Source organism: Spirosoma aerophilum, assembly GCF_054782495.1.
The window spans coordinates 288357-346027 of record NZ_BAAGSJ010000001.1; the positions used below are offsets into that span (position 1 = coordinate 288357).

A 57671-nucleotide genomic window follows, 5' to 3' on the forward strand; every position below is an offset into this window, starting at 1 on the left:
TGAACGTTGACCCGAATAACCCGACTAACTCAACCGCCAGCCTGTTACTGACGGGTACCGAACTGGCCAACATGGCTACACAGGAAGGTATGGCCAGCCGCCTGACCACGATCTGGGATGGGTACGCGTCCGGCTCTGACCGGCAATGGCTGGATTACTACAATTATAACGTCACGTCCGGCGTTTACGATGCCGACTGGAACCTGGTGTTTCAGGCCACCAACGCCAACGCGCTGCTCACCATTGAGAAGGCGTCTGCCCTCGGGAACCGTAAAATGGTTGCCATCGCCAAAATTCTACGGGCCAATTCACTGGCTACGGGTACGCAGCTGTGGGGCGACATTCCCTTCGATCAGGCCGGTGATATCGTTAAATACCCCAACCCGGCCTTCGAAGCCCAGGCTACGGTATATACCAAACTGCTGGCCTCACTGGACGACGCCATTACGGATCTGAAATCCGGGGTAGGCACCGTTACGACGGAGGATATTCACTTTGGTGGCGATGCCACGAAATGGACGCAGGTAGCCTATACGCTGAAAGCCCGTTTGTTAACCGATCTGAAGCAATACGATGCCGCGTATACAGCGGCCCAGACGGGTGTCAGTGTGTTTGCCAACTCACTTTATGCTCCCCACGGCAACACGGCCAGTGTCAACCAGAATTCGTATTTCTCCTTTCTGGCCGCAACCCGTACCGGCGACATCAATGCCGTTGGCGCGTATAACGTCGGCCTGCTGAACCCGGCCAGTACCCGAAACCGGAACAACGCCAAAACCATCGAGACGGCCCGTTTCAGGTTCTATTACCTCGAGAATGGGGTGAATACGCCCGGCAAGATCGAGCCCAATACGACGGCTTCGGCTGGTTTCTTCGCGCAAAGTGCCAGCTTCCCGCTCGTTACTTACCAGGAAAACATCCTGACACTGGCTGAATCGGCCATCCGTTCGGGGAAGGGCTTCACAACGGCGCTGGGCCACCTGAATGCGTACCGGGCCTGGCTGAATACAGGCGGCAACATCAGTTCGACCTACCTGACGGCAGGTTCGTATAAATATGAGCCGTATGCAGCGGCTGATTTTGCGGCTGGCGGCATCGAAAACGCAGATGGTATTAGTGCCGACAACGCCCTGCTGCGGGAAATCCTGCAGGAGCGCTATGTTTCGTTCTACGGGCAGCACATTGGCTGGGACGACGAGCGCCGGACCCGGAGCGAAGCAGTCGGCATCAAGCTAACGCCCAACAGCGGCAACCAACTCCCCTGGCGCTTCATTTACCCACAAAATGAACTCAATTCAAATCCCAATGCCCCCAAACCCGTACCGGCCACGTTTGACGCCCTGGCTATCTACAAGTAGTTTGGTGTCGTACCGTCCGGGCGGGTAACGTTTTACCATTATACCCTATGGGGACGGTTCGACGCCTTGATGATCGGCCTGATAAAAAAAGCTCTTCCGTGTCTGGAAGAGCTTTTTTTATATAAGCTATACCTGATATAATTTATCAGTAAGTATATATATATGTCTTTTTGATATTATAAAGAATTTTATCAATTTCACCCCTGGTTGTAAAAACCCTTTTTGTTGTTGTCAACGCCACCTTTTACCAAGCACCGCACAGTGATGAGATTGTCCTTTCTCTATCTTTTTTTCCTAACCCTAGGCAATACATTTGGACAGACAATAGACCTGAAACTCGATTTTTCCTGTAAAGAAACAACGGCAGGCTTCCAATCGGTCAAAGTCATTGATAACCGCAGCCAGAACCAGCTTATTGGTCTTGTTCAGAGTGGGTCCTTTAACAAGTCAAGGGAAATTGTCTGCGGAAACCTTGCCGACAGCCTAGCAACCTATTTTACGGATTCAACGAATGGGGCACAGAAGACCACCTTGATACTGATGCTCAACGAACTGTTTCTCAATGAGATACACGGCACAAGCACTGAAACAGGCCGATTCCGGTTGGCTTTGCGATTCTTTACAATGAAAGCCCCCGATCAATTCACGGAGTTGATAACAATAGACACCACCTATACGACTACCGGAGTAGATGTAACAAAAAAATTACTGCGCTCCGTTAGCAGCCAATTCTGTCTTCTTTCGCAACAGGTCGCCCAATTAGCCAGGAAGCAGGAGCCATCCGACCTCATACGTTATAGCTTTCAGGATCTGCTGGTTCTCGACAGCCTGGAGAAACTGAAACTACCGATGTATAGCGCCAGCCAGGCGCGGGCAGGTATCTATCGGAATTATACACAGTTTAAAATGAATGAACCTGAGACAGGTAGCGAACTGGAGTTCGAAGAGCGGAAAAACGAAATACGAGTGTATGCCTTCGACGAAAAACGTAAAAAGAAAACCAGATTATTACCAGACGGTCTATTCGCCGTTTCAGATGGGACGACGTTATTGAGGGCTACGGGGCTGGGGTTCTTTAAGATGAGCAAAGAAGGCTCGGACTTCTATTATTGGCGGCCACGTCCCAATTATGCGGGCACAGGGTCTACACCAATTTTAGCGGGTATCATGTTTGGTGCCGTAGGGGGTCTGGCAGCGGGAGCGTTACAATCAACATCGAAAGAAAACAACCAGTGGCTTTTGCAGAAAGTGAATTACCGGAAGGGTAACTCGGTCCCCGTTTCCTGGGTAAATGGCAAGCCAAAATAGCGTTTATACAGTCAGGGGTTTTCATATGCCATATGGTAACCACATGACGCCTGAAAACCCCTTCCCGCAAAAGCCTCGATACGTTGGAAACGTCTATACCCTGTTAGGGCGTAACGCCCATTGGGGCGTATTCTTTCATGGTTTCCAGCGGGGTTGCCTGTACTTTTTTGTAGTACTCGGACCACTGCCTGCTAAAGAACTGGTTCACCTTCGTGATGGTCTGCTTACTCAGCATTTCGGCCTGATCGACCAGCTGCGATTCGGTTTTGGTGGGCATTTCGGTTCGGCGGTTGATGTACGAACCGGCTTCCTGAATCTTGAACATGGGCGTCAGCATGTATACGCTGCCCAATCCCTGCCGCTCCGTTCGCTTGCCCACCACCTCTTCACGGGCTTTCTTCAGCGAATCCTGTATCGAGAGGGTTAGTTTACGCAGTTCATCATACTCAGTGCCTTTCTTCTCTTTCAGCCGCGATTTTACCCCTTCGGCCGCATCATTCGCTTCCTGAATTCGTTTGGTCACCTCGGTCAGCTGGCGAATGTTTTTGTTCAGTCGCTCCTGCAACGCTTTGCGGGCCAGGGCAGCCTCTTTGTCGAAAGGTACGCGTGGATCGGGGTCGACCGTCAGGAAGGTCGAATCGCTGGCACCGGCATAGGCCACAACAACTTTATAGCGGCCCGGCATGACGGGGTTGCCCGTTGGCTCGCCCGTACCCCGCCGCCCTCCGCCCGCGCTGGGCATCGGAATGGGCGTATCGGTCAAATTCCAGTTGATTCGTTGAACGCCCAAAGCCGTATCGGGAGCCTGCTTCAACGTCCGCACCAGCTTGTTGGCTTCGTCATAGATGCGCACAAACACCGAATCGGCTTTTGGTCGGCCAGCAGTGGCGCTGGTCGTTGCGGCCACAGGGGCCGAGGCAACCAGACTTGACTCATCCGGTTTGGTAACCGATGTGGGCTTCTTCGCCTTTTTATCAGCCGCAACCGACTCCGCTGGTTTTGGTGTTACCATTTTTCCTTTCGGTTTCAGGTAGATAGGCAACGTAGCCCCGGCCGGGCGGTTGGGGGTCTGAAACAGGTCTTCCGCATCTTTTCCGTAGCCTTGCGGGCCCCGATATACGGCCAGATAAGCTGTAGACGGTTCAAAAGCTGCCAGCGGCTGATCCAGGATTTTACCATTCGTAGCAGCCAGTTTACGCAGTGGCCGAATGTTATCGAGCACATAAATCGACCGCCCGAACGTTGCGATGACCAGGTCGGCTTCGCGCTCCTGAATGGCTAAGTCCATCGTTGGGGTAGCGGCAGGCATGCCGTTATCCCACTGCGCCCAGGTTTTCCCTTCGTCGATACTCGCCCAAAGTCCATGCTCGGTACCGGCAAACATCAGGCGCGGCTCCACGGGGTCCTGGATAAAACAAAGGGCGTAGCCTTTAGCCTCTTTTTCGCTCATGATGCGCGTCCAGGTCTGGCCAAAATCGGTGGTTCGGTAGATGTACGGGGCCATATCGGTCCCCATCCTATACGAGTTCGAAACGACGAAGGCTTCTCCGGCTTTGTAGCGAGAGGCCGTAATCTGGGCAATCCAGGCTTCTTTGGGCAGGCCGGGAATTTTGGGGCTCAGGTTCGTCCAGGTTTTCCCACCATCTTTGGTGAGCTGCACGTTTCCGTCGTCTGTGCCTACCCAGATAACCCCCTTCTGGAGCGAACTGGGGGCAATGGTCAGAATGGAGTTGTGGTTTTCGGCCTGGGTAGCGTCGATGGTGAGGCCACCGCTGTCGTCCTGTTTCTGGTGCGCCGGATCGTTGAGCGTGAGGTCAGGCGAAATGGTTTCCCAGCTCAGGCCTTTGTCGGGCGACTTGTGCAGAAACTGGCTACCGCCGTAAAAGGTCTTTTTGTCGAACGGATCCTGCGCAAAACCGGCGTTCCAGTTGAACCGAAGCCGGGTGTTGAGGTCGCCGACAATGGGCTTAACGAAAGATGAACCACCCGTAAGCTTGTCGTAATGAATCACATTCCCCCCCTGCGACATGCAGTAGCCGTAGCGTGAATCTTCGGGGTCGGGGATCACATCGAACCCATCGGCCAGGTTCAACGCCAGCCAGTGACTATTCCGAATGCCGCCCGTATGAAAGGTATAGGCAGGCCCCATCCAGGAGCCGTTGTCCTGTAAGCCACCATATACATTATACGGCACTTCATTGTCGACATTAACGTGGTAAAACTGTCCGACGGGAATGGCTTCGGGGTTTGTCCACGACTTGCCGTGGTCGCGGCTGATGGCCAGTCCGCCGTCGTTGCCTTCAATGATAAAGTTCGGGTTGGTGGGATGAATCCAGAAGGCATGGTGGTCGGAGTGCACCTGATCCGGGGTGGCTAGTGCTTTGAAGGTTTTCCCGCCATCTTCACTGACCGACAGCGGGGCACTCAGTTTGTAGATACGGGTTTCAACTTTGGGGTCTACGTAAATCTCGTTGTAGTAGAACGGACGATCGACCACCACCGCCGGGTCGTCGGTAATCAGGGTCCACTTCTCGCCCCCATCGTCGGAGCGGTAGAAGGCGTTTTTCGTGGCTTCGACCAGTGCGTAAATTTTGTTCGGTGAACTGCGGCTGATGGCGAGTCCCAACCGGCCAAAATCTCCTTTGGGCAGCCCGTCGGCTTCGCCTTTTTTCTTCCAGGTCTTGCCACCATCATACGTGATGAACAGCCCCGAACCCGGCCCGCCGGAGGTGAAATCCCAGGGCGTACGGCGGTGCTGCCACATGGCCACCACAAGCTTAGCCGGGTTGGTGGGGTCCATCACCATTTCGGCTACCCCCGATTTTTCGTTGGTGTACAGAATCCGCTCCCAGGTTTGGCCGCCGTTGGTGGTTTTGAACACGCCCCGCTCCGGGTGTTCGCCAAAGGGAAAGCCAATTACCCCGGCATAGACCACGTCCGGATTCAGCGGGTCGATGATGATCCGGTGGATGTTAAACGTTTTCTCCAGCCCCATCGACTTCCAGGTCAGCCCCCCGTCGATGGTCTTGAAGATACCGCCACCCATGTTGACGGAGTTTCGGGGATTGCCTTCGCCGGTACCAACCCAAACAACATTGGGGTTACTTTGCTGAATGGCAATGGAGCCGATATTGATGGTCGGCTGGTCGTCGAATACCGGCTTCCAGGTGCCCCCGGCATTTTCACTTTTCCAGACCCCGCCCGATGCCGATCCAACATAGATCATCTCTGGATTGCTCACGACGGCGTCGATGGCCGTAATGCGTCCGCCCATAACGGCGGGGCCCAGACTGCGAACGCTCATCTGTTTAAATACAGCCGGTTGCAGGGTCTGAGCACCAGCACCGAGTTTAGTTAACCATAGACATACCAGTAACAAGGGTAGCTTTCGATTCATCAGCATACAGATTTTATCAGGATTAGAAGAGAGAATGAACAGGCGCAATAGATACCAGACGCTGTATCGACAGAAAGTCAATATATTATTTCACTAGGTTATAAATATAAAATTTAATAATTTGACTTTGATGAAATATTCAAAATAAAATATATATTTATTAAATTTATCTAAAATATTATAAGGCTATTAATAGTAAGGGAAGATAATATTTTGATAATTGTTGTATCAAGCACTTTACCTGAGCTGTTTTGTAGGACTTTATTTAGTGAATTGGGTAATTATAGTTTGAGAACATGACCCCGTAATAAGCCGTAACCCCCCGATGGCTCCATCGGGGGGTTACAATAAACAACGTACCTGATCACCAATACAACAGCCCTTACCTCAATTGACCGACCGAGCCCGGTCTTCGGGTCGGATGCCCCAGGTGGTGCTGGGTTTACTGTCCATTTCGATAGTCAACGTGCCACCGTTCAGGATGGTCTGGTGCAGCAGATAAGCTTTCGTATATGGATTGCCGTTCAGAAGAATGCGCTTGATATATCGGTTCGTCGCGCTGTTATTGACCGTTTTGATTTGAAACGATTTGCCGTTTTCCAGATTAAGCGTCAGCTCGTCGAATACCGGACTGCCAAACACGTAAGCTCCATTGGCCGGGTTGACCGGGTAGAAGCCCATAGCTGACAGCACATACCAGGCCGACATCTGCCCCACATCTTCATTGCCAATCAGGCCGTCGGGTCGGGTGGTGTACAGGCTATCGAGAATATACCGCACCTTATCCGCCGTTTTCCAGGGCTGGCCCACGTAGCCATAAAGGTAGGTGATGTGGTGGCTTGGCTCGTTGCCGTGTGCGTACTGCCCGATCAGACCGGTGATGTCGTTGGAGGCTTCGCTGCCCATATCGCCGTGAACCACGAACAGGGAATCCAGCTTCTGCGTGAACGCTTTCTCGCCCGCGAACAGCGAGATCAGCCCTTCTACATCGTGCGGCACCAGCCAGGTGTATTGCCAGCTGTTGCCTTCGGCAAAATCGTCTTTCATATGTCGCGAGACCAGCGGGCTGAAGGGCGTCCGGCGTTCGTTGTCCGACACACGGCCGCGCATGAACCGGATTTGCGGATCGAAATACTGCTGGTAGGCTTTGGCCCGCTGGCTGAAATAGGCATAATCGGCCTCTTTCCCCAGTTTCTTGGCTACCTGCGCAATGGCCCAGTCGTCGATGGCGTATTCGAGCCCGCGGGCCACGCTCTCCACCAGCGTATCGGCGGGGATATAGCCTTTCGACTTCAAAAATTTCAGCCCCCGCTCGTCCAGCATGGCGCTTGCCTTCATGGCGTTAAAAGCGCGGTTGACATCAATACCGGCAATGCCTTTCAGGCAGGCATCGGCCACAACGGGCATGGCGCTGTTGCCGGGCATGGTGTTCGTTTCGTTGCCCACCAGATGCCAGACGGGCAGCTTCCCCTGCTGATCGAAGATGGCGAGCATGGAGTTGATCATGTCTGCCACCCGCCGGGGCTGCGTCAGCGTAAACAGCGGATGCGCACTCCGGTAGGTATCCCAGAGCGAAAACGTGGTCATGTTGTTAAACGCAGCTTTCGGATACACCTGCTTGTCGGCACCCCGATAATCGCCATTGTGGTCGTTGAACAGTGAAGGAGCCACCTGCGTATGAAACAGGGCGGTATAAAAAATCTTCAGCCGGTTCTGGTCCTTCGTTTTAACCGAAATTTTGCTCAGCTCCCTATCCCAGGCAGCATCGGCAGCCTGCGCCACTTTGGCAAAATTCCAATGGGGCAGTTCGGCCCGAATGTTAGCCAGCGCATTCACGGAGCTAACCGGCGAAATACCGACTTTCACCAGCACCTTTTCGTTGGCCTGGGTCGCAAAACTCACTACGCCCTTCACCCGATTGCTCTTTACGGATGTACCCGTTGCCGGTGTCTGGTCGGTATAAAGTGCCAGCTGCTGAATCGGTTTGGCGAAGATAATGGCGAAATAGAGCCGCTGATCGGAAGCCCACCCTTTCGAAAAACGGTAGCCGACGAGGGTCGAGTCGTTCAGTTTTTCCAGATACGTTTCGGTAGGTCTATCGCCTACACCTTCGCCCAGATCGATCACAACATGGGCGTCGCTGGATTTAGGGAACGTGTACTGATGCAGCCCCACCCGCTCGGTCGCTGTCAAGGCCACGTCGATGTTGTAGCGCTGTAGCTTCACGGCGTAGTAGCCCGGACGAGCCGTTTCCTGCGCATGCGAAAAACGCGATGCGTAACCGCTCCGGCTGTCTTTACTGGTGCCCCGGATGAGCTTTACCGCTCCGGTTGTCGGCATGATCTGCACATCGCCCAGATCGCCGATGCCCGTGCCGTTGAGGTGCGTGTGGGCAAACCCGACAATCAGCGAATCGGAATAATGGTAGCCCGAACACCAGTCCCACCCCTGCGACATTTGGGTAGGCCCCAGCTGAACGGCCCCAAACGGCACATTGGCGCCCATGAACACGTGGCCGTGAAAGCCGGTCCCAATAAATGGGTCGACATAACGGGTCAGGCCGGTTGGCGCTTTAGGAACGGCAGTCGACTGACTTTTACCGTCTGGTGGCAGCAATAACCCAACGGCGAGGCTTAACGCAGAAAGGTAGTTGACGGTTGACTGCAAAGAAGATAAACGCATAAAGTAGCAAAAATTGGCGTTGTCGCCGGTCGATATCGTAACGTAAATGATACTTATGATGGTACTAGTTTCTCGATGGTGTCGGGTTTGTGCCGTAATGTCGGACTCGTGCCGTGGTGGCGGGTTCTTAAACCCGCCACCATGAGGTTTTGAGAAACCTCGCTTGTCAGGTTTAAGAACCTGACATCACGCATCACGGCACTATAACCAAGCTCCAGCTTGGCCCAGACATACAGTGGTGTCAATGCCCCAGCCAGTCGGCGGGTATGGGTTGGGGTTCACCACCCTCGCGGCTGTAGAACAGCTTCAGGGTGTAGCCGCCACCCGCTTCGATAAAATCAAGGGCGAAGGGGTGGGTGCCCTGCTTCAGCGCCACCTGCCCGCTTTTTTCGATCGGGCCGTGGTTGCCGTCGTTGTCGATCACCGTCCGGTTGGCAATGGTCAATACCCCTCCATCGTCGGCAACCAGAAAAAAGCTGTAAACACCCGTCGTTGGAACGGTCAGATAACCCCGAAATCGAACCCCGAAACTACCCGCTGTAGCCGTTTCCGGCACGTTCACCTGATTTACCACAACCGAATCGGACGCCGTTGCCCGGTTCATGGCCGCTACGTTTTTGAATTGCCCTTTCACATACGTACTCATCAAGCCGGATTTGACAGACGATGTCGGCACCGGCTCGGCCAGGGATTGTTGACGATACCGAAGCGTGTAGACGTCGCCCTGCAAGCCGCTGTTCGTGAAAGCCGCCAGCTTCACGGTCGTTGGCTGGCTGATTGGTAACGACTCGGGCAACACGACCGACGAAGCACCCGGCAAACTACCATCGGTGGTGTAGCGGACAACCAGATTATCCGTCGGCTTGCGAATGTGCAGCGTCGTTTGGTCCGTAAATACATTCTCTTCGGCAAAGCCACTTAAGTCGGGCACGCGGTAGTGAACCCCCAGCGCATCCAGACGCGGGTAATGCCGGGGCAGCCGTTGCCGGTAGGCGTCGTATTGATTCTGATTGGTCCAGAGTCGTTCGGCCAGCGCCGTCATACGCGGCATCACCATATAGTCGACCCGGTTTTCGGACGGGATATACTCCGTCCAGGTGTTGGCCTGCGCCCCCAGCATGGACGTTGCTTCGGCGGGGGTCAACCCGGCCGGCACGGGGTTGAACCGGTAGACGTTCGCGAGCGAGTTCTTATCGGGCAGCACATCGAAATAGAGGGTATTCACAGGCGTCATCACCACCGGATTACCATTCCGAACCGCTTTCACGGGTGCGTCGGTCACCCAGCTGCGCCAGTACATAACCGTAGCCGATGGGGACAGCCCACCTTCCAGCGCGTCGTCCCAAACCATCAGCTTCTTCCCTTTCGACAGCAGAAATTTCTCGGTTCGGTGTACGAAATAGCTTTGTAGTTCTTCTACGCTCTTGATGCCCTCCCGCTTCATCAACGCCTGACAGGCCGTCGATTGCGCCCAGGTCGACTTTTCCACTTCATCGGCCCCAATGTGTATGTATTGACTTGGAAACAGCGCGGCCACCTCGCTCAGTACGGTTTCGGTAAACGTGTAGGTGGGTTCGTTGCAGGGGCAGATAGGCACCGAAAACGTTTTACCCCAGCCCTCCTGTCCCGTACAGCTCAGAAACGGATACGCCTTGATGGCCGCTGTCAGGTGGCCGGGCATGTCGATTTCCGGAATGATCTCGATATGGCGGGCGGCTGCGTAGGCAATGAGTTCGCGCATCTGATTCTGGGTGTAGAACCCGCCATACTCCGTTTTCCCGTCTTTCTGCCGCAGGTATTGCTTCGGCAGGGCGAAGTCGGGGTTTGTAGCGGCCCGTTTCAGCACCACCGAATCCTGGTTGTTGAAGGTCCGCCAGGCTCCTTCGCTGGTTAGTTTGGGATACGCCTTTATTTCCAGCCGCCAGCCCTGGTCGTCGGTCAGGTGCAGGTGAAATTTATTGAATTTGTAGAGGGCCAGCAGATCGACAAACTTGTGCAGGTAATCCATTGAGAAGAAATGCCGGGACACGTCGAGGTGCATCCCCCGCCACGCATAGGCGGGCTGGTCGCTGATCTGTACTGCCGGGAGGGTAAGCGTACCGGTCAACGTCTTCTGCTCGATGCCCACCGGCAACAACTGCCGCACGGTCTGAATAGCCCGAAACATGCCCACCGGCTCTTTGGCCGCCAGGGTTACCATCCTGGGCGTGATCGTGAGTTGATACCCTTCTGATGCCGTGATGGACGGATCGTATTTGAGCACGATCTGCGAAGAGCCTCCAGGTGTGGGCAAGGGCTTGCCTGCTCCCGACTTCAGCAACTGCTGCAGCTGTCCGGCTTCGTTCCGGAAGCGGCTGTCCTGTACAACCAGTGCCGTTTTTGGCGTAATGACAAACTGCCCCTGACCCGGCACCAAGGAGGTTGGATACGGGATAATCGGGTATTGATCGGGGGCCTGCGCCTGACCGGCACCGGCAAGCAACAGACTAAACCCAACCAGGAAAATGAGGTATTTGAGATGCATTCGATTAAATAAAATAGCCCTGATCATTTCTTTACGGCGCCCCGCTTAGTTCTTTATGTAAATCGTACGCGGCAGCAAAAAGTCTTTTGTGAGTTTTATGGCATCGGAGGATGAGCCAATCTGCACCGCGAACGTTCCCTGTTCCGCCACCCACTGCTTATCGACATTGAGGAATTTAAGGTCGTCTGCTTTCAGGTCGAAGACAATCGTTTTCTGTTCACCGGCGGTCAACGGCACCCGCTGAAATTTCTTCAATTGCCGGATCGGCCCGACAACGGAGCTCACTTTATCATTGACATACAGCTGAACGACCTCGTCGCCATCCCGCTGCCCCGTATTTTTGACGGTGAAGGAAACCCGGGCCGTAATATCCTGCCCGGCAGATGAGACGTTTATCGACAGATCGCGGTAGTCGAATGTGGTGTAGCTGAGGCCGTAACCAAAGGCAAATAAGGGTTTGGCATCGACCTCTACGTAGCCGTGATTTTCAGGTTTCAGTGCATTGTAATAAACGGGCAGCTGACCCACCGATTTAGGTATCGATAACGGCAGTCGGCCCGCAGGGTTGTAGTCGCCGGCAAGCACGTCCGCCAGCGCGTTGCCCCCTTCCTGACCCGGATACCAGGCCGTCAGGATGGCCGGTACATGCGCGGCTGCCCAGTTCATGTTCAGGGGACGACCCTGAATGTGAATCAGAACGACCGGTTTCCCGGTTTTTACTACGGCTTCCAGCAATTCCTGCTGTCGGCCCATCAAATCCAGCGTCGACCGGTCAAATCCCTCCCCACTCTCCATGTCACTCACCACGGCAGCGTTTACGGTAGCGGCCCCGGTTGTCTGGTACTCCGTTTTAAAATCACGTGCGCTGGACCCACCCAGCACCAGGACGACTACGTCAGCCTGTCGGGCTGTGGCAACCGCTTCGGCTATTCCGCTCGACGATGTATCCCGAATGCTGCACCCTTTGGCGTAAGTGACGGTCACGCCCGGACCGAATTTGGCGCGTATGCCCTGTAGTACTGTGGTAACGGCCCCGTCGGGCTGTGGAGCGGTGTAATCGCCCAGCTGGTTGTAAACGTTATCGGCATTGGGACCAATGACGGCAATGTGTTTCAGGGTTTTGGCCAGCGGCAGCAGGTTGTTCTCATTTTTGAGCAAAACAACTGACTCCTGCGCCACCCGGCGGGCCAGCTGCACGTGATCTGCGTTCTTCACCCCCGCCGACGTCTTCTCCGGCACTACGTAAGGATTGTCGAAGAGACCCATCGCAAATTTCTGCCGCAGCACCCGGCTCACCGCCGTATCGAGTACCGCAGCAGGCACCTTCTTCTGACGGATGGCCTCCAGCAGGGATTTTCCGAAGCCATACCCACTCAGGTCGGTATCCAAACCGGAGTTGATGGCCAGCGCAGCCGCATCAGCGGCCGTAGCGGCCACATGTTGCCGGTTATACAGACCCGTAATGCTGGTCAGGTCCGAGACGGTGAAGCCCTTAAATCCCCACTGGTCGCGCAGTACCGTCTTTAGTAACTCAGCATTGGCGGTGCAGGGAACACCATCGATGGAGTTATAGGCCGTCATGACCGACAACGCTCCGGCCCCCACGGCCGCCCTGAAGGCGGGCAGGTAAGCCTGGTGCAGGTCGCGAAAGCCCGGACTGACGCTCCCGCCATTGTGTCCCCCTTCCGGCACACCATAGGCAGCAAAGTGCTTCAGCGTCGACATAATATTGACTCCGCTGCTGATGCTCTTCCCCTGAAACCCGCGTACCACCGCCATGCCCATCTGGCTGGTCAATACGGGGTCTTCGCCATAGGTTTCTTCCACGCGCGACCAGCGTGGCTCGCGGGCCAGGTCGAGTACCGGGCCGTAGCCAACGTGGGCGCCCTGCAAACGAGCCTCCTGGGCAATGGCCGTGGCCATTTGTTGAATCAGGGCCGGGTCCCACGTACTACCCTGCCCTAAAGCCGTTGGAAATACCGTCGTCCCAATGGCCATATGCCCGTGCGGGCACTCCTCGGCCAGCAACAGCGGAATACCCAGCCGCGTATTTTCGATAGCGTATTTCTGGATGGCATTTGTCGCCTGGGCAGCCTGGGTCGGGTTGAGACCGGTAGTCAGGGTTTTCTGCGTCCATGGATCAGCGCGCAGAGTGGCCCACAGCATCCCGATCTTCTGGTCGCGGATGGCCTGTTTGAATTTCTCACTAACCTCGATGACGTCCCCTTTTTTGTCGTACATCTCCCAGCCAAGCAACGTAGCCAGTTGCCCCACTTTCTCTTCGGTCGTCATGCGCCGGAGTAAATCCTGCACTCGCTTCTCGATCGGCGCCTGGGGATTTTTATACAGCGGGATTGGCTCTTTTGGCTTACCGGCAACCGTAACGAGCAGCGTCAGGCAAGCCGCTATGGGCAAAAAACGGCGATGAATAGCCTTCATTTGATTTTGGAAATAGTCTTAACGGGTCAGTACACCCAGTTCGGCAATGGATACAGTCGCGTCGCCGGCCTCGGCGGTTTCGAGGGCGTCGAACTTAAGGAAGTGAGCCGTTTGAGCTTTCTCGAAACGGATGGTCTGCACAACGGGGTTGTTGTTAATGTTGTTGAATGCTCCCTGGCTCACCGGCGCCGACCATATTTTTCCATCCTGGCTCACTGAAACGGCATACCGATACACAATACCCGTCTTTTTCCCGTCCTGACGGGGTAGATACGTGAAGCCTGTCAGCGGCAGTGACTCGCCCAGATCCAGTACCACCGAGGTTGGATTTTCGGGCTGCTTGCGTTGCTGCCAGAACGTGTTGGCATTGCCGTCGATCAGCCGGACAACGTCTTTGCCGGACGATGGGTTACCGGTGGAGACAACCGTCCATTTCGCCGGACTAATGTCAAATTCGGTCGTTACGGGGCTACTTGCCTTTTTCATGTTGTCGACAAACGCACGGGCTTTCACCACGCCACCCTGCGGCAGAGCAACGGCCTGGGTAAAGCGCTGACTCTGGGCCGTGGGCTCCGAGCCGTCGAGGGTATAGGTAATGACCGGATCGGTTGTTTTAGGGCAGGCTATCGTCACCATCCCCTCTTTGTTACGGCTGATAACGGGCGTTACGATCAACTCGGGTGCATTGTACATTTCAATATGGCGAATCAGCGGACTGGCCTTCGACTCGTCGATACTCACCCGGATTTTATTGGTCGTTACGGTCGGGAATCGCAGAATACGCCGATTACCGATGGTTGTTCCGTTGGCAATGGTCTGGTACCCGTCTTTCTGCCAGGCCGCTACGGAAAACTTCTTCACCCGCTGGCCTAACGCAATGTATTCTTCGATCAATAGTCGGTTCAGGGTTGTGGGTTTGCCCAGATCAATATCGAGGGTTGCCTGTTTTGCCCCTTCGGCGGCAGCCCAGTAGGTATCCCGGCTGTTATCGAGCACATTGCTGGCGGCAAAAGTCGCAGCTTTAGTGAAGACGCTGTTGCTGGTGATCTTTTTGCCCCCGGCGAGGTTGTGCGTGGCCTTGTCGGTATAAGCTTTCAGCGCCATGAGCTGTTTTACATCATTTTCGTGCACCAGCCCCCGCCGGTCGACGGGCAGGTTGAGCAGCCAGTTACCGTTTCGCCCGATGGAGCTGTAATAAATATCGACGAGGTGTTCCAGCGATTTCACCTTGGTATCTTCGCCGGCGTGGTAGTACCAGCCCGGCCGGATGGAGCAGTTCACTTCGGTGGGTACCCAGTGCGTACCGTCTTCGTGACCCAGTGTCAGCTCCCAATAGTTTGGGTAAGCCGGGTACACTTTGTCGCGGTTCAGGGTGCTCCAGTTGGTTTCACCGGCATACCCGTCTTCGTTGCCTACCCACCGGATATCGGGACCGGCATCGCTGAAAATAACCGCGTTGGGCTGGTATTTGCGCACGGTTTCGATAAATCCAGGCCAGTCGTAGACTTGCTTTTTGCCGTTCGGCCCTTCGCCGTTGGCCCCGTCGAACCAGACCTCGAATACGTCGCCGTACTGGGTCAGCACTTCCTGAAGGGTTTTCTTGAACACCTCGTTGTATTCGGGCGTGCCGTAGGCGGGGTGGTTACGGTCCCAGGGCGAGAGGTACACACCGAACTTCAGGCCGTACTCCTTACAGGCTTCCGACAGATCCTTCAGCACATCGCCCTTACCGTTCCGCCACTTGCTGTTTTTGACCGAGTGCTCGGCGTATTTCGACGGCCACAGGCAAAAACCGTCGTGGTGCTTGGCCGTGATGACAATCCCTTCCATACCGGCCTCTTTCGCCACCCTGGCCCACTGTCGGCAATCGAGCTGCGTTGGATTGAACTGATCCGGGGTTTCGGTGCCATGCCCCCACTCTTCATTGGTGAAGGTATTCATGTTGAAGTGAACGAAGGCGTAGTACTTCAGCTTGTGCCACGCCAGTTGGCGGGCCGAGGGGACAGCTCCATACGGGGCAGGCGTTTGGGCCAATGAGAGGAGCGAAAAACTGACGAAAGCGACAAGGAGTGTTAATCGACGCATGATTTGGTGAATGGTGTCTGCCACTTTTGTATAGCGACTCACCCGCAAGCCAGCCAATAGCCGAAACCTTACGATTGTCAAGTATCGGATCAATACAGGCGTACAGGAAACAGACAATTTTGGATAAGTTAATTTACATTGACAAGATAAACAGGCTAGTTTTCAGCGGGATATGGGCAAAAATACCCGGTTTTATCATGTAACACCAACGTAATTTCCGGACACTGAAAAAATACGTGCGGCCCTCCGCCGAAACCAGACTGGCTTCGGCGGAGGGCCGCACGTACTGAAACGAATAAACTGAATCTATCGATGCCTACGCAACCTGACTATTCAGGAGGCCACCATTACGTGTCAGGGCACTACTTTCATAAAGGCCGGAGCTTTTAACAAGACTATTCCCAACGTAACCGCCCCACAGATTACCGGGGCGACTGCCGCCCGTAAATCCGTTACCCACGACGTTACCGGACTTTTTACGGAAGTATTTATAAATCGCATAACCAGCGGCAGCCACTAATGAAGCCCCCAGGGCAATGCCAGCCGCTGTCGTTACTTTCTTATCCATGACGTTTGAGGTTGTTTCCACAAATAACCGTCGGCGGGGCAAATGGTTTTTTTAAAGGGCAGCCATTATCCCGCCCAGTTTTCCCGGTCCAGACTTCGGTACTGAATCGCTTCGGCCAGGTGTTCGATACGAATGTCGTCGGTGGCGGCTAAGTCGGCAATGGTGCGCGACACTTTCAGAATACGGTCGTAGGCACGGGCCGACAAGCCCAGCCGTTCCATTGCTGTTTTGAGCAGAGCCCGGCCCGCATCGCTGATGACGCATACTTCTTTCACCAGCTGCGAGGGCATCATGGCGTTGGAGTACACGCCCGGCTGGCTGGTAAATCGGGCCGTTTGAATTTCACGCGCCCGGATAACCCGCTCCCGAATCACCTCGCTGGGTTCGGAAGGCCGATTTGCCGTCATCTGATCGAAGGAAACGGGTGTCACCTCCACGTGCAGGTCGATTCGGTCGAGCAGGGGGCCGCTGATTTTGGCCAGGTACCGCTGCACAACGCCCGGCCCGCAAACGCATTCTTTTTCGGGGTGGTTATAATAGCCGCAGGGACAGGGGTTCATGCTGGCAATGAGCATGAAGCTGGCCGGAAACTCAACGGCCCATTTAGCCCGCGAGATGCTGACTTTCCGGTCTTCGAGCGGCTGACGCATCACTTCCAGCGCCGACCGTTTAAACTCGGGCAACTCATCCAGAAACAGCACGCCGTTGTGCGCCAGGGAGATTTCGCCGGGCTGCGGAAAGCTCCCTCCGCCTACCAGAGCTGCGTCGGAGATAGTATGGTGGGGCGACCGGTAGGGCCGGGTAGCGATGAGCGTGGCTCTGGCCCCCAGCTTACCCGCCACAGAATGGATTTTCGTTGTTTCCAGGGCTTCCTGCAACGTCAGGGGTGGCAATATGCTGGGCAATCGTTTCGCCAGCATGGTTTTTCCGGCCCCCGGCGGACCAATCATGATCACGTTATGCCCACCGGCGGCCGCAATCTCCATAGCCCGTTTGATGTTTTCCTGCCCCTGCACGTGCGAAAAATCGGCATCGTAGGCGTTGATCTGGGTCATGAACAAATCGCGGGTGTCGGTCTCCAGCGGAGCAATTTCCCGTTTGCCTTCAAAAAACTCAATCGCTTCCTGAATCGTCGTGACGCCAATCACATCCAGTTGGTTGACAATAGACGCTTCCTGGGCATTCTCGACGGGAAGCACAAACCCTTTATACCCCCGTTTGCGGGCCTCGATGGCAATGGGCAATACACCCTTGATGGGCCGTAAAGTACCGTCGAGGGCTAATTCGCCCATAATCACATACTCGTCCAGATTACGGGTGGCGGTCATTTGCTCGGAAGCCTGCAACACGCACAACCCGATGGGCAGGTCATAGGCCGATCCCTCTTTGCGGATATCGGCCGGGGCCAGATTCACGACAACTTTCTGGCGGGGCATTCGATAGCCGAAAAATTTGAGCGACGCTTCTACGCGCTGCTCGCTTTCCTTGACGGCGCTGTCGGGCAAGCCAACCAGATGAAAATGCAAGCCTTGAGCAACGACGACTTCAATCGTAATCAAACTGGCATTGACGCCATACACTGCTGCGCCGAACGTTTTGGCTAACATAAACGGGTATAAGTAAACGGTTATAAGGGATGGGTGTCAAAACTACAGAGCGGGACACCAATAAAAAAACGGAGAGGTACTTTTTTGCAGGTACGTTTATTGTACCGGACAGCATCCCGCTGTTTGAGCCGTGACGCAACTGATTGAACTGCCTGCGCTTAGCCGCTTCGCGACTCAAACAGTCAAAGTCTGTTCGGGTTCAAACGCCCATCAGCTCACGGGTAAATACACCATAAATGTGGAGCCTTCGCCCAGGCGGCTATGGGCGGTGATGGCTCCCCCATGATTGGCTACTACTTTCTGCACGATGGCCAACCCGATACCCGTACCGGCATACTGGCTCTTGTTGTGAAGGCGTTGAAAGACCTGAAAAATTCGATCCAGATACATTTCATCAAAGCCAATGCCGTTGTCTTCAATATTGATCTGATGGTAACTGGCCACCTGCCGTGTCGGTTTGATCATATCGGGCAAATCGTTGCCGTTTACTTCCGTGGCGCTAATGCGAACCGTTAGGGGTCGGCCAGGTTGGCGGAATTTCAGAGCGTTCGACAATAAATTCTGGAAGAGTTGACGCAACTGCGACTCATCGCCCCTGACGATGGGCAGCGGCCCGATGTCGAGCTGGGCGCTGGCCTCTTTGATCACAAAATCCAGGTCATCGACCACCCGGTTGATCACCTGTGTTAAAGGAATCTCCCTGGCTTTCTGCTGGCTGGCTGTCATTCGCGAGAACGTGAGCAGATCTTTAATCAAAACCGACATCCGTTCGGCAGCGAGCTGCATCCGCTGAATCAGGTCGGCCCCGCTGCCCAGCTGATCCCCATACTGATCCTGCAGGATAGTGCCGAACGATTGAATTTTCCGCAAGGGTTCCTGTAAGTCATGCGAGGCCACAAACGCGAATTGCTGCAAATTATCATTAGCCTCCTGTAGATCTTTATTGAGCGCTTCGAGCTGAAGCTGGGTTTGCTTGAGTTCAGTAATATCCAGAAACGACAAGACCACAAAATCTCCCTGACGAACGCCCTGCACCTGATACCAGATATCGTAGCCATTGTCTGTGTAGCGATTGTAGTAACGAAGGGGAATACCGGTTTCGGCAAGCTCCAGGTAGCGAGCCCAAACAGGGTTGGTCGACATATTCGGAAAAACGGTCAGCATCGTTCGTCCGATCAACTCAGCACTCTGCTTCCCCGTCATATGCAGTGCCATCTGATTGATCAGTTCATAGCGCAGATCGACTACGTCGCCGGTGGTTGGGTGCCGGACAATGGAATAAAGAGCAATGGCTGTCAAGGCGCTGTTGGTCACAAACCGGAGCTGATCGGCCTGTTTGCTAACCAGCGCATTTGCCCGCTGGAGTGCCTGGGTACGCCCCTGAACCTGCTGCTCCAGTTCCTGCGCATACTGCCGGTGGGCGGTAATATCTTTGGTAATACCCCGTAGCAAAAGCGAGTTTTCGTCGGCAGGATCTTTAACGACTTTTCCCTGTGCATGATACAACCGCTCCTGCCCGGTCTGTTGATTTCGGGCCCAGTACTCAATGTCCATGCTTGTATTCAGTCCACTGGCTACCGTTTGGCCCATGGCCAACGCAATGGTGTCGCGGTCACGTACGGTTTCGAGAACCTGATCCAGCGATGGTAAGGCATCTTTCGTAAACCCAAGCCAGCCTTTGAGCCGGTCAGACAGCAGGATGGTTCCCTCGCGGAGATTTATCTCGAACGTGCCCAGTTCGGCCAGTTCAATGGCCTCCCGCAAGCCCTCTTCGCTGGTTTTCAGCAGCGACAGCAACTTTTTCTGTTCAGACTGCGCCTGAAGTTCGGCCGTAATATCCTGAACGATACTAATAAAACTGTCGGGCTCGCCTTCGTCGTCCAGAATGAGCGCTGAACTAACCTGCGCCCAGACAATGCTACCATTTTTATGCAGATAGCGTTTGTTGAAGACGTATGAACTCGACACACCCTGCACTAATTGCCTCACCAGCGCGACATTTTCCTCAATATCGTCGGGGTGGCTGATGGTTCTGAAATGCTGATCGAGTAATTCGGCCTGTGTGTAGCCCACCATGTCGGCAAAGGCTTTATTGATGAGCTGGATGTTACTCTGTTTGTCCAGAATAACGACACCAACCGATGCGTTCATGAAAGCCATCTGAAACCGCTGCTCAACCGTTTTCAGCGCGGCCTCTCTCCGTTTTTCGTCCGTAATATCCTGCGCCGTTCCCGAGAAGCTATCCTCACCCGACGGGTGTGTCGTGACACGGCCCGTAATGCGTATCCAACGCGTCAACTGGTCGAATGGACTCGTAATTCGGTAATCAATAGTGGTGGGCTTTCCGGTAACCCGGCTGGGCGGATTGGCGACCAGCCCCTGTAGATGTCGCAAATCCTGAGGATGAATACAGGAAAAAAGCTCATTAAGGGGAACCGTAGCCTGTGGCCAGTTATAAATTCGCTGGCACTGCTCGTCCCACTGAATGTACTTCTTATTGGGAAACATTGTCCATAAACCGATGCCAACAGCCTCCAGAACGGAACTCGTCTGGTGTTTAATCCGCTGAAGTTCTTCTCGTAGCGTGGCTAACTCCTCGTCGGCGCTTTTATCGTTACCCGTCATTCAGGTAGAATCAGTTTTAGCGACCCAAAATACTAGAAAAACTACGTAAATATGTATTCTTCTATAGATTAAAAGGACAAATAAGCCTACGGTCAACTATACCGGAAAGAAATGAGCGGCTAACCCACCAGGCTCAGTAAGGTCCGGGCATTGCGCACCGCATGCCCGCCCCCGTCGTTGTTAAAATAGGCAAAGACATCTTTGCCCGTAGCAGCCCATTCTAGGATTCGATCGGCCCACCAGTGCAGATCGGTATCGGAATACGAACCGCCGTACAGATGGTGGTGGTCGGGTCCGTGCAATCGAATGTAGACAAACGGGGCTGTTACGCGGAGGATGCACGGCAGCTGCGCCCCACTCATGATACAGTAAGCCGCCCGGTGCTGCTCCAGCAATGAAAAAATAGCATCGTTATGCCAGCTCGGATGCCGGAACTCAACGGCCACGCGCATCCAGGCAGGAACCTGCTCCAGAAAATAAGCCAGTCGGTTATAATCGCAGGCTTGCTGCGGAGCCAGTTGTACGAGCAAAACGGCCCGTTTCTGCTTCAGTTCGTGCCAGCAGGCCCTGATCCGCTCCATCCAAACCTCGGGCTCATGTAATTTTTTAGCGTGGGTCAAGCCTCTGGGCGCTTTAACGGTTAGCAAAAATCCATCGGGCAACCGCTGTTCCCAACCGGCGAAGGTTGTTTGCCTGGGCCAGCGATAGAAACTGCTGTTCAGTTCAACCGTCTGGAATTTCTGTATGTAATAGTCCAGCCGCCTGGCAACCGGCGTATGGGGCGGGTATAAGACGCCCTGCCAATGATCGTAACTCCAGCCCGATGTGCCAATGTAAATGCCCATACGCTTCCCTAGGAAAATTTTAGAGTATAACTGCTGACTGGGCAAAAGGTGAGAAAGAGAGAGAGTGTGAAAGAGTGAGAGAGTGAAAGAGCGGGCGAGGGACTAGCGTTGACTCTTTCACTCTTTCACTCTTTCACTCTTTCTCATCAGTGGGGGTCACTTCTTCAATAGTGTAGGCAATGGCGTGGCTGTTAGGTTCAGCCCCTGAATGGGCCCATTCGCTGTACTGGCGGGTAAAGGCGGCTCCGTAGTAGAACATCAGCGATGCATAAAAAACGAACAGAAGAAGTAAGATAATGGCTCCTGCCGTGCCATATAACGCGCCTACTTTACTGTTAATCAACAGGCTGTTCAACACGCCCTCCCCTACTTTAAAAAGCACACTTGTAAAAAAAGCGCCCAGCCAGACGGCCCGCCAGCTGATCTTAACATCGGGCAAAACCTTGAACAGAAGAGCGAACCAAATCATCCGCATCACTATCGACATCACCAGATGGCTGACCTGCGCCAGACCGGGATAATACGTCATCGAGGAAAGGGACATTACTTTACTTAACTGACTCATAAGCTGTTCCAGGGCCAGGGCAGCACTAAACAGCAAACCGGAACCCATAATAATGGCCAACGCCGTCAATTTGTCAACCACAAAATTACGAAGGCCGCCCCCCGACTTCCGCCTGATGTTCCAGAGTTGATTCAGGGAATTTTTAAGGATGGTAAAGAGTGTCGTCGACGAGACCAGCAGCAATACAAAACTGAGGGTGGTTAGGGTAATATCCGGCTTGGGAAGCTGCAGACGGTGCGAAATATCTTCCAGTTGGTCGGCGCTCTTCGGCCCGAACAGCTCGGCGAGTTCATCGAACAACTGACCGCTGATCCGCTGGTACCGGTCGTTGAAGAGTCGGCTTAGTACGTTGCTTAGAATAATAACGATGGGCGGCAAGCCAAAGAAAGAGAAGAAAGCCGTTGCCGCAGCCATACGGATGGGGTCGTTGGCCTGCAAGTTGACAAAAGCTTGCTTTAATAACCGCAAAACAGGCACCACTTTTTTCAACAGCGTAACGGTTTAGGTACACTGGTGTAACGGTTGGTGTAGGGATAGAGTTATCCGGGTGTTTTTTATGTGATGATCTGGCGCGGGACAACCCGCGCCAGCCACGCGTTTACTTTGCTCCTTTGACCTTCATTTGAAGGGTATAGATCGACTCCGAAGCGGTAATGAACAGCATATCGTGGTTTTTGCCGGCAAAGCAAACATTACCAACCCAACCGGCAGGAACTGGAATGTTCATGTTTTTTACCCGGTCGGGGCCGTAGATCGTTACTCCTCTACCCGTCAGGTACAGGTTCCCTTTGTTGTCGAGGGTCATACCGTCTGATCCCTGACTGACGTAAAGCTGGCGGTTTGTCAGCGTTCCGTCGTTCTGAATATCATACCGATAGGTCTTATTATCGCGAATATCGGCCACAAACAGGTGCTTGCCATCCGGCGTACCGATGATGCCGTTGGGCTGTTTCAGATCTCCGTCCATGAGTATCGCTTCTTTGGCACCTTTGGGCAGATAATACACTTTCTCCCCGTCGATATCGGGCTTTTTTCGATCCCAGTAATCGCGCTGGTAGTAGGGGTCGGTGAAGTAGATGCCGCCTTTGGGGTGTATCCACAAATCGTTGGGGCCGTTCAGGCGGTGCCCCTGAAAATTGGTAAGCAGAACGGTAACTTTCTTATCGGGACTGATGGACCATAGCTCATCTTTTTCGTCGGCGCAGGTGATCAGGTTGCCTTTGCTATCGAAGTACATACCGTTGGATCGCCCCGTCTTCTCCATAAAGAGCGATAGTTGCCCATCGACATCGTACTTCCATATCTTGTCATTGGGCTGATCGGTAAAATAAACCGCGCCTTTTTTATCGACCGCCGGGCCTTCCGTAAATTTAAACTGACTGGATACTTTTTGAAGGGTGGCGTTGGGCGCAACGGGTGTTTCAGAATCAGTCTGTGTCATGGTAGTAGATTGGCTAAACAGACTCCCTGACATCGTAAGGGAAATTGCCATCATAAATCCGGACCGGATGTAATTGTTCATGTGAGAGCGTAACTGCTAGGTAAATTCCTGTTTCTATACCCACTAAGTGGATACAGGCCAAAAACTAATCCTGAACTCTATTTATTTAACGTGAATTCAGGGTAAGACCCATTCATTACGGGCGCAGCCGCCGAAGTCGACAGGCAGAACACCCATCCGACGCTTCCTTCATCAGTATGTTACACAGACGGCGCCGTAGCCATGTCGGGCCATCCAAAGCGATGTGCCGGTAACCCATATCCTGCCCAATCAATCAAACGGTGCTGAAGCGTCCACACCTGTCTTCTGCGCTTCGGCCATATTCTCGTGCATAATCGTTTGGCGGTGCGTAACGCCCCACTCAAACAAGGCGACGATAACCGTTTCAAGGGTTCGGCCGTAGGCGGTGATGCCGTACTCGACCGTTATGGGCGAGGTGTCGTATGCCCGACGGGTAATCATCCTGTTTTCTTCCAGTTGCTTCAGTTCATGCGAGAGGATACGCGGAGTAATGTCGCCCACCGCCCGCTGTAATTCGCCAAAGCGCAGATCGCCCCGCTCGATCAGGGTGGCCAGAATGACCATTTTCCATTTCCCGCCAACCAGTTCGAGCGTGTCATAAATGGGTCGGGGATTCCGTAAACAAACGTTGCGTGTCATATCCGTCGAAATGCTTTCTATTCTTCAGGATACTACTATCCTACAGAATAGTGTTGAAAAGTGTGTGTCTGTTTGGGCCAGTTTTGGGCTTTCATTCAGCACAACACACAATGACAACGAAAAAATCACTTGATGTTCTGGTTTACGGGGCCACCGGCTCGCAGGCCAGCCCGGTCGTTTGGAAGCTTCTCAAAAAAGGGCATCGTCCCTATGTGTTCACCCGGCATCCCGAAAAAGCGTCGGCCCTGCAGGCGGCTGGTGCCGTCGTGGTTGAAGGCGACATGACCGATGCCGCCAGATTACGGGAAGTTAGTGACGGTATGGATGCCGTGGCCCTGCTGGTGCCGTTCTTTTCCAACGATCCGGGCACAATGGGACGTAATGCCATCGATGCCGCCAAAGACGCGGGCGTACCGTTGCTGGTCTACAATACCAGCGGCATAACTCCGCCCGCGAAAACGGGAAACCCAACCATCGACATTCGCATAGACCTCACGAATCATATCCAGGCGAGTGGCCTACCGGCAATTATTCTTCAACCAACGGTGTACATGGAAAACTGGTTTGGCCCTTATACGGCCCCTTACGTTGCCGGGCACAATCAAGTGGCCTATCCAAATCCGCCCGATATGCGGGTTGGCTGGATTGCCAGTGAGGATGTGGGCGCCTTTGTCGCAGAAGCCATCGAGCGGCCCGACTTAGCCGGTTCGTCGTTTGTACTCAGCGGGCCGGAGAATCTGACCGGTCCTGCCCTGGCCGATCAGTTTTCACTCGGTCTGGGCCGCCCCGTACACTACTACGCTATGCCTCCGCAGGAGTTTGGGTCAATTCTGAGTAACATTTTCGGGCCGGAGGGCGGAGCCGCAGTGGCGGGTGAATACCAGAAATTGTGGGATAACCCAACGCGGCCGGTTATGTATGCCGACATGGAGCCGGTTTTGGCCAGGTTACCTGTTCAGCTAACCACCGTTCGGGAATGGGTCGCTAACTACGCATCCGCGTTTTCGCAATAGCCCGACCGCCAATCAGGCTTGCTCCAGTGCCTGCAGCGTTGTTTCCAGCTTGCTGATGAGGGCGACACATTGCCGCTTGGCCATACATGTCCGCAGCCTGCCACTAAACAACGTGATCAGAATGGTCGAACCGATAATGATGGTGAGCGCGACGGGATTATGAGCCAGTTCCGAAACTCTACGCCCTTTATAGGTCAGCGCGCCCAGCAGGCTCCCCAGAAAAACGAAAGGCGTTGATCGACCGAACCAGCGTGAGCGAATATCCCCAGCGGCCTGATCAGTTCCCCTTTTCGGGCAACTCGCCCAGCATGCGCAGCAAATGCAGAATGGTCAGATCGCGTTGTTTGATGACCTCGGCGGCATCCCGAACCTGCCAGTCGTAAAAACCCTGCCCGGCCGCCATACCCGTCTGTCCCGCAGCCAGCCGATCCCGCAGTGAGTGGGCGGGTATGGCATTCACCGCCAGATCGGGCAGCAGGTAACTCTGCACCCGGTTGACCAGATCAAGTCCGACCAGGTCTATATTTTCCATAGGCCCGAGCGCGGGCAGCCGAAGGGCGAAGGTGTATTTGATAATGGTGTCGATGTCGGCGGGGGAACAGGCGCCCGCATCGACCAGAGCAAGGGCCTCCCGCCAAAGCGCGTGCATGAGCCGATTGCCGATAAAGCCGGGAATATCGGGGCAGCGAACGGGTCGTTTGCCCAGCGCGTCGAGCCAAGTACAGGCTTGTTCTACCCGTTGTAGGGGAGTTTTTTCTCCGGCAATCACTTCCACAATGGGAATCAGGTAAGGCGGGTTCCAGAAGTGGGCTCCCACGAGCACCTTCTCCAGGCCACTCCGGCGGGCCATTTCTGTGATGGACAGCCCGCTTGTGGCCGACAGTACCAGCTTATCCTGATCGGCACAGGCCGTCAGGCGGCTCAGCAAAGCCACCTTTTCGTCCATATCCTCAATGATACACTCCAGCAGAACATGGCTTTGGGCTTCCACCAGACTCAGGTCGGTAACGATCTGAATTGTGCCAACAGCTTGTGTCGGCTTGCTCATGTGTTCCGCGCAGAAGGCCGACAGTTTGCTTAGTTCGGTCGAAATAGCAGCTTGTTTATGGGCCGAACGCGTCCAGAGCAGTACGTTATGCCCCGCCCGGGCTGCTAACACAGCGGATGCGGTCCCGATCTGTCCACTGCCCAGAATACCCGTTGTGGGTGACGATAAGTTAGCCGAATCAATCATATATAAGGGAGCTTACCCGCTTATTTTCAGCGGCTGGTATGGCGAAAATGTCCGGAGTATGACATTCCGAAACCGGTATGTTTTTAGCGAATTGGCGTATCTCTGGAATCAGCGTAGGCTTTGCTGTAGTCGAGTTTCGTTACCTGCCCCGCCACATAGCGAATGCCCTGAAAGATGTGCTTAATGAATGTTTCGTCGCTTAGATAATCGGTTTTGGCGTGCCCCAAGGTCGTACACCACGTATAGCCCCCGTCGAAGTTATAGTACCAGGCAGAGGGGTACAACTGCGTGTAAGTGCCCCCAAACATTTTTACCTTCTCGGGCTCATCGTTGTTGAGCGTGGTCAGATCGTTCGTCATGATCACCGTGGGGCCGGGCGACATTTCTTTGGCAAAATAGAACTCATCTTCCCGCTGCCACTTTTTCGGCAGGCCCTGCATGGATGCGTTTTTGGTATCAATCACCTCAACGGTGAATTTCTGAAACTTAGGGTGCCAGGCAAAGCTCCCGCCAAGCATCCGCTTGAACCAGGTCCAGTTGCGCTCGGTACCCATGACGGAATGAATACCCACAAAACCGCCCCCCGCTTCGATATACCGCCGGAACGCCAGCCGCTGAGCATCGGTGTCGAATACGTCGTTGTTGGTGCTGGGGAACACAAGCAGGGTGTATTTCTTTAAATTATCTTCGGTGAAAACGACGGGATCTTCGGATACGTCGACTGAGAAGCCATTCTGCTGCCCCAGTTTCTGGATGCACAGAACAGCGTTTGGGATATTGTCGTGGACGTAGCCTTTGCCATTTTTGGTATAGACCAGCACCTTCACTTTTTTCCACTTTACATCCTGACCCAGGGTGGGGCTTGTGGTAAGGCTGGACAGGAGCAAAAAGACGAATAGAGTAAATTTTAATCGAATCATGTTGTGCTATAGCACCACCCCCAACCCCCTCCTAAAACAGGAGGGGGCTATACCCAAGGGTTGTCTTTTTTATGCCCCCTCCTGTTTTAGGAGGGGGTTGGGGGTGGTCGCTATCTATAAGCATTTTCCCCGCTTTATCTACGCGTACTCACCATATCCTGACTAACCGGAAGCCGAAAAAAGAACGCAGCGCCGTCCGTGACCGTCGTATCGAGGCCGATCTGCCCGTTCATACTCTGAATAAATTCACTCGAAATGGCCAGCCCAAGTCCGGTCCCTCCCGTTGTCTTACTCCCGGTAGGCTGTCCATGAAGGCCGGGCGCTTTGAAATAGCGGTCAAAAACACGACTCTGGTGCTCCGGCCGAATACCGGCCCCGTGGTCGCGCACCCGAAACTCGACAAATGCGTCCACTTGCCGGGCCACTATCTCAACGACGCTGTCATTGGGGCTATGCCGGATAGCGTTCGAGAGGAAGTTGACCAACACCCAGGATGCCTTATCGGGGTCGGCCAGTATGGCGGGCAGTTTTTGGGGAATCGTCAACGCCAGCGTGATGTGTTTACTCTCAGCCGCCACGCGCAGGGCATTGGTCGCGTAGGTAACGATATCGGCAGAGACAACGGGCTGGATATTCAACTGAATTTGCCCCGATTCGACCTGAGCCATGTTAAGGAGTTCACCGGTCAGGTTAAGGAGCCGGTTAATGTCGTCGCCAATACTGGACACCAGCGATTTCTGCTCATCGTTCAACGAACCGATCCGACTATCGTCCAGCAGCTTAAGACTCATTTTACTGCTCGACAGGGGCGTTTTCAGTTCGTGCGAAATGGTGGCGATGAAGTTCGTTTTTGCCAGATCCAGCTCTTTATACGAAGTGATATTTTCGAGAACCATCACGTAACCCGCCAGTTCAGGCTGACTCTCACCCGTGCGGGTTACCTCTACGGTATGCGTTCGTCGGTTAAAATAGCTTTCTTTCCCCTGACCTTCTGTGCCATCACCTTGTCTGGACGGGCCGGATTTATCCAGACCAGGTCCATCCAGACCGGGATCGTAGATTTTCAGAAAGCCGTTCCGTTCTGATTCCGATGTATTTCCGGTCATAATATCCTGAATCAGGGTCCGCATCAGGTCGTTCGACGCGGCTATGTCGGGCGCGTATTGGCCCAGCAGCTGCGATTCAGGGACGCCCAGCAACCGGCAGGCGACCGGGTTGGCAAACAGAATACGCTTGTTCTCGTCCATACCCACAATGCCTTCGCTCATGATGCGAATGAGGGTGTCGATACGTCGCTTTTCGAAGAGTACCCGCGCCAGGTTGGAGTGCTCATACTCGTCCAGTTTTTGCGCCATGGAGTTAAACGACTGCGCCAACTCGCCAAATTCATCATTCGTATCAATATGCAATCGCTCCTCGAAGTTTCGTTTGGCAATCTGTTTTATACCCCGTGTCAGTTCCCGAATGGGATTAGCCACATAACCGGGAAAATTGATGATGAACGAGAACAAAATCAGGAAGAACATCGTCCCAAACGTGGCTAACCACAACAGGGCATCTTTGGCCGTTTTTTGGGCGAACTCATTTTTGCGAACGATGGCCTGCCGGTTGAGATCGTCGAGGGAAAAAAGCTGCTCCCGGATGCGGGCAATCGCTATCAGGTCGAGCGCATCGCTCGATTTTAGCCGGTTAAACTCCCGACGCAGGTTGCTGGTCACATCCTGTTCACCAATCTCGGTTACGTTGGCTTCCTGCTTCTTCAGGTTCTGTTCAAAATCGGCCATCCCGTCGGGGTCTTTCCTGACCGGGTCACGTTCGACCGGGTCACTCCTGACCGGGTCACTCCTGACCGGGTCAGTAATCATCGCCATCGCTTTCTGCATGTTACTGCCGTATTCGAGCGAGACGTAATTATCCTTTAGAATTGCCTGCAAATCGCGGGAAAGTTCGTTGAGGTAATAGATCCCCAGGCCACCCAGCGCCACAATAACGACGAACATGAAGGCCAGAGCAGCGGCTATTTTACTTTTGATGGTCATGACTACGAGAGTATAATCAGGTCGGTATCCGACCCCGACAGTTTGGTGAGTAGCTGGTTGAACGCACTGGTTCTTAAAAGGATCTGAATAAGCGTAAGATGCGGTTTTCCAATGCAAACGGTGGTAACATGTCGCTTCTCGACTTCGGCCATAATGCTGTTCACAATATTACTGTCCTTCACCTGAATAACCTCCGCACCCAGTTCGGTGGCCAGTTTGAGGTTGTTGATCAGATGCCGTTGTACGTCCAGTTTAATACGGTCGGAGCTTTCGGCGGGGGTTTGCACATACAGCACGAACCAGCGCGAATTGTAATAGGCCGCCAGCCGCGCCGTTTTGCGAATGACCCGCCGGGCAATCTCATGATTGGAACTGATGGCCGCCAGAAATCGATCCGGCCGGGCTTTGATACTGGTTGGCAGCGACGTCTCAATTTTTCGTTCTACGGCCGTGGCCACTTCCCGCAACGCCAGTTCGCGCAGTTGCAGAATCCGCTCCGGCTGGAAAAAGTTGTTCAGTGCTGTATTGACCTTGGCCCTATCGTAGATCTTGCCGTCTTTAAGTCGGGTAATGAGTTCATCGGCGGTAAGGTCGATGTTCACCACTTCGTCGGCCATTTGCAGGATCCGGTCGGGTACGCGCTCGGTCACGTCGATGCCTGTAATGGCCCGAACCGCCTGATACAGACTTTCAATATGCTGAATATTAACGGCACTGATGACGTTGATCCCGGCGTCCAGAATGTCGACTACGTCCTGCCATCGTTTCTCATTTTTCGAACCGGGAATATTGGTATGCGCAAGCTCATCGACGATGACCAGTTCAGGATGCAGGTTGATGACTGCCTGTAAATCCAGTTCGTCCAGCTCGCGGCCTTTGTAAAATAACCGGCGTCGGGGAATGATGGGTAAGCCATCTACCAACGACTGGGTTTCGGCCCGTTTGTGCGTCTCGATGAATCCAATCTTGACGTCAATACCGGCCTGCAAAAGCGCATGAGCTTCCTGCAACATGCGGTACGATTTACCCACACCGGCACTCATACCAATGTACACCTTAAACTTTCCCCGACGAGACTGGCGGAGGAGGTTCAGGAAATGTTCGGCGTTCTGGTTCATGTTTCTCCGTGCATCTCCGTGGCATAACTTTTAAAAACTCACCGCCAGACTCGTTGTCAGCGACGTATTTGTCTTACTCAAACCTCCCTTCGATTCGAAGATGGCGTCTTTGCTATCATACACTTTTCCTTCTATCCGAAACAGCGCAGTCGGTAAAACGACGTAATCGACGTTGAGCGAATACCCCAGAGTCCGGAAGCCGTTGGGCGTTCCGGTGGCGATGATGACGCCGTTCTTATCGTCGTAATAGTCAACCCGGCCAGCCAGTTTGATGGCGTCACTAGCCGAGTACCGGACAATAGCCACCGGAGAATACCAGACATAACTGCCCGTTCCAGTCCGACGTCCATCAGCGCCGACCGGTTTCCGATCGGCCCCAATGTCGAAGCCAAGCATGGCGCTGACAGTACGGGTCGGGTTAATGATGGCGTAGAAATTATTGAAAAACCGCGTCTGTTTCAGCGAATCGGGCCGGTCGCTGCCGATGAACGTACTCCAGTTCAGCGTCAGGCTGGCATTGGGCCTGTACTGTACCTGTGTGCCAAGCGATGGGCCCGAATACCCCGGCAGTCTGGCGATGTGCTGCCAGCCATTCACCACCGAACCCAGCAACGTCCACTTGCCGTTGGCGGTGTTGTAGGTTAGCCTGGCCCCAGACAGATAGTAGGGCGAATTTTCGGCCAGGATGCTTCGCGTCAGGGTCCAGCAGTCCTTTGAGATCGCACTCTCGAAGCCGATGTGTGACGTAAAAATACCCGCATCGAGCCACAAATCTTTCGTTTTACTCAGCTTCACGCCCGCATTGGCTTCGAACACATTGCGCAGCAGGGGCTGCTCGGCCGCATAGTTGTATTGCGCGTAGGTGCCCACCTGGATAGCCAGATTCGCCCGGACGCGCTCGCTGACATAAGCCCCTTTCAGATAGGCCAGATTCACGTTTACCTCCCGGTTTCGCTTGTGGTTATACAGAAAGCCCGGCCGCTCCTGACTGGTTTTCGGAGCCGTAAAATCGTGGGTATAATACGCTTCGATATAGCCCGTGAGTGTTACGCCTGCTGGTGATGATGACCGTGTACCGACAGAATCTGTTTGCGCCAGTATAGGCAAGGCAACAGCCAGACAGGCAGCGGTAAGAGAAAAGATAACTCTATTTTTCATGGTTGTTTCGTTGTACTTACTATGTATCGAACCACTTCTAGCCGTTCGATACTATAATTCATCCAGTGCCACATTCAGCTTCAGCACATTTACCGTCGATGGACCAAACAAGCCCATCAACGGCCCTTTCGTCTGTTCGTCAACAAGTTGATTCAGCCGATCAGCACTGACATTTCTGATTTTGGCAATTCGGGCTATTTGAATCTTAGCCGCTTCGGGCGATAAATCCGGGTCCAGTCCCGAGCCGGAAGCCGTGACAAGTTCGGCGGGAATTTCAGCTTTGTTGATGCCTGGATTGTGCACCAAAAAGGTATCGATCCGTGCCTGAACCGTTTCCAGATAATCAGGATTCGAAGGCCCTTTGTTCGAACCACCCGAGCCATCAGCCTTGTAGCCAACCGCCGACGGACGGCTGTTAAAATACCGATCTGCCGTAAAGGTCTGCCCAACCAGCGCATACCCAACGACCCGGCCGTTGACGGTAACCGTTTCCCCTTTTCCCTGACCGGGTGCCAGTCTGGCTACACCGGCAATAACCAATGGATAAACGATAGAAAGAATGACCAGCAGAACGAGCGTTAGCCGAATGGCTGGTGAGATGTGATTTTTCATTGTTTTCTTTTGTACAACGGAACGGCATTCCGTTGAGCCGTAAGGCTAATTTAATTATATAAAGATTGGCCTTATGGCCCCAACGGAATGCCGTTCCGTTGTACATTACACGAACAGCCCTACTACCAGGTCAATTAACTTTATCCCGATAAACGGAGCCACAATGCCGCCCAGACCGTAGATAAACAGGTTTCGGCGAAGCAGGGCCGATGCCCCAATGGGTTTGTATTCGACCCCGCGCAGGGCCAGCGGAATCAACATCGGAATGATGATCGCGTTGAAGATCACTGCCGACAGAATCGCCGACTCAGCACTGTGCAGTTTCATGATGTTGATGGCTTGCAGGGCCGGAATGGAGACGACGAACAGCGCGGGCACGATGGCAAAGTACTTGGCAACGTCGTTGGCAATGGAGAACGTGGTTAGCGTACCCCGCGTAATGAGCAGCTGCTTCCCGATTTCAACGACTTCGATCAGCTTGGTCGGGTCGTTATCGAGGTCGACCATGTTACCCGCTTCTTTAGCGGCCTGGGTGCCGGAGTTCATGGCGACGCCTACATCGGCCTGGGCCAGCGCGGGGGCATCGTTGGTACCATCACCCATCATGGCGACGAGTTTGCCGCCCGTTTGCTCATGCCGGATGTAGTTCATCTTGTCTTCCGGTTTCGCTTCGGCAATGTAATCATCGACCCCTGCCTTTTCGGCGATAAACCGGGCTGTCAAGGGGTTGTCGCCCGTTACCATCACGGTTTTGACCCCCATTTTACGCAGCCGGTCGAAGCGTTCCGAAATGCCGGGTTTGATAATATCCTGCAATTCGACAACGCCCCGCACCTGTTCATTTTCGATCACCACCAGCGGTGTACCGCCATTACCGGCAATTTCCTTTGCCTGATTTTCCGTTTCGACGGGGAACAGGTTGCCAGCCTTTGTAACGATGTTCCGAATGGAGTCCGTCGCCCCTTTCCGAATGCGTATGGGTGAAGCATTTTTACCGGTGGGTAAGTCGATACCCGACGAACGGGTTTCTGCCGTAAACTTGATAAGCGTTGCCCCTTCGGTCGACAGCTTCGAGGTGACATTGGGCCCGGCTAGTTCAACGATCGACTTCCCTTCGGGGGTTTCGTCGGCCAGCGAACTCAGCGCCGATGCCCGAATCATGTCGGCCTCCGAGACACCCGGCGCGGGATAAAAGTTGGTAGCTTTCCGGTTGCCAATGGTGATCGTTCCCGTTTTGTCGAGCAGCAATGTGTCAATGTCGCCCGCCGTTTCAACCGCCCGGCCTGATTTGGCAATGACGTTGGCGCGTAGGGCGCGGTCCATACCGGCAATCCCGATGGCCGACAGCAGGCCACCGATGGTGGTGGGAATCAGGCAGACGAACAGGGCGATCAGAGCCGCAATGGTGATCGGCGTGTTGGCGTAATCGGCAAAGGGTTTCAGGGCCACGCAGACAATGATGAAGATCAGCGTGAAACCCGCCAGCAGAATCGTCAGGGCAATTTCGTTGGGGGTTTTCTGCCGGGTGGCCCCTTCCACCAGCGCAATCATTTTGTCAAGAAACGACTCCCCCGGCTGGGTGGTCACCTGCACCTTGATGCGGTCAGACAGCACTTTCGTCCCCCCCGTCACCGACGATTTATCGCCACCCGCTTCCCGAATCACCGGGGCCGATTCGCCCGTAATGGCCGACTCGTCGATGGTGGCCAGCCCTTCAATGATTTCGCCATCCGACGGAATAATATCGCCCGGTTCGCAGAGAAACACATCGCCTTTTACAAGTTGCGCCGACGAAATAATCTCCACTTCGTTTGTGTACATGTTACCCACAGGCCGAATCACTTTAGCGGGTGTTTCCTGCCGGGTTTTGCGGAGCGATTCAGCCTGTGCTTTCCCCCGCGCTTCGGCAATGGCCTCGGCAAAGTTGGCGAACAGAAGGGTAAGCAGCAGAATGAATGTTATCGAGATATTGTACCCAAGTGACCCCTGGGAAGTATCGCCCGAAACAGCGATGTAGGCCGTAACCAGCACCATGACAACGGTACCGATTTCGACGGTGAACATAACCGGGTTCTTGACCAGAACCGCCGGATTAAGTTTGACAAACGACTCCCAAATAGCCGTGCCCACAAGCTCACGCTGGAACAGGGCCGGGGATGAATTTTGCTTTACCATAATTATATTGTCAGAACCGGGATTTTAATATGATTTAATAGATTTCCAGGATTAGCGCAGACCGCCATGTTCGGTCCTGAAAATCGGCTTGTTCAACTCATTTAACCTTACTTTACTGATGAGCCTTTGGAAACTGAAGCTGTTCAGGGTATTACTTAATACTGAATAAGTGTCTGGCTTTTTCAGTAATAAATAATCTTGTTTAATCCTTACCATCTTGATCTAATCCCGGTCAAAAGTATTCGGCCAGCGGGCCGAGAGCCAGTGCCGGGAAGAACGACAGGGCCGTAATGATCAGAATCACCGCGAAGGTCATCAGCCCAAACGTACCCGTATCGATGGGTAATGTGCCCGCCGACTCAGGCACGTACTTCTTCTGCGCCAGCAAACCGGCAATCGCAACAGGGCCGATGATGGGGATGAACCGGCCCAGAATCAGAACGATACCCGTAGCGTAGTTCCAGAAAAAGTTGTTGTCGCCCAGCCCTTCGAAACCCGACCCGTTGTTGGCATTGGCCGAGGTGAACTCGTACAGTATCTCCGAAAAACCGTGATTACCGGGGTTGTTGAGCCAGGCCGAGGGTTTCACCGCCCAGGCTGCATCGGGGTATTTTACCAAGAACCAAACCGCCAGCGCCGTACCACCTTTGACCAGCAACGTACTCAACAGCGCCACAATCGAAGCGATCTTGATCTCCCGCGCTTCGACCTTCCGGCCGAACAACTCCGGCGTCCGACCGACCATCAGGCCCGAAATAAAGACCGCGATAATCAGGTAGTAATAGTAGTTCAGAAAGCCGACGCCACAGCCGCCATAGAAGGCGTTGGTCATCATGCCCAGCAGTTCCATTGTACCCGACAGCGCCATCGACGAATCGTGCATGGAGTTGACCGAACCCGTTGAGATGATGGTCGTGACAATGCTCCAGTAGGCCGAAGCCAGCGGACCAAACCGAACCTCTTTGCCCTCCATAGCACCCGTTGGCTGGCTCACGCCCAGATGCATAAGGGCCGGATTGCCGTGCACTTCGGTCACCAGCGTCGGGATGAGCAGGCAGAGCATCCCCAGTGTCATGACGCCGTAGACCACCCACGTAAACCGCCGACGGTTGATGAGGTAGCCCAGCGCAAACAGCATGGCAATGGGCAGCAGCACCTGCGCCACTATCTCAACCATGTTGGTCAAATAGCTGGGATTCTCCAGCGGGTGGGCCGAGTTGACACCAAACCACCCGCCCCCATTGGTTCCGATGTGTTTAATGGCGATCATGCCAGCCGCCGGGCCGCGCGAAACACCGACCGTATCGCCCTGCATGGTTACGACCGAATCTTTCCCGTCGAAACTGGCGGGGGTACCGTTGAAGACCAGGATTAGGGAGACAACGAACGAAAGCGGCAGCAAAATCCGCGTAATCGCCTTCACGAAGAACACGTAGAAGTTACCGACGGTATCGACCACCCTTGGTAAAAACGACCGGACGATCAGCAGCAGCGACGCGATGCCCGTTGCCGCCGAAACGAACATCAGGAAGGTAATGACCCCCAACTGCGTCAGGTAGGTCAGCCCCGACTCGCCGGAGTAGTGCTGTAGGTCGCAGTTGACCATAAAGCTGATGGCGGTGTTGAACGCCAGATCGGGTGTCATGGATGGGTTGCCATCGGGATTGAGGGGCAGACTGCCCTGCAGCACCAGCAAAGTGAACGAGAACGCCAGCCACACGGCATTGAGGGTGAGCAGGGCAACGAGATTCTCTTTCCAGCTCATCTCGCGGGTAGGATCGATGCCTCCGACGCGATAAATGAACCGTTCCAGCGGCCCATTGGCCGATTTCGGTTTAAAGACGTTGGCAATGTACTTGCCCAACGGGATAGCCAGCAGGACGGTCAGTCCATACATGACGATAACGCCCATTAATTCAGTTGACATATTTGTGTGTATTGTACCGCTTTGGCTGGTGTTTCAGGTTAAAATTTCTCTGGTTTGATAAGCACATACAGCATGTACACGAATACCAGCAAAGCGATGATGAATAAGGCAGTGAGCATTGGCGAAAGAGCGAAAGAATGAGAGAGTGAAAGAGCGAATGAGTGAGAGAGCGAAAGTCAATAAGTGAAGTGAAACGTGGATGCATCAGCTTATTCACTCATTCGCTCTTTCAGTCTTTCGCTCTTTAAATTCGTTCGAACCAGTCGATGGTTTTGTAGAAGAAAACGAAGCAGCCGATGGCTGATATAACGAGAAGCAATAGCGTACTCATGGGTATTGGGATAATGTGTTAAACAGTTGATATCCCTATGCCAAGAAATAGTCCAGACTATTCATCACCCACAACACAAATAAAGAATCTCCTGACTAACAGAATATTATAACAAATAACCGATCTATTCGGGAAGAATACAGAAAACCAACCTTTCCATTTTGGCAGGGTTGGTTTTTCAATTTGGTAGGGTTAAGTGAGCGATTATGGCGTTATGGTTCTTCAGGACAAGTTGCCTTTCTTTACAGCACATTTTCATTAGCTACCATGCCCTCTCCGCTACAGCAGGACTCCGACAACCTGGCCGCTCTTCTCGAACGGGCCAAAGCCGAAAGTCTGGCCCACCTCAATGCCCTCGATACGCTGCCAACAAAAGGCAACTATATAGCCAATGCTTCAGCAAATCAGTTGCCGGAACAGGGCATGGGCGCACTCAGTGCTTTTGACGAGTTCAATGCCCGACTGCGAAACGTCATCGTAGCCTCATCGGGACCGCGTTATTGGGGTTATGTCATTGGCGGCACCACCCCGGCGTCCATCGTAGGCGACTGGCTGGCCACGGCGTTCGATCAGTGTACGTTTGCCTCCGCCGGGCAGGGCGACATATCGGCCAATATTGAACTGGAAACGATTCAATTGGCACGGCAACTGTTCAACCTCCCCGATACCTTCCTGGGTGGGTTTGTCTCAGGTGCGACCATGTCGAACTTCACCTGCCTGAGTGTGGCCCGGCAGTGGGCGGGTCAGCAACTGGGCGTCGACATTGCCAACGACGGCATGGTGCCGGGCATCACAGTCCTGTCGGCCGAGCCACACGCGTCGGCGGTGAAGTCGCTGGCGATGCTCGGTATTGGCCGGAACAACGTTACCCGTATCAACTACCTCGACGGCAATCGGGAAGCGATGGATGTGCGCGATCTGGAAGCGAAACTACAGGCCCTCAACGGTCAACCCGCTATTCTGATCTCCAGTGCGGGCACCGTCAACACCGTCGACTTTGACGACATGACGGTCATCGCCGAACTGAAAAAGAAGTACTCGTTCTGGTGGCATGTCGACGGGGCCTTTGGTGGATTTGCCGCCTGTTCACCCGCCTATCAGCACCTGCTGGCCGGTTGGGAGCAGGCCGACAGTATTACCATCGACTGCCACAAATGGCTGAACGTGCCCTACGACAGCGCCATTTTTCTGATGCAGACGAAGCACCGTAAACTCCACATCGAAACCCTGCAACCGCTCAACAGCCCCTACCTCGGCGACCTGCTGACGAACGTCAACTACCAGACGCTGGTACCCGAAAGCTCCCGGCGACTGCGCGCCTTACCCGCCTGGTTCAGCCTGATGGCGTACGGGAAAGAGGGCTATCAGACCATCGTGGAAACCAACATCCGGCTGGCCCAGACCTTCGGCGAGAAACTGGTTAGCAGTGCCCAGTTTGAGTTACTGGCCCCGGTCAGGCTCAACACGGTCTGTTTTTCACTGAGCGATGCCACGCAGGAGCGGGTGAACTCTTTTCTGACGTCGTTGAATTCAACTGGTCTGGTCTTCATGACACCGACTGTCTACCAGGGACGTGCAGGTATACGTGCCGCTTTCGTCAACTGGCGAACGACGGCGGAGGATTTGGACGTGGTTTTTGGGGAAATGGTGAAAGTGGTGGGATAGTGCAGTGAGTGGAGTCGTGAAGTAAGTGGAGTGTGGCTGGGTTTTATAGCTGTGGTTGCGTGGTGTCGGGTCCTCAGACCCGACACGGCGAGGTTTCTCAAAACCTCGTGAGGCTAGCTGATCAACGAGGTTTTGAGAAACCTCTATTGTCAGTTTTAACCGGGCTGGCGCACCAGAAACTGACACCACTTCACCTACTACACTACCCCACCACTCCACTCACTCCCCTTCCCCCAGCTTCCGGTACAGCGTCGTCAGCCCAATGCCCAGCAGCCGGGCGGTTTCGGTTTTGTTGCCGTTGGTCTGCTGAAGGACCCGGCGGATGTGCTGCTGCTCAACGGTCGCCAGATCGAGGGCGGTGGCATCGTTCGGGAGGGAGCCGGTTTGCATCTCGTAGGGCAACAGATCAGGGGTGAGGTCGAGGGTGCCGTTGCTGGCGTCGGCGAGGATGACCGCCCGTTCGATGACGTTCTTCAGCTCCCGAATATTGCCCTTCCAGGCATGGCCCTGTAGTTTCTGTACAAAAGCCGGACTCAGCCGCACATCGCGCTTACCGATTTTGGCCGCTTCCTGCCGGGCAAACTGGCTGGCCAAATCGGGAATATCATCGCGCCGGTCGCGGAGGGCGGGGAGTTCGATCTGGAACACCGACAGCCGGTAGTACAGATCCAGCCGGAATCGGCCCGCGCTGGCTTCCTGCTCCAGCCCCCGGTTGGTGGCGGCAATCACCCGCACATCGGTTTTGGTTGGTTTGGTGTCGCCCACGCGCAGAAACTCGTGGGTTTCGAGTACCCGCAGGAGCTTCGCCTGTAGGTCGAGGGGCATTTCGCCGATTTCATCCAGAAAAATTGTGCCTTTGTTGGCTTCGGCGAAGAGCCCTTTCTGGTCGCGGTTGGCCCCCGTGAAGGCCCCGCTCCGGTGTCCGAACAGTTCACTTTCCAGAATATCCTTTCCCAGCGCCCCGCAGTTGATCGCCACAAACGGCCCCGTCCGGCGCGGACTGGCCTGGTGAATGGCCTGGGCAAAGACTTCTTTGCCCGTACCCGTTTCGCCCGTGAGTAGAACGGTCGTGTCCGTCACGGCGACTTTACGAGCGAGGTCAACGGCCTGCTGAAGGGGCCGCGAACGCCCGATGATCCGGTCGAAACCGTACCGCTGGCTAACCTGCTGTTCCAGCTGTTTGATCCGAAATTGCAGATTCGCTTTCTCCACCGCCCGACTCACCAGTGGAATAATCCGGTCGTTATCATCGCCCTTGGTGATGTAATCGAACGCCCCGTTTTTAATGGCCGTCACCCCATCGGAAATCGTACCGTAGGCGGTCAGGACAATGATTTCGGTGGCGGGGTAGAGCTCCTTGATCTGAGCCGACAGTTCGATACCGTTTTTATCGGGCAGTTTGACATCGCTGATCACCAGTTGCACCTCCTCCCGTTCGAGGATTTTCAGGCCAGCGCGGGCGTTTTCGGCCTCCAGAATCGTATAGCCTTCGAGTTGCAGAATCCGGGCGAGGAGTTGCCGCAGCCGGGATTCGTCGTCAATAAGTAAAATGGTAGCCAATAGGTATCAAGGTTTCAGTGATGATGACGTACCCACGGACTTTAGTCCGTATTATGCGCATTTAAATACGGACTAAAGTCCGTAGGTACGTCGTAGGTACGTCCTAAAAATTGACTTAAATTTGAATCAGTACATGCGTTAACGGCGCTAAAAACACCCGTTATCCGACTACGCACCTAATCTACTTTACGATGCCCTTTTCTACTAAAAAGATCTCGGCCGCTCTGGTACTCATCCTTGTCTGGGTCAATAGTCTGGCGCAACAATCCATCTCGGTCAGCTCGCCAAACCGCTCCATTGTCGTGACGGCACAGAACACGCCAACGGGCGAGGTGATGTATCAGGTTCGCTACAAAGGTAAGCCGGTTATTGAACCGTCGGGACTGGGCTTTGTTCTGAGCAAGCCTGCCGTATCGCTCACCCGCTTTACCATTACCCGTGTCGACTCCTCAAAAAACGATGAAACCTGGAAACCCGTTTGGGGCGAAGTCAGTCAGATTCGCAATCACTACAACGAACTCCTCCTGGCCCTTCAGGATAAATCCGGGTCGGGCATTGGCCTGCGCATTCGTTTCCGCGTGTTCGACGATGGCGTTGGGTTCCGGTACGAGTTTCCGAAACAACCTAAGCTGACCCATTTTGTGGTCGATGATGAGAAAACCCAGTTCAAACTGGCCGCCGACCATCAGACTTTCTGGATGCCGGGCGATTATGACTCGAACGAATATTTCTACAACAAGACGAAACTCACCGAAGTCGACGCCATTACGGCTGCGGATAAAGAGAAAGACATTGCCCTGAAGTCGGTGATCGGGCCGAACGCCGTGCAAACGCCGTTGTTGTTCAAGACCAATGAGGGCCTGTATGTAAGCCTGTACGAAGCGGCTTTGCTCAACTACCCGGTCATGCACCTGCAACTGGACAAGAAAAGCCTGACGCTGACGTCGCAACTCACACCCGATGCCGTGGGCAACAAAGCGTATCTGCAAACACCGGCCCAGACGCCCTGGCGCACGCTCATCATCAGCGACAAAGCCACCGACATACTGGCCTCCAAACTCATTCTGAACCTGAACGAACCGTCTACCATTGCCGACCCGTCGTGGATAAAGCCGCAGAAATTCGTGGGCATGTGGTGGGAGATGCACATCGGCAAAGCGAACTGGGCCAAAGCCGAAGGAAAACACGGAGCCAACACCCAAAACGTGAAGAAGTACATTGATTTTGCCGCCAAATACGGCTTCAACGGGGTGCTGGTGGAAGGCTGGAACGAGGGTTGGGAAGACTGGTTCGGCAACTGGAAAGAGGACGTTTTCGACTTTGTGACGCCCTACCCCGACTACAACATCGACTCCCTGACGACCTACGCCCAGCAGAAAGGCGTCCGGCTGATCATGCACCACGAAACCTCCGGCTCGGTTACGAATTACGAACGCCGGATGGATGCCGCTTTTCAATACATGGTGAAAGAGGGCATCAACACCGTGAAGACGGGCTACGTGGGCCGAATCATTCCCCGTGGCGAGCACCACGACAGTCAGTGGATGATTAACCATTACCAGCGGGTGGCTCAGAAAGCGGCTCAGTACAAAATCATGGTCGATTCGCACGAGTCGGCGCACCCGACGGGCCTCCACCGGACGTACCCCAACTGGATGGCGAGTGAAGCCGCCCGGGGTAGCGAATTCAACAATGCGCCCACGCTGGGCATCACGCCCGAACACACCACCGTGCTGCCGTTTACGCGGATGCTGGGTGGACCGATGGATTTCACCCCCGGCCTGTTCCGCTTTAAGCTCAACCAGTTCGACAGCACCCGCACGACGGTCGTTCGCACCACGCTGGCCAAGCAACTGGCGCTCTACATCACGCTCTATAGCCCCCTGCAAATGGCCGCCGACTTACCCGAGAACTACGAGAAGCACCTGGATGCCTTTCAGTTTATACGCGATGTACCGGTCGACTGGGACGACACCAAAATACTGGCCGCCGAACCCGCCGATTACGTCATGATTGCCCGCAAAGAAAAGGGAGCACCCAACTGGTACGTAGGGGCCATCACCGACGAAAACAGCCGCGACCTGCCGCTGGACCTATCGTTTCTGGAGCCCGGCAAAACCTACGAAGCCGTCTTCTACCGCGACGCCCCCACCGCCGACTGGGCCACCAACCCGGAAGCGTATGTGATTGAGAAGAAACCCGTAACGGCTAAGACGAAACTGACGCTTCATCTGGCGAAGGGGGGCGGGTGTGCTATGCAGATTGTAAGGCGGTGAGTTTTGACACAACCCCTGATCAAGAAAAGGGCACTGAACCATTAACTTAACTATCAGAAACGGAGCCATTTAATTCATACTTTGTGTGCACTTTTGGAGATATACGAGCGTACCAACGTTGATGGGCCCAAATGATATAATGACACTAAATAAATCAGACGAAATAACCCGGGTTTTGAGACAGAAACTTTGACAGAAGAACGAAAAACCGGGCACAGCAAGGGTTATAAAAAAGCCAGGGCTCTGTGCTTTCAAGAATGCTTTACGTTAAAAAAACCTTGCCTTCGCGAAGCTTCAAAACGTCACCAACAGTGCTGGTAATAAGTGTAACAGATGGTAGTACCAACAAAATTATGAAAAACATATTATTTGATTTTATATCGAAGTACGTTTCTCTCACAGAAGAAGAGAAGAACGCCATTGTTTCTTTGGACATATTCCGCTCGGTAAAAAAAGGGACTACTTTACTCAAAGAAGGGCAAAAATCAAAAGATAGCTACTTTGTCCTAAAAGGCTGTATTCGATCATATTATATTTTAGATAGTGAAGAAAAAACAACTGCTTTCTATACAGAAATGGAAGCATTGACACCGCCTTGCGTAACAAGTAAAACCCCGTCCGAATATTATATAAGCTGTGTAGAAGACACTATACTTACCGTTTCAAACTCGGATATGGAAGTTGAAGTAAATAGTAAATTTCCAAAGTTTGAAATCATGTGCAGACTATTAGCTGAAGAACTTCTAGCTAAAAAACAAATAGACTTTGATGAGTTTAAAAATTCTTCTCCTGAACAGCGATATCTGAACTTAATACAAAAAAGGCCGGATCTTATCCAACGTGTTCCACAGCACCAATTAGCAAGCTATTTAGGCATCAAACCTCAATCATTAAGTAGATTGAGAGCAAGGCTTTTACAGAAAGATAAAGAGTAAGGTTCATTTCTTAACTTAAGTGAACGTATTTGAGTTAGCCGCCCATTCATCTTTGCATATCGTTTACTATCAATTTAAGAAGATATGCAAAAGAAAATTTTATTCGTTGGACTTGCCTTAGTGTTGGCAAGCAGTTTACAGGTGCGTGCGCAATACGCGAAACAAGACAATACGTATAAAAAGTATTTTATCGGAAGTACATTCTTGATGTTGGGCAATTTAATTCCTGATGACCCAAATGCGCCGGAATTTGCGCAATTAAATATTGGATATAGAATAACGCTTAAAGATGTTGTTTTTTTAGAATTCAAAACATCTAAGTTTACCTGGCCATTAGGTATCCCCTGGGGAAAATCATTTGATGCACCAGGAGAAAATTATCCCGGCTATGTACGCCAAAAAGTAATTGGATTAGCATACAATCGTTTTTGGTGGAAAGGATTATATACAGGCGTTCATGCCATGAATGCTTTTCAGAAATATATGGATGAGGATAATAAAAAGATAGCAAATGGATACACGTTATTTATGACCTACCGTTTGGGTTACCAGATCAAACTGTTTAAAAACCGTTTCTTTATAGAACCATCTATCGGTTTGACTCATTGGCCTGTACAAACTAATGTACCAAAATCCTTTGAATTAGTAGAAAGCAAATGGCCTAAATACTTCGCTTTTGAACCCGGACTTCATTTTGGGTATAATTTCTAATATGTCTACCAACCAATCCAAATAGTTCCACAACACCAATTAGCAAGTTATTTGGGCATGAATTCATAATCATTAAGTAGGCTTAGGGTGATAGTTCTTGAAAAAATAACCGTTGAGATACATTTCTTAACTTAAGTGAACGTATTTGAGCTAGCTACCCATCCATCTTTGTATATCGTTTAACATCAATTTAAGAAGATATGCAAAAGAAAATTTTGTTCATTGGTATTGTCTTACTAATGACAAGTACGCTCCAACTCAAGGCACAATATGCTGAAACAGACAGCCCTTACAAACGGTGGTTCGTAGGTAGCACGGTGTTTTTACTGGGCAATTTGGCTTTGACAAATAGTCCCGAATTCGTCCAACTCAATTTAGGCTATCGTCTTACAGGAAAAGATGTAATTACAATAGAACCAAAAACCTGGAAATATGCCTGGCCGAATGGTATTCATCCCTTTTTAAACAAATCATACGGAAAGCCGGAAGAAGAATTCCCAGGTTTTGTACGGGAATATGGATTGTCAGTAGCTTACCAACGATTTTTATGGAAAGGGGTTTATGCTGAACTTAATGTAATGCCTACCTGGCAAAATTTTATAAACCCTGAAGGCAGAAAAATTGACAACGGTTTTCAGATTTTCAATACTTACCGCGTGGGTTATCACATCAAACTCTTTAAGGATAGGTTTTTCATTCAACCATCAATGGCAATTACTCACCGTCTTTATCACACAAGAATGCCTGATGGCTTCAAACAGTTAGACGATAAATGGTCGAAATTTGTCTTCGGGGAACCAGGCTTTCACTTTGGGTTTAATTTTTAATTGATGATTTATGAGTGCACAAAAAATACCGCAAAATGCGTTGGAAGAAATCAAAGTCAGTTTAAAACTGAAGCTTGCAGCACTGTGGGCGAGTTTTATGTTTCTATATATCTATATTGACTATTTCCACTTATTTATGCCGGGTTCATTAAGAGATCTGTTAGCCGGCAAGGTATTTGTCTTTACTATTACACAGGGATTCCTATTGACAGTACTCGCTTCAGTAACGGTTCCGTCACTAATGATTTCCCTTTCTGTTATCCTGCCGGTTACAATGAATCGATGGACAAATATCATTATTGCCGCGGTGTTCATTCCCTTTACATTGTTTAATTTAGCAGGAGAGGTTTGGATACACATGCTGTTTGGTGCTGTTGTAGAAGTCGTACTTCTTTGTCTTATTATTCATTATGCATGGAAGTGGCCTCGTACACAAGCGCCTACCAGTACAGATAATTACCAATAACTTTCAAACGAGTAGACTAATGAAAAAACTAATAAAACCATTTACAAAAAAACACAAGACACTTTTTCTTATTGACAGTATTGGAGCATGTATAAGTGCGTTTTCACTATTTATTATTGTACGACAATTTAATGAGTATTTTGGAATGCCAGCCAAAAAATTAAACTTTCTTTCTATAGTAGCATTTTTTTTTGCATTTATTCCGCTGCTTGTTTTTTATTATTAAAAGAAAATTTGGCTCCTTTTGTCAAGTTTATTGGTATGGCAAACCTGATATACTGTACATTGACGATCGGGCTACTCATTAAATACTACGATTTATTGACAGTTGTCGGAAAAATATACTTTTTAACTGAAGTAGTACTTATTGGCGGACTTAGTTTTATCGAACTTAATGGGGCTACAATAAATAAAGAAAATAGATAGCTTGACAACTAAATGAATGAGGGTTGGCCGCCAAACCCGCCGACCATGTCATGATTGCCCGCAAAGAAAAGGGAACCGTCAAGTGGTACGTAGGGGCCATCACCGACGAAAACAGCCGCGACCTGCCGCTGGACCTGCCGTTTCTGGAACCCGGCAAAACCTACGAAGTCACCCTCTACCGCGACGCCCCCACCGCCAACTGGGCTACCAACCCCGAAGCGTATGTCATCGAGAAGAAGACCATCACCACCAAAACCAAATTATCTCTACATTTGGTGAAAGGGGGTGGGTGTGCTGTACAGATTGTAAGGCGGTAGGTTTTGGCACAAAAACTAAAAAATGGCATGCATCCAAAAAATCAACTTAATTTTTAAAAACGGAGACATTTACTATCGTGGGATTTTGTGTTATTTACAGCTACTTTATGTATCCATACATCAACATTGAAACGCACATATGTAGATGTGTGAAAATAGTTATGTAAAGCTGCACGCCACAAGGCGAAGATTAACAAGGGGGAGGAGAACTGTATAAGAGGTTTATACTTTGTATAACCAAAGAAGGCAGACTTAAGTCACTTGCCTGACATTAAGGTAGTTCTCAATATTTTTATGATCCTATTACAGGCATTACAGAGTAAAGTGCTATACTGAAAAACAGACCGAAAGGTTCGTACATTATTGAATTTTGTCTCATGCGATCGCCAATTCAGTTTCTAATTAAATTAGTGTCATGAAAAATATTTTTATTCTGCTAATTATTATTTCCACAAAGGGTTTTTCACAAAATATTTCTGAGAAATCAAGCGAAGAAACATATTTAACTGCTAAATTAATAGAAGGGCGGTTCTTTCTAAAGGTACCTACAATCAGTGGGGATACAATTGTAGGATTTTGCGACACTGGTGGTGGTTATACGGCAATTTATAAGTCGACAGTAAAGAGACTAAATCTGGAGTCAAAGGTAAAACTATTAAATATTGACGGCGACACCACCAAATACATATATGCAAATGAAATATTCGACAATAGAACAATACCATATCCAGAAATTTCAAATTATTTCAAATCACACATTAATATACCTTTTATTGAAGCACCAGAGGATACAAAAGAAACTATATTTTTTGCAAAATTTGTAGACTATCAACTATTTTTAGGACAATTCTTTTTCATAAGAAATGCTTGGACTTTTAATTATAAGACAGGTAAAATGTCTGTCAATACTCCAGTTACTCAAAATTTAGCCAATGAAAATATTCAAGTACTCGGCTTCAAAAAAGACAAGATGGGCAATAAAATATTTGGGCATCCCAGTATGAAATTAGTAATTGATGGAAAAGTAATTGATTTTCTTTTTGATACAGGAGCTACCTTTTTATTGAGTGATAATGGTAGAACTAAACTGGGTATAGACACAAAGGCCACTGCGGGCTCTTTCATTGCAAAAAGTCTTTTTAATGAGTGGCACCTTCAACATCCTGAATGGAGAATTATAGAGAAAGGAGAATTTACAGGTGCAGACCTAATTGAAGTTCCAGAGGTGAAAGTGGGAAACTTAACTGCTGGACCTGTTTGGTTTGCAAAAAGACCCGATGAAGCATGGTCAAAAGGAATGATTGGTAGTATGGATAAAGTTGTGAAAGGTGCTATTGGAGGTTCTTTTTTAAAATACTTCAAAGTAACTGTTGACTACAATAATGAATTAATAAAGTTTGAAAAGTAGGATTACGGCATAAGGGCGAATACACAGCAGAAGTTTTTGCTAAAGCAGGACTGAATATTATAACATCAACTATGTGCAAGCATTAGCATCGGCTCGGGCTCGACATTCAATGTTCAGCTTTAATTTCTAACTTCAAACACATATTTTCAAATAGACATTTGTACTAGGCTGGACAATCAATGAATTACTTGCATTCGCGAATACCCGATCGTTTAACTCTCGTTGCTATTTACGTTCAAGGTCTCTATCTCAAGTCTGTGCAGACACAGCTAGGTAAAGTAAAGCGTCAGACCGTTCCCGGAAGGGCGATCTGACGCTTTGCCTTGGGATAAAAAAACCTACTTCTTAAAATTCACCACCTGCGCTTGTTTCTGCGCCCGGATGGCCAGTTCCATCGCCAAGAAGCAATGCTCCTGCGGCATGGCCGTTTCGGTGCGGTTGATTACGTCGTTGACGAGTTGCTCGCCATAGGGCAGTGGTACGTTGCTACAGTCGATATAACGCGATTCCTTGTTATCCGTAATGATCAAGTGATTACCGCCGTCGCGCCCGGCGGGGTCGACGTTCTTGCGTAGTTCCATGAAGCCCTCGGTGCCCAGAATGGTCAGTCGGCCATCGCCCCAGCTTTTGAGTCCGTCGGGGGTGAACCAGTCGACGCGGATGTAGCCCATGCCACCGTCGCCCCGGAGCATCACATCGCCGAAATCTTCAAACTTCGGGTATTGCGGAAAGTGAACATTGCCCACCTGCGCGGCTACAATATCAGCTTTCTTCGAGCCCGTGAAGAACAGAAACTGGTCGAACTGGTGCGAGGCAATGTCGCAGATGATGCCGCCAAACTTCTTTTTGTCCCAGAACCAGTCGGGGCGGCTTTTGGGACTCATGCGGTGCGGCCCCAGCCCGATGGTCTGAATCACGTTGCCGATGGCCCCCGCTTTCACCAGTTCACCGGCTTTCACTGTCGCCCGGTTTTCGAGCCGTTCGCTGTACATGATCGAATAAATCCGCTTGGTCTCCTTCTGTACTTTACGCACCTCGGCGAGTTGTTCAAGCGTGGTGATACCAGGTTTGTCGGTCATAAAATCCTTCCCGGACTTCATGACCCGAACGCCCAGCGGTGCCCGCTCTTCAGGAATGCCGGAAGTCAGCACCAACTGAATGGATTTATCATCCAGAATCTCGTTTTCCGATTTCACCTGCTTTGCCTGTGAGAATCGTTTGGCAAAGGGTGCCGCCAGTTCAGGCTCTTTAGCGTAGAACGAAACGAATTCGCCCCCACCCCGCAGCACCGCTTCCACCTGGCTGTTGATGTGCCCGTGGTTGATGCCGATCACGGCAAAGCGAATCCGTGCCGCCCCGACCGGCATTCGGTCGCTACCCAGCGCGCCCGTCCGCAGAATGGCCGGGGCACCAATCGTTTCGACCGGTAGTGACGGCAATACGACCAGACCAGCGGCCGTTGCCAGGGTTTCCTTAATAAAGTTGCGCCGATTCGCGCCTTGTGGTGAGTTCATAAATGAAAGAGTGAAAGAGTGAAAGAGTGAAAGAGCGAGACCGTAAAAGAGCGAAAGAGTGAAAGAGTGAAAGAGCGATGGTCCGGCAATCCGTTTCTCGCCTTGTTTTGGCGCTCTTTCACTCTTTCATTCTTTCGCTCTTTATTTTTTCTTCGCCAACTCTAACGCCTGCGTGGTTGTGTAATATTTGGCAATCATGTTGGGGACTTCCCAGGCGGGCATTTTACCGGCTTTCAGGTAGTCGATGTACTTCTGCGCCACCCGACCGAAGTGGGCTTCGTGGCCTTCCTTGTATTTATCGGGAATGATAACCTCCCAGCCCGACGCTATTTTCTTCACCTCCACGCCGGGAAACTCCTGCTGAATTTTCGGTAAGGCCGCTTTGAGGGCTGCGTCGGTATCCTTCGTACCGGCCACGGGTTCGATGTAAAGCGTGGGTTTGTAGTTCTGCTCGGCTCCCTGCCGGATGATCAGGTTGGCTTTGGTGCCGCGCATGATGGAGTAGTGCGTGTCGCCCGCGCCTTCGGGGGCTTTGTAGGCCCAGGTAACGGACACTTTCGCATGAACCCCCCGCAGTGTATAGTTAATTTCGCCATTGCTGTACACCCGGAGAACACTGTCTTTCACCACGTCTTTTTTGAGGTAGTCCGGAAAGGCGTTCTGCTTCGTAATGGCTTTGAACTGGCTTAGGCTCATGTCGGTGGTCCAGCGACGGGCGGAGGTCAGGCTGATGTCTTTCTGGTAGTCGATTGTCTGCTCGGGGAAGCACTCCCACTGCACCAGATCGACCAGGTGCGTCGTCACGTCGACGATGCCTTCGCCCTGCTGTTCTACATCCATGAACCAGGCCGGACGCGTCAGAATGCTGCCCGACACGTTCTTGTAAAAATGGTGAACGCTCTCTTTCGTGACGGCGGGTTTGTCGGGCGTGCCTTTTTCGAGCGTCCCGAACACCTCCGGCTGGCGCGAGAAGGCCCGTTGCAGCATGGTCGAGATTTCGTACCGCTCCGTCATGATGTCGTAGAGCAGCACCTTGTTTTTCTCGGCGGTGGCAAACGACTCTTTCAACTGATCGAAATTCGACGCGCTGATTACCATCGGTTTATCGGCCAGCACGTTGAAGCCCGCTCCAATGGTTTTCTGGATGTAGTCCGTTTTCAGGCGGTTATTCCCGGCCATCACGACCACGTTCCCTGCCGTAGCGACGGACCGCTTGTCTGCCAGCATTTTATCCAGGAAGTCAGCGCCTTTATAGACATCTTCTTTCCAGTGCGTCGGGTTCTCGGCGCGGGTGTTGTAGCCTTCAATTTTGTCGAGATGCAACTGGAGATCGGGCCCGTCGGGCGCATATACATGCACGGTCGAATCGACACCTTCGTACATGGTTTTCTGCACCAGGGCCGCGTGAAAGTGGCCGGGGTCCAGCGTGATCAATCGAAAATCAGCCATAGATTTCTCGCTTTTCTCGGATGACTGACAGGCAGCCAATAAAGCAGCCAGAAAGAGGCCACTAACGGTGGGGGTTAACTTCATCAAGATTATTTTAAGCTTGAAATTTGAATAAATCTTTAATTGAAGTTGCTGGCCCTGTACAACGGATTGGTTATCCGTTGGGCCGTTAGGCCAATTGGCGACCTTATTAGCCTAACGGCTCAACGGATAACCAATCCGTTGTACAGGGCCAGCAACCTCAATTAAACCTATAAGGTCTTTGAGACCTTATAGGTTTTGAACGCTTACTTCGCCGACGCCACCATCTTGATGGCGTACGGTGCTCGCTGGGGGCGCGACAGGAGTTTGTTGGCTTCGGGGTCGTTTTTGAACTGCTCCTTTTTGGGGTCCCAGTACAGTTTGCGGTTCAGTTTCATGGCGGCATGGTGCAGCAAACAGGCCGAACAAGACCGGTGGCCTACCTCAGTAGGTGCAATCGGCTCTTTGCGGCTCACGATGCTCTCCAGCCAGTTGCCGTGGTGCTCTTTGCTGACCGGCAAATGAATTTCGTTCGGACCAATCACCGACGTCAGGAGTTTAGGATCGCTGGCGTCGAGTTTTTTAGCCGCGTTTTGTTTGGAAAGCGGGTCGCTGGCGGTTACAGCCGCATCACCACGCGACACGAAAATCCAGCCTTCTGTTCCTTCAAACCGAATGCCGTTGGCGATTTCGTTCGTGACGATCATGTGGACGCCGTTCTCATACATAGCTTCGGTGCGGAAGATACCGTGCACATCCCACAAACCATGTTTCGGAAAATCAGCTTTGCCCCAGATTTCGACCGGGCCGGTGTACTCGGTGTTCATAGCCCAGTGGGCGGAGTCGATGTGGTGAGCGCCCCAACCGGTAATCATCCCCGCGCCGAACTGCTCGCAGCGGAGCCAGCCCGGACGGTCGAAGTCGGCCTGCGGATGCACCCGTTTTTCGGTGTAATATACCTCGGGCGTAGTGCCCAGCCACATGTCGTAGTTCAGGTTTTTCGGGACGGGCATCTGCGGTTCCTCGTCGCCCGATGGGTCACCGGGGAGACCGACATATACCGTTTTCAGCTTGCCAATGCGTCCGTTGCGGACCAGTTCGGCGGCATAGCGAAACTGTTCTGACGAACGTTGCTGGCTACCTACCTGCACAATCTGGCCCGATTTCTTGACGGCATCGGCCATCATGCGCCCTTCGGCAATGGTGAGCGACGCGGGTTTCTGCATGTACACGTCCTTTTTGGCGCGGACGGCATCAATCACGATGGGCGCGTGCCAGTGGTCGGGCGTACTGACCAGTACGGCGTCGATATCTTTGTTCAGGAGCAGTTCCCGGTAGTCGGTATAGACCCGAACGCCGTCGTAATCTTTACCTGTTTTCTTGGCGTAAACACCATTGACGAGCTGTTTGGCGGATTCGGCGCGGTTGCTGTCCAGGTCGCAAACGGCCATGATGCGGGCGTTGTCGTACTGCCATACGCCCGGCATGTCGTGCCCGCGCGAAATGCGGCCGGTACCAATGGCTCCTATGTTGATGCGGTTGCTGGGCGCATGTTTACCGAATACCGAAGCGGGAACAATGGTCGGAAATCCACTGATAATGGCCGTAGAGGCCAGGGTTCCTTTAGCTGTCAGATCGAGAAACTTTCTCCGGGAGACGAGCGATTTTTTATCGGATGCCATAAGCAGCAGGGGTTCAGAGTCGTTATATGATACAGTAAGAATAAGCCCAATGATTTTTACTACATCTATGGCCGTTTACTTATCTGTTCATTTTCGCTGACGTAACCACTCTCCACCCTCCCCGTCTTATGTCTGTCTTGAAAGGCCCGGGGAACGCGTATATCCGCTGAATACTCCGTTCTTTACGGCAGACTTCTCTTTAATTCACCTATCGGTATGCTACACCGCTTCATCATTTTTCTCGTTCTGGCCGGGCTAAGCTCCTCCTGCATGTTTGGCTCGTACCCGTCCGGTTACCCATCTGGTGGAGGGCAGCAATACCCATCCGGCGGACAGCAATCGCCCGACGATACCTATCCTAATTCAGGCAGCCAAACCAGAACCGGCCGCCCCGCCGATCCCGGGGTTACGGTAAACAGCATCCGGCTCACGCAGGATTATACCATTCTGAACCTGACCTATACGGACAACAACCCGCCGAGATACGACCAGAACAGGCATTTGATGTCAACGGGCACCATCGGTTTCGATCCTACCGGCTATTTGGTAGCGGCCAACGGAGCCAGAACATTTGCCTTTATAAAAGTGGAAGGAATTCCTGTCAGGAGAGAACAAATTGACCCCAATACCGGAAAACGAGTTCTGGTGGGCATGAATACATTCCCCGGCGATAAGATCAACTTCAGTTTGTATTTTCAGCGCCTGGACAAAGGCCTCGAGAACTTCGACATTTTTGAGTGTACCAGCGACCAGTATATCTGCTGGAACATTTACAATCTATTTGTTAATAACCCCGCCGACCAGGTCGTCTACACGCCAGCCCCGGCACCCACACCTGTTCCTAAATTACCGAAAAAGCAGACCTCGCTTCCACAGCCATCCGGCGAGTCGGGGGGCGAGATGGAAGTTCCCCGAACGGATGTTCCCCGAACGGATGTTCCTAAGCCAAAGCCCACTCCTGCGCCGGCACCCGTACCTATGATGGTAGCGGTGTCGGGAACAGTAAGTGATGCCAAAAGTAAACGGCCCGTTACCGCCACGATCGACTATAAACTTTCGGCCAGTAAACAGGCCATTGACTCGGTGCAAAGCTTTGCCTCGACGGGTGCCTACCGGATGAGCCTCAATAAAGGGCAGGTTTATACCTATGTCGCATCGGCGCGCGGCTATCAGTCGGCCAGTGGCGTACTGGATTTAAGCAAAGTGGCAGGTGGGCAAAAACTGACGCGCGACATTGCCTTGACCCCACTGGCAGTGGGTGATAAAGTGACGCTCAAAAATATTTATTTCGAAATGTCGAAGTCAGATCTACTGTCGGCGTCCTTTTCCGAACTGGATAAACTGGTGTCTATGATGCAGGACAACCCCAAAATGAGCATCCGGCTCGAAGGACATACCGACATCATCGGCGATCACGACAAGAACCTGCAGCTCTCCCGCGACCGGGTCATTGCCTGCCAGCGGTATCTGGTTCAGCAGGGCATCGACATTGACCGAATTCAGACCATCGGCTACGGAGACACACGCCCGATTCTGACAAAAGGCACCGACGAAGAGCGTAAAGTCAACCGCCGGGTCGAGTTTGTCATTCTGGCAATTTGATGGCGGCACAACCCGATAACCCGCACGACCGATTCTTCAAGGAAACGTTTTCGCAGCCCGAAATTCTGATTGATTTTTTGAACGTTTTTGCGCCAGAGGATGTCCGCCAACGGCTCGACTACGCCACGCTTACCCGCGAAGTCGATACCTTTACCGATGAACAACTGGCCGAACACTTTGCGGATCTCGTTTTCTCGGTACAGTATGGCGGTCAGGTCATACGCCTAGTGCTCTTGCTGGAACACAAAAGTTATACCGAAGAGCATCCGCATTTTCAGATCAACCGCTACCTGCTCAACCTCTGGGAGAGTCAGCTTAAACAAAAACAACCGCTAACGCCTATTCTTCCCGTCATTGTGTATCATGGCAATCGACGATGGAAACGGCGGACTGTACCCGATTATTTTTCGCCTATCGATCAAACGCTGCTGGCTTACCTGCCCACTTTCGAGTATCTGCTGATCGACCTGTCGACGCTGTCCGACGAACGCCTGCCCACATTGCGCTCCGATTACGCCCGGCTGACAGCTATTCTCTTGCAAAACAGTCGCCGGAAACGTCAACTGACTCGACTACTCGACACCTTTGCCGACGTTGTTCGCCGATTGATAGAGACCCCCGCCGGAGAACGGTTCGTTGGAACGGGCTTTCTCTATCTGTCGTATACCGCCGACTTGACCAAAGTTGAACTATTTGGTATCTTTAACCGTATTTCGTCAAAAACCGAATCTTCTACCATGACAGTCGCCGAAGAATTAATACAGGAAGGACGCGAACAGGGTCGTCAGCAAGCCATGACAGTTGCCGAAGAATTGATACGGGAAGGACGTGAGTTGGAGCGTCGCCAGGTAATGGCTGCAACCGAAGAATTGATACGGGAAGGACGCGAGTTAGAGCGTCGCCAGGTAATGGCTGCAACCGAAGAATTGATACGGGAAGGACGCGAGTTAGAGCGTCGCCAGAGTACGATCAAATTCATTAAGGCTATGTTGAATTTGAATCTTGATGCTGCTACCATTGCATCGGCGGCTGAGTTACCTCTGGCCGAAGTCAATATTATTATAGACGAAATTAACCGCACCCATACCCCATAAGGTTTGCACTGGTTTATCCATATCCCTAAAGCGAACCACGGCGGTTCGCTTTTTTGTTTTCTCACAATAGGGCTTTGGGTTATCGGCTTAGACAACCTATGCCATCTATTTCCCTATCTTTGCACTTATTTTTTAACCGCCCAATTGGCTTTAGTCGTCACAAACGAACCAATTAGCGCGTATGATCCTCTCTGACGTGAAATATCAGCAATATGAGTCCCTCGATTATGCGCAGATCGCAGCCGAGGTTTTAACATACTGGAACCAGAATCAGGTTTTCGACAAGTCGGTTTCCATCCGCGAGGGAAAACCCAGCTTTACATTTTACGAAGGTCCGCCTTCGGCCAATGGAACGCCGGGTATTCACCACGTAATGGCCCGGTCGATCAAGGATATTTTCTGCCGCTACAAAACCCTCAAAGGCTTTCAGGTCGAGCGGAAAGGCGGCTGGGATACCCACGGCCTGCCCATTGAGCTGCAAGTCGAGAAAGAGCTGGGTATTACCAAAGATGATATCGGTAAACCCGAATCAGAAGGCGGTATCAGCGTGGAGGACTATAACCGCAAATGCCGCGAAACGGTTATGCGCTTCACCGACCAGTGGAACAGCCTAACCGAGAAAATGGGCTATTGGGTCGACCTCGAAAACCCGTATGTTACCTATAAAAACGAATACATCGAGTCGGTCTGGTCGCTGCTGAAAAAGCTGTACGACCAGAACCTGCTGTATAAAGGCTATACCATCCAGCCCTATTCACCGAAAGCGGGAACGGGGCTCAGCTCGCACGAGCTGAACATGCCCGGCACCTACAAGGATGTTCGGGACACGACCATTGTGGCGCAGTTCAAGGTGAAACCCAGCGGTAAGTCGGGCTTCCTGTTCTTCGATTCAGCCGATGCCGACATCTATATCCTGGCCTGGACCACTACGCCCTGGACATTACCCGCTAACTCGGCCCTGACCGTTGGAGCCAACATCGACTATGTGATGGTGAAAACGTTCAACCCCTACACGCACATTCCCGTACATGTAGTTCTGGCCAAAAATCTGGTTGGCCGCTGGCTGAACGAGAAAGGACAGGTCGATGCGGTGAACAGTCCGGCCTTCGATGCCTATCTGCCCAATGACAAGGTAATTCCCTGGACGATTGTGTCGGAGTTTAAAGGGCAGCACCTGGAAGGTATCGAATACGAGCAGTTGATGCCCTACGTTCAACCCGACAAACCGGCGTTCAGAGTTATTCTGGGTGATTTTGTGACGACTGAAGATGGTACCGGTATCGTTCATACTTCACCAACCTTCGGGGCCGATGACTTCCGCGTTGCGCAGGCAGCGGGTATCCCGGCGATCATGGTGAAGGACGAAACCGGCAAAGATGTCCCCATTGTGGATAAACACGGTCTTTTTGTGAAAGAGATCGGTGAGTTTGCCGGGCGGTACGTCAAGGAAGAATATTACTCGGACGAAGAGCGCGAAGACCCGGAATTCAAACCGACCGACGTGCTCATCGCCATCAAGCTGAAAGAAGAGAATAAAGCCTTCAGAGTCGAGAAATACGAACACCCCTACCCGCACTGCTGGCGGACGGACAAGCCAATCCTGTACTATCCACTGGATAGCTGGTTTATCCGGACGACGGCAAAAAAAGAGCGGCTCGTTGAACTGAATAAAACCATCAACTGGCAGCCCGAAAGCACCGGCACCGGCCGCTTCGGCAACTGGCTCGAAAACCTTGTCGACTGGAACCTCAGCCGCAGCCGTTTCTGGGGCACGCCCCTACCGATCTGGCGCAGCGAATCCGGTGAAGAGGTGTGCGTGGGGGCCGTAGCAGAACTCGTTGAAAAGAGTCAACGAGCAAATGAGCAAATGAGCGAATGGGTTGCGCAGGGCAAAACCGAATTCCAGGCGTACATCGATAAGAACCAGGCCTTCCTGGCGGCTCATGCTGATGGCTCGTATGACTTACACCGTCCCTATTCCGACGAGATTTATTTCGTTTCAGAAAGCGGGCAGCTCATGCAGCGCGAATCCGACCTGATCGACGTTTGGTTCGATTCAGGAGCGATGCCGTATGCCCAATGGCATTATCCGTTTGAGAACGAAGCCGTATTCAACAAAGCGTTTCCGGCTGATTTTATCTCCGAAGGGGTCGATCAGACGCGGGGCTGGTTCTTTACACTCCACGCCATTGCCGGGATGCTGTTCGACTCGGTCGCGTTCAAAAACGTGGTGTCGACGGGGCTGGTGCTGGATAAGAACGGCAACAAAATGTCGAAACGGCTTGGTAACGCGGTCAACCCGTTCGAGACGCTCGACAAGTACGGTGCCGATGCGACGCGCTGGTACATGATCACCAACGCTGAGCCCTGGGACAACCTGAAATTCAATACCGATGGCATTGGCGAGGTGCAGCGGAAGCTGTTCGGCACACTCTCGAACACCTATAACTTCTTCGCGCTTTACGCTAATCTGGACCAGTTCACGTTTAGCGGCCGCACCGTGCCCGTAGCCGAGCGCCCGGAACTCGACCGCTGGATTCTATCCAAATTACAATCGTTGATTTTGGAAGTCGAGGAGCAATTCGACAGTTACAACCCAACCAAAGCGGGCCGGGCCGTTCAGGATTTTGTGAACGACCAACTCTCTAACTGGTATGTTCGGTTATCACGCCGGCGCTTCTGGACCGGGGCCGCGCCCGACGGTGAGTTAACCACCGACAAACGGGCGGCTTACGAAACGCTGCACGAATGCTTGACGACCGTATCGCAACTGATGTCGCCGATTGCGCCGTTCTACGCAGACTGGCTCTATCGCAATCTGAATGAAGGCGTTATATCGGTTCACCTGACCGATTTCCCGACAGGCGACCACGCACTGATCGACCTGGAACTGGAGCGTTCGATGGAACTGGCGCAACAGGTTTCGTCGCTGGTGCACTCGCTGCGCAAAGGCCATAAGCTGAAAGTTCGGCAACCGCTGAGCCGCGTACTGGTTCCGGTTTTGAATACGGACACCCGCCGTCAGAT

General features: G+C 52.5%; 40 protein-coding genes (2 of these 40 cut by a window edge). 15 read left to right on the plus strand and 25 right to left on the minus strand.

Annotated features, from left to right (window positions below; all coding sequences use genetic code 11):
- On the plus strand, positions 1-1358 hold the 3' portion of the coding sequence (locus tag ACYVK4_RS01150) for a SusD/RagB family nutrient-binding outer membrane lipoprotein (RefSeq protein WP_461125650.1). Its footprint begins 79 nt before the window's first position; the window shows 1358 of its 1437 coding nt (coding positions 80-1437); the start codon falls outside the window, past its left edge; the stop codon is at positions 1356-1358.
- A 270-nt stretch (positions 1359-1628) separates the two neighbouring features.
- Positions 1629-2666: a hypothetical protein gene (locus ACYVK4_RS01155; RefSeq protein ID WP_461125651.1), complete on the plus strand. Its 1038-nt coding sequence runs from the start codon at positions 1629-1631 to the stop codon at positions 2664-2666.
- A 103-nt stretch (positions 2667-2769) separates the two neighbouring features.
- On the opposite strand, the gene ACYVK4_RS01160 is transcribed toward ACYVK4_RS01155, so the two are convergent.
- The 12 genes from ACYVK4_RS01160 to ACYVK4_RS01215 form a co-directional block, all read right to left on the minus strand.
- Positions 2770-6063 (minus strand): hypothetical protein, encoded by a 3294-nt coding sequence (locus tag ACYVK4_RS01160; RefSeq protein WP_461125652.1) that lies wholly within the window; start codon positions 6061-6063, stop codon positions 2770-2772.
- Positions 6064-6450: 387 nt separating this feature from the next.
- Positions 6451-8745, minus strand: a complete 2295-nt coding sequence (locus tag ACYVK4_RS01165) for a GH92 family glycosyl hydrolase (protein WP_461125653.1) — start codon at positions 8743-8745, stop codon at positions 6451-6453.
- 241 nt (positions 8746-8986) lie between these two features.
- Positions 8987-11269: a family 20 glycosylhydrolase gene (locus ACYVK4_RS01170; protein WP_461125654.1), complete on the minus strand. Its 2283-nt coding sequence runs from the start codon at positions 11267-11269 to the stop codon at positions 8987-8989.
- 45 nt (positions 11270-11314) lie between these two features.
- Entirely contained in the window at positions 11315-13708 is a 2394-nt protein-coding gene (locus ACYVK4_RS01175; protein WP_461125655.1) for a glycoside hydrolase family 3 N-terminal domain-containing protein, read from the minus strand.
- 18 nt (positions 13709-13726) lie between these two features.
- Positions 13727-15793, minus strand: a complete 2067-nt coding sequence (locus tag ACYVK4_RS01180; RefSeq protein WP_461125656.1) for an alpha-L-fucosidase — start codon at positions 15791-15793, stop codon at positions 13727-13729.
- Between the two features lie 316 nt (positions 15794-16109).
- On the minus strand, positions 16110-16361 hold the full coding sequence (locus ACYVK4_RS01185; protein WP_461125657.1) for a hypothetical protein: 252 nt from the start codon (positions 16359-16361) through the stop codon (positions 16110-16112).
- Between the two features lie 65 nt (positions 16362-16426).
- A complete protein-coding gene (locus tag ACYVK4_RS01190; protein ID WP_461125658.1) occupies positions 16427-17968 on the minus strand; it encodes a YifB family Mg chelatase-like AAA ATPase in 1542 nt (513 codons plus the stop codon).
- 210 nt (positions 17969-18178) lie between these two features.
- Entirely contained in the window at positions 18179-20593 is a 2415-nt protein-coding gene (locus ACYVK4_RS01195; RefSeq protein ID WP_461125659.1) for a PAS domain S-box protein, read from the minus strand.
- Between the two features lie 119 nt (positions 20594-20712).
- Positions 20713-21438, minus strand: a complete 726-nt coding sequence (locus tag ACYVK4_RS01200) for a DUF72 domain-containing protein (protein ID WP_461125660.1) — start codon at positions 21436-21438, stop codon at positions 20713-20715.
- A gap of 133 nt (positions 21439-21571) precedes the next feature.
- Positions 21572-22483 (minus strand): YihY/virulence factor BrkB family protein, encoded by a 912-nt coding sequence (locus tag ACYVK4_RS01205; protein WP_461125777.1) that lies wholly within the window; start codon positions 22481-22483, stop codon positions 21572-21574.
- A gap of 118 nt (positions 22484-22601) precedes the next feature.
- Positions 22602-23444 (minus strand): SMP-30/gluconolactonase/LRE family protein, encoded by an 843-nt coding sequence (locus tag ACYVK4_RS01210; protein ID WP_461125661.1) that lies wholly within the window; start codon positions 23442-23444, stop codon positions 22602-22604.
- A gap of 330 nt (positions 23445-23774) precedes the next feature.
- Positions 23775-24164, minus strand: a complete 390-nt coding sequence (locus ACYVK4_RS01215) for a winged helix-turn-helix transcriptional regulator (protein ID WP_461125662.1) — start codon at positions 24162-24164, stop codon at positions 23775-23777.
- Between the two features lie 110 nt (positions 24165-24274).
- Between ACYVK4_RS01215 and ACYVK4_RS01220 the strand changes: the two genes are divergently transcribed.
- Both ACYVK4_RS01220 and ACYVK4_RS01225 read left to right on the plus strand, forming a co-directional pair.
- On the plus strand, positions 24275-25177 hold the full coding sequence (locus tag ACYVK4_RS01220) for an SDR family oxidoreductase (RefSeq protein WP_461125663.1): 903 nt from the start codon (positions 24275-24277) through the stop codon (positions 25175-25177).
- An 18-nt stretch (positions 25178-25195) separates the two neighbouring features.
- The gene (locus ACYVK4_RS01225) at positions 25196-25414 is read left to right on the plus strand and encodes a hypothetical protein (RefSeq protein ID WP_461125664.1); all 219 of its coding nucleotides are present in this window, start codon (positions 25196-25198) and stop codon (positions 25412-25414) included.
- 40 nt (positions 25415-25454) lie between these two features.
- On the opposite strand, the gene ACYVK4_RS01230 is transcribed toward ACYVK4_RS01225, so the two are convergent.
- The 9 genes from ACYVK4_RS01230 to ACYVK4_RS01270 all read right to left on the minus strand — a co-directional run bounded on the left by ACYVK4_RS01230 (position 25455) and on the right by ACYVK4_RS01270 (position 36479).
- Positions 25455-26411 (minus strand): 3-hydroxyacyl-CoA dehydrogenase family protein, encoded by a 957-nt coding sequence (locus ACYVK4_RS01230; RefSeq protein ID WP_461125665.1) that lies wholly within the window; start codon positions 26409-26411, stop codon positions 25455-25457.
- A gap of 83 nt (positions 26412-26494) precedes the next feature.
- Positions 26495-27331, minus strand: a complete 837-nt coding sequence (locus tag ACYVK4_RS01235; RefSeq protein WP_461125666.1) for a ThuA domain-containing protein — start codon at positions 27329-27331, stop codon at positions 26495-26497.
- Between the two features lie 134 nt (positions 27332-27465).
- The gene (locus ACYVK4_RS01240) at positions 27466-29370 is read right to left on the minus strand and encodes a HAMP domain-containing sensor histidine kinase (RefSeq protein ID WP_461125667.1); all 1905 of its coding nucleotides are present in this window, start codon (positions 29368-29370) and stop codon (positions 27466-27468) included.
- 2 nt (positions 29371-29372) lie between these two features.
- Positions 29373-30488 carry a sensor protein KdpD gene (locus ACYVK4_RS01245; RefSeq protein WP_461125668.1) on the minus strand — a complete coding sequence of 372 codons (1116 nt, stop codon included), beginning with the start codon at positions 30486-30488 and terminating at the stop codon, positions 29373-29375.
- A 30-nt stretch (positions 30489-30518) separates the two neighbouring features.
- Positions 30519-31646 carry a porin gene (locus ACYVK4_RS01250; RefSeq protein WP_461125669.1) on the minus strand — a complete coding sequence of 376 codons (1128 nt, stop codon included), beginning with the start codon at positions 31644-31646 and terminating at the stop codon, positions 30519-30521.
- Between the two features lie 51 nt (positions 31647-31697).
- Positions 31698-32258 (minus strand): K(+)-transporting ATPase subunit C, encoded by a 561-nt coding sequence (locus ACYVK4_RS01255; RefSeq protein WP_461125670.1) that lies wholly within the window; start codon positions 32256-32258, stop codon positions 31698-31700.
- Between the two features lie 105 nt (positions 32259-32363).
- Positions 32364-34433 (minus strand): potassium-transporting ATPase subunit KdpB, encoded by a 2070-nt coding sequence (gene kdpB / locus ACYVK4_RS01260; RefSeq protein ID WP_461125671.1) that lies wholly within the window; start codon positions 34431-34433, stop codon positions 32364-32366.
- Positions 34434-34665: 232 nt separating this feature from the next.
- Complete coding sequence (gene kdpA, locus ACYVK4_RS01265; RefSeq protein ID WP_461125672.1) at positions 34666-36360, minus strand: potassium-transporting ATPase subunit KdpA; 1695 nt, start codon at positions 36358-36360, stop codon at positions 34666-34668.
- A gap of 38 nt (positions 36361-36398) precedes the next feature.
- On the minus strand, positions 36399-36479 hold the full coding sequence (locus ACYVK4_RS01270; RefSeq protein ID WP_461125778.1) for a potassium-transporting ATPase subunit F: 81 nt from the start codon (positions 36477-36479) through the stop codon (positions 36399-36401).
- Between the two features lie 479 nt (positions 36480-36958).
- Here ACYVK4_RS01270 and ACYVK4_RS01275 point away from each other — a divergent pair, with 479 nt between their 5' ends.
- The gene (locus tag ACYVK4_RS01275) at positions 36959-38356 is read left to right on the plus strand and encodes a pyridoxal phosphate-dependent decarboxylase family protein (protein ID WP_461125673.1); all 1398 of its coding nucleotides are present in this window, start codon (positions 36959-36961) and stop codon (positions 38354-38356) included.
- A gap of 219 nt (positions 38357-38575) precedes the next feature.
- On the opposite strand, the gene ACYVK4_RS01280 is transcribed toward ACYVK4_RS01275, so the two are convergent.
- Complete coding sequence (locus ACYVK4_RS01280; protein WP_461125674.1) at positions 38576-39916, minus strand: sigma-54-dependent transcriptional regulator; 1341 nt, start codon at positions 39914-39916, stop codon at positions 38576-38578.
- 191 nt (positions 39917-40107) lie between these two features.
- Here ACYVK4_RS01280 and ACYVK4_RS01285 point away from each other — a divergent pair, with 191 nt between their 5' ends.
- The 7 genes from ACYVK4_RS01285 (at position 40108) to ACYVK4_RS01315 (ending at position 47282) form a co-directional block, all read left to right on the plus strand.
- Positions 40108-42192, plus strand: coding sequence for a glycoside hydrolase family 97 protein (locus ACYVK4_RS01285; protein WP_461125675.1), 2085 nt, complete (start codon positions 40108-40110; stop codon positions 42190-42192).
- A gap of 353 nt (positions 42193-42545) precedes the next feature.
- On the plus strand, positions 42546-43127 hold the full coding sequence (locus tag ACYVK4_RS01290) for a Crp/Fnr family transcriptional regulator (protein WP_461125676.1): 582 nt from the start codon (positions 42546-42548) through the stop codon (positions 43125-43127).
- A gap of 84 nt (positions 43128-43211) precedes the next feature.
- A complete protein-coding gene (locus tag ACYVK4_RS01295) occupies positions 43212-43838 on the plus strand; it encodes a hypothetical protein (RefSeq protein ID WP_461125677.1) in 627 nt (208 codons plus the stop codon).
- Positions 43839-44038: 200 nt separating this feature from the next.
- Positions 44039-44665 carry a hypothetical protein gene (locus ACYVK4_RS01300; RefSeq protein ID WP_461125678.1) on the plus strand — a complete coding sequence of 209 codons (627 nt, stop codon included), beginning with the start codon at positions 44039-44041 and terminating at the stop codon, positions 44663-44665.
- A gap of 10 nt (positions 44666-44675) precedes the next feature.
- Complete coding sequence (locus ACYVK4_RS01305) at positions 44676-45131, plus strand: DUF6326 family protein (RefSeq protein ID WP_461125679.1); 456 nt, start codon at positions 44676-44678, stop codon at positions 45129-45131.
- A gap of 449 nt (positions 45132-45580) precedes the next feature.
- A complete protein-coding gene (locus ACYVK4_RS01310) occupies positions 45581-45874 on the plus strand; it encodes a glycoside hydrolase family 97 C-terminal domain-containing protein (protein WP_461125680.1) in 294 nt (97 codons plus the stop codon).
- A 415-nt stretch (positions 45875-46289) separates the two neighbouring features.
- Positions 46290-47282 (plus strand): hypothetical protein, encoded by a 993-nt coding sequence (locus ACYVK4_RS01315; RefSeq protein ID WP_461125681.1) that lies wholly within the window; start codon positions 46290-46292, stop codon positions 47280-47282.
- Between the two features lie 338 nt (positions 47283-47620).
- On the opposite strand, the gene ACYVK4_RS01320 is transcribed toward ACYVK4_RS01315, so the two are convergent.
- The 3 genes from ACYVK4_RS01320 to ACYVK4_RS01330 all read right to left on the minus strand — a co-directional run bounded on the left by ACYVK4_RS01320 (position 47621) and on the right by ACYVK4_RS01330 (position 51948).
- Positions 47621-48796, minus strand: coding sequence for a Gfo/Idh/MocA family protein (locus tag ACYVK4_RS01320; RefSeq protein ID WP_461125682.1), 1176 nt, complete (start codon positions 48794-48796; stop codon positions 47621-47623).
- 141 nt (positions 48797-48937) lie between these two features.
- Complete coding sequence (locus ACYVK4_RS01325; protein WP_461125683.1) at positions 48938-50329, minus strand: putative oxidoreductase C-terminal domain-containing protein; 1392 nt, start codon at positions 50327-50329, stop codon at positions 48938-48940.
- A gap of 203 nt (positions 50330-50532) precedes the next feature.
- Entirely contained in the window at positions 50533-51948 is a 1416-nt protein-coding gene (locus ACYVK4_RS01330; RefSeq protein ID WP_461125684.1) for a Gfo/Idh/MocA family protein, read from the minus strand.
- A gap of 216 nt (positions 51949-52164) precedes the next feature.
- Between ACYVK4_RS01330 and ACYVK4_RS01335 the strand changes: the two genes are divergently transcribed.
- The 3 genes from ACYVK4_RS01335 to ileS all read left to right on the plus strand — a co-directional run.
- The gene (locus tag ACYVK4_RS01335) at positions 52165-53550 is read left to right on the plus strand and encodes an OmpA family protein (RefSeq protein ID WP_461125685.1); all 1386 of its coding nucleotides are present in this window, start codon (positions 52165-52167) and stop codon (positions 53548-53550) included.
- Positions 53550-54644 carry an Rpn family recombination-promoting nuclease/putative transposase gene (locus ACYVK4_RS01340; RefSeq protein WP_461125686.1) on the plus strand — a complete coding sequence of 365 codons (1095 nt, stop codon included), beginning with the start codon at positions 53550-53552 and terminating at the stop codon, positions 54642-54644. The genes ACYVK4_RS01335 and ACYVK4_RS01340 overlap by 1 nt, the downstream gene beginning before the upstream one ends.
- A gap of 181 nt (positions 54645-54825) precedes the next feature.
- Positions 54826-57671 carry the 5' portion of an isoleucine--tRNA ligase gene (gene ileS / locus ACYVK4_RS01345; protein WP_461125687.1) on the plus strand. 607 nt of this gene lie beyond the right edge of the window, so 2846 of the gene's 3453 nt are visible here — the first part of the coding sequence; its start codon is at positions 54826-54828; its stop codon lies beyond the right edge, outside the window.

Bases quoted from the DNA above. Each gene is read 5' to 3' on its own strand.
- ACYVK4_RS01160 (WP_461125652.1), bottom strand. From the start codon at position 6,063: ATGAATCGAAAGCTACCCTTGTTACTGGTATGTCTATGGTTAACTAAA.
- ACYVK4_RS01165 (WP_461125653.1), bottom strand. From the start codon at position 8,745: ATGCGTTTATCTTCTTTGCAGTCAACCGTCAACTACCTTTCTGCGTTA.
- ACYVK4_RS01170 (WP_461125654.1), bottom strand. From the start codon at position 11,269: ATGCATCTCAAATACCTCATTTTCCTGGTTGGGTTTAGTCTGTTGCTT.
- ACYVK4_RS01175 (WP_461125655.1), bottom strand. From the start codon at position 13,708: ATGAAGGCTATTCATCGCCGTTTTTTGCCCATAGCGGCTTGCCTGACG.
- ACYVK4_RS01180 (WP_461125656.1), bottom strand. From the start codon at position 15,793: ATGCGTCGATTAACACTCCTTGTCGCTTTCGTCAGTTTTTCGCTCCTC.
- ACYVK4_RS01185 (WP_461125657.1), bottom strand. From the start codon at position 16,361: ATGGATAAGAAAGTAACGACAGCGGCTGGCATTGCCCTGGGGGCTTCA.
- ACYVK4_RS01190 (WP_461125658.1), bottom strand. From the start codon at position 17,968: ATGTTAGCCAAAACGTTCGGCGCAGCAGTGTATGGCGTCAATGCCAGT.
- ACYVK4_RS01195 (WP_461125659.1), bottom strand. From the start codon at position 20,593: ATGACGGGTAACGATAAAAGCGCCGACGAGGAGTTAGCCACGCTACGA.
- ACYVK4_RS01200 (WP_461125660.1), bottom strand. From the start codon at position 21,438: ATGGGCATTTACATTGGCACATCGGGCTGGAGTTACGATCATTGGCAG.
- ACYVK4_RS01210 (WP_461125661.1), bottom strand. From the start codon at position 23,444: ATGACACAGACTGATTCTGAAACACCCGTTGCGCCCAACGCCACCCTT.
- ACYVK4_RS01215 (WP_461125662.1), bottom strand. From the start codon at position 24,164: ATGACACGCAACGTTTGTTTACGGAATCCCCGACCCATTTATGACACG.
- ACYVK4_RS01220 (WP_461125663.1), top strand. From the start codon at position 24,275: ATGACAACGAAAAAATCACTTGATGTTCTGGTTTACGGGGCCACCGGC.
- ACYVK4_RS01230 (WP_461125665.1), bottom strand. From the start codon at position 26,411: ATGATTGATTCGGCTAACTTATCGTCACCCACAACGGGTATTCTGGGC.
- ACYVK4_RS01235 (WP_461125666.1), bottom strand. From the start codon at position 27,331: ATGATTCGATTAAAATTTACTCTATTCGTCTTTTTGCTCCTGTCCAGC.
- ACYVK4_RS01240 (WP_461125667.1), bottom strand. From the start codon at position 29,370: ATGACCATCAAAAGTAAAATAGCCGCTGCTCTGGCCTTCATGTTCGTC.
- ACYVK4_RS01245 (WP_461125668.1), bottom strand. From the start codon at position 30,488: ATGAACCAGAACGCCGAACATTTCCTGAACCTCCTCCGCCAGTCTCGT.
- ACYVK4_RS01250 (WP_461125669.1), bottom strand. From the start codon at position 31,646: ATGAAAAATAGAGTTATCTTTTCTCTTACCGCTGCCTGTCTGGCTGTT.
- ACYVK4_RS01255 (WP_461125670.1), bottom strand. From the start codon at position 32,258: ATGAAAAATCACATCTCACCAGCCATTCGGCTAACGCTCGTTCTGCTG.
- kdpB (WP_461125671.1), bottom strand. From the start codon at position 34,433: ATGGTAAAGCAAAATTCATCCCCGGCCCTGTTCCAGCGTGAGCTTGTG.
- kdpA (WP_461125672.1), bottom strand. From the start codon at position 36,360: ATGTCAACTGAATTAATGGGCGTTATCGTCATGTATGGACTGACCGTC.
- ACYVK4_RS01270 (WP_461125778.1), bottom strand. From the start codon at position 36,479: ATGCTCACTGCCTTATTCATCATCGCTTTGCTGGTATTCGTGTACATG.
- ACYVK4_RS01275 (WP_461125673.1), top strand. From the start codon at position 36,959: ATGCCCTCTCCGCTACAGCAGGACTCCGACAACCTGGCCGCTCTTCTC.
- ACYVK4_RS01285 (WP_461125675.1), top strand. From the start codon at position 40,108: ATGCCCTTTTCTACTAAAAAGATCTCGGCCGCTCTGGTACTCATCCTT.
- ACYVK4_RS01290 (WP_461125676.1), top strand. From the start codon at position 42,546: ATGAAAAACATATTATTTGATTTTATATCGAAGTACGTTTCTCTCACA.
- ACYVK4_RS01295 (WP_461125677.1), top strand. From the start codon at position 43,212: ATGCAAAAGAAAATTTTATTCGTTGGACTTGCCTTAGTGTTGGCAAGC.
- ACYVK4_RS01300 (WP_461125678.1), top strand. From the start codon at position 44,039: ATGCAAAAGAAAATTTTGTTCATTGGTATTGTCTTACTAATGACAAGT.
- ACYVK4_RS01305 (WP_461125679.1), top strand. From the start codon at position 44,676: ATGAGTGCACAAAAAATACCGCAAAATGCGTTGGAAGAAATCAAAGTC.
- ACYVK4_RS01315 (WP_461125681.1), top strand. From the start codon at position 46,290: ATGAAAAATATTTTTATTCTGCTAATTATTATTTCCACAAAGGGTTTT.
- ACYVK4_RS01320 (WP_461125682.1), bottom strand. From the start codon at position 48,796: ATGAACTCACCACAAGGCGCGAATCGGCGCAACTTTATTAAGGAAACC.
- ACYVK4_RS01325 (WP_461125683.1), bottom strand. From the start codon at position 50,329: ATGAAGTTAACCCCCACCGTTAGTGGCCTCTTTCTGGCTGCTTTATTG.
- ACYVK4_RS01330 (WP_461125684.1), bottom strand. From the start codon at position 51,948: ATGGCATCCGATAAAAAATCGCTCGTCTCCCGGAGAAAGTTTCTCGAT.
- ACYVK4_RS01335 (WP_461125685.1), top strand. From the start codon at position 52,165: ATGCTACACCGCTTCATCATTTTTCTCGTTCTGGCCGGGCTAAGCTCC.
- ACYVK4_RS01340 (WP_461125686.1), top strand. From the start codon at position 53,550: ATGGCGGCACAACCCGATAACCCGCACGACCGATTCTTCAAGGAAACG.